55 protein-coding genes and 2 riboswitches (1 of these 57 cut by a window edge) are annotated in these 56746 nt (G+C 59.5%); of the genes, 29 read left to right on the top strand and 26 right to left on the bottom strand.

Annotated elements, in window-relative coordinates; all coding sequences use genetic code 11:
* Window positions 1–410, bottom strand: partial view of a TIGR00730 family Rossman fold protein gene (locus ABJO75_RS11740; RefSeq protein ID WP_348128328.1) — the 5' end (the start) only. The gene continues 433 nt to the left of window position 1, outside the view; only the first 410 of its 843 coding nucleotides appear in the window; the start codon lies at window positions 408–410; its stop codon lies off the left edge, out of view.
* Window positions 411–486: 76 nt separating this feature from the next.
* On the opposite strand from ABJO75_RS11740, the gene ABJO75_RS11735 reads away from it, so the two are divergent.
* The 4 genes from ABJO75_RS11735 to ABJO75_RS11720 all read left to right on the top strand — a co-directional run bounded on the left by ABJO75_RS11735 (window position 487) and on the right by ABJO75_RS11720 (window position 3303).
* The gene (locus tag ABJO75_RS11735) at window positions 487–1410 is read left to right on the top strand and encodes a threonine/serine dehydratase (protein ID WP_348128325.1); all 924 of its coding nucleotides are present in this window, start codon (window positions 487–489) and stop codon (window positions 1408–1410) included.
* A 4-nt stretch (window positions 1411–1414) separates the two neighbouring features.
* Window positions 1415–2050 carry a glutathione S-transferase family protein gene (locus ABJO75_RS11730; protein ID WP_348128322.1) on the top strand — a complete coding sequence of 212 codons (636 nt, stop codon included), beginning with the start codon at window positions 1415–1417 and terminating at the stop codon, window positions 2048–2050.
* A gap of 88 nt (window positions 2051–2138) precedes the next feature.
* Window positions 2139–2966: a 2,3,4,5-tetrahydropyridine-2,6-dicarboxylate N-succinyltransferase gene (gene dapD / locus ABJO75_RS11725; protein ID WP_348128319.1), complete on the top strand. Its 828-nt coding sequence runs from the start codon at window positions 2139–2141 to the stop codon at window positions 2964–2966.
* The gene (locus ABJO75_RS11720) at window positions 2959–3303 is read left to right on the top strand and encodes a hypothetical protein (RefSeq protein WP_348128316.1); all 345 of its coding nucleotides are present in this window, start codon (window positions 2959–2961) and stop codon (window positions 3301–3303) included. Before dapD ends, ABJO75_RS11720 begins: the two co-directional genes overlap by 8 nt.
* Here the strand turns inward: ABJO75_RS11720 and ABJO75_RS11715 are convergent, their stop codons facing one another.
* Window positions 3304–4068, bottom strand: a complete 765-nt coding sequence (locus ABJO75_RS11715; protein WP_348128314.1) for an SDR family oxidoreductase — start codon at window positions 4066–4068, stop codon at window positions 3304–3306. It abuts the gene before it with no gap.
* Between the two features lie 135 nt (window positions 4069–4203).
* On the opposite strand from ABJO75_RS11715, the gene ABJO75_RS11710 reads away from it, so the two are divergent.
* Complete coding sequence (locus ABJO75_RS11710) at window positions 4204–5424, top strand: MFS transporter (RefSeq protein WP_348128311.1); 1221 nt, start codon at window positions 4204–4206, stop codon at window positions 5422–5424.
* A 19-nt stretch (window positions 5425–5443) separates the two neighbouring features.
* Here ABJO75_RS11710 and ABJO75_RS11705 read toward each other — a convergent pair whose 3' ends face one another.
* Window positions 5444–6346, bottom strand: coding sequence for a rhodanese-related sulfurtransferase (locus ABJO75_RS11705; RefSeq protein ID WP_348128308.1), 903 nt, complete (start codon window positions 6344–6346; stop codon window positions 5444–5446).
* 99 nt (window positions 6347–6445) lie between these two features.
* Here ABJO75_RS11705 and pncA point away from each other — a divergent pair, with 99 nt between their 5' ends.
* On the top strand, window positions 6446–7042 hold the full coding sequence (gene pncA / locus ABJO75_RS11700) for a bifunctional nicotinamidase/pyrazinamidase (RefSeq protein WP_348128306.1): 597 nt from the start codon (window positions 6446–6448) through the stop codon (window positions 7040–7042).
* Window positions 7043–7046: 4 nt separating this feature from the next.
* Here the strand turns inward: pncA and ABJO75_RS11695 are convergent, their stop codons facing one another.
* From ABJO75_RS11695 to ABJO75_RS11675, 5 genes are all read right to left on the bottom strand, one after another.
* Window positions 7047–7931 carry a DMT family transporter gene (locus ABJO75_RS11695; protein WP_348128304.1) on the bottom strand — a complete coding sequence of 295 codons (885 nt, stop codon included), beginning with the start codon at window positions 7929–7931 and terminating at the stop codon, window positions 7047–7049.
* Between the two features lie 2 nt (window positions 7932–7933).
* Window positions 7934–8296, bottom strand: a complete 363-nt coding sequence (locus ABJO75_RS11690; RefSeq protein ID WP_348128301.1) for a VOC family protein — start codon at window positions 8294–8296, stop codon at window positions 7934–7936.
* 80 nt (window positions 8297–8376) lie between these two features.
* Entirely contained in the window at window positions 8377–8664 is a 288-nt protein-coding gene (locus ABJO75_RS11685) for an HU family DNA-binding protein (RefSeq protein ID WP_348128299.1), read from the bottom strand.
* Window positions 8665–8807: 143 nt separating this feature from the next.
* Entirely contained in the window at window positions 8808–10271 is a 1464-nt protein-coding gene (locus tag ABJO75_RS11680) for an AMP nucleosidase (RefSeq protein WP_348128297.1), read from the bottom strand.
* Window positions 10268–12070: an adenine deaminase gene (locus ABJO75_RS11675; RefSeq protein WP_348128294.1), complete on the bottom strand. Its 1803-nt coding sequence runs from the start codon at window positions 12068–12070 to the stop codon at window positions 10268–10270. The genes ABJO75_RS11680 and ABJO75_RS11675 overlap by 4 nt, the downstream gene beginning before the upstream one ends.
* Window positions 12071–12172: 102 nt before the next feature.
* On the opposite strand from ABJO75_RS11675, the gene ABJO75_RS11670 reads away from it, so the two are divergent.
* Window positions 12173–12592, top strand: coding sequence for a glyoxalase (locus ABJO75_RS11670; protein WP_348128291.1), 420 nt, complete (start codon window positions 12173–12175; stop codon window positions 12590–12592).
* On the opposite strand, the gene ABJO75_RS11665 is transcribed toward ABJO75_RS11670, so the two are convergent.
* On the bottom strand, window positions 12562–13455 hold the full coding sequence (locus ABJO75_RS11665) for a LysR substrate-binding domain-containing protein (protein WP_348128289.1): 894 nt from the start codon (window positions 13453–13455) through the stop codon (window positions 12562–12564). The two genes, ABJO75_RS11670 and ABJO75_RS11665, sit on opposite strands and share 31 nt — an antisense overlap.
* Window positions 13456–13558: 103 nt before the next feature.
* On the opposite strand from ABJO75_RS11665, the gene ABJO75_RS11660 reads away from it, so the two are divergent.
* The 4 genes from ABJO75_RS11660 (at window position 13559) to ABJO75_RS11645 (ending at window position 18584) form a co-directional block, all read left to right on the top strand.
* Complete coding sequence (locus tag ABJO75_RS11660; protein WP_348128286.1) at window positions 13559–14314, top strand: class II aldolase and adducin N-terminal domain-containing protein; 756 nt, start codon at window positions 13559–13561, stop codon at window positions 14312–14314.
* A 55-nt stretch (window positions 14315–14369) separates the two neighbouring features.
* Window positions 14370–15530 carry an acyl-CoA dehydrogenase family protein gene (locus tag ABJO75_RS11655; protein ID WP_348128283.1) on the top strand — a complete coding sequence of 387 codons (1161 nt, stop codon included), beginning with the start codon at window positions 14370–14372 and terminating at the stop codon, window positions 15528–15530.
* 250 nt (window positions 15531–15780) lie between these two features.
* A complete protein-coding gene (locus ABJO75_RS11650; protein WP_348128280.1) occupies window positions 15781–17802 on the top strand; it encodes an acetate--CoA ligase family protein in 2022 nt (673 codons plus the stop codon).
* Window positions 17799–18584: a carnitinyl-CoA dehydratase gene (locus tag ABJO75_RS11645; RefSeq protein ID WP_348128277.1), complete on the top strand. Its 786-nt coding sequence runs from the start codon at window positions 17799–17801 to the stop codon at window positions 18582–18584. Before ABJO75_RS11650 ends, ABJO75_RS11645 begins: the two co-directional genes overlap by 4 nt.
* A 10-nt stretch (window positions 18585–18594) precedes the next feature.
* Here ABJO75_RS11645 and ABJO75_RS11640 read toward each other — a convergent pair whose 3' ends face one another.
* On the bottom strand, window positions 18595–19227 hold the full coding sequence (locus tag ABJO75_RS11640) for a class I SAM-dependent methyltransferase (protein ID WP_348128274.1): 633 nt from the start codon (window positions 19225–19227) through the stop codon (window positions 18595–18597).
* An 87-nt stretch (window positions 19228–19314) separates the two neighbouring features.
* Between ABJO75_RS11640 and ABJO75_RS11635 the strand changes: the two genes are divergently transcribed.
* A complete protein-coding gene (locus ABJO75_RS11635; protein WP_348128272.1) occupies window positions 19315–20157 on the top strand; it encodes an SDR family oxidoreductase in 843 nt (280 codons plus the stop codon).
* On the opposite strand, the gene dxs is transcribed toward ABJO75_RS11635, so the two are convergent.
* The 6 genes from dxs to ABJO75_RS11605 are packed head-to-tail and all read right to left on the bottom strand — an operon-like array spanning window position 20158 to window position 25406.
* On the bottom strand, window positions 20158–22086 hold the full coding sequence (gene dxs / locus ABJO75_RS11630; RefSeq protein ID WP_348128270.1) for a 1-deoxy-D-xylulose-5-phosphate synthase: 1929 nt from the start codon (window positions 22084–22086) through the stop codon (window positions 20158–20160). It lies immediately after the preceding gene.
* 23 nt (window positions 22087–22109) lie between these two features.
* Window positions 22110–22976 carry a polyprenyl synthetase family protein gene (locus ABJO75_RS11625; protein ID WP_348128268.1) on the bottom strand — a complete coding sequence of 289 codons (867 nt, stop codon included), beginning with the start codon at window positions 22974–22976 and terminating at the stop codon, window positions 22110–22112.
* Window positions 22977–23219, bottom strand: a complete 243-nt coding sequence (locus ABJO75_RS11620; protein ID WP_348128265.1) for an exodeoxyribonuclease VII small subunit — start codon at window positions 23217–23219, stop codon at window positions 22977–22979.
* Window positions 23216–24142, bottom strand: a complete 927-nt coding sequence (locus tag ABJO75_RS11615) for a histone deacetylase family protein (RefSeq protein ID WP_348128262.1) — start codon at window positions 24140–24142, stop codon at window positions 23216–23218. The genes ABJO75_RS11620 and ABJO75_RS11615 overlap by 4 nt, the downstream gene beginning before the upstream one ends.
* Before the next feature lie 53 nt (window positions 24143–24195).
* Window positions 24196–24897, bottom strand: coding sequence for a response regulator (locus tag ABJO75_RS11610; RefSeq protein ID WP_348128259.1), 702 nt, complete (start codon window positions 24895–24897; stop codon window positions 24196–24198).
* On the bottom strand, window positions 24897–25406 hold the full coding sequence (locus ABJO75_RS11605; RefSeq protein WP_348128256.1) for a MarR family transcriptional regulator: 510 nt from the start codon (window positions 25404–25406) through the stop codon (window positions 24897–24899). The genes ABJO75_RS11610 and ABJO75_RS11605 overlap by 1 nt, the downstream gene beginning before the upstream one ends.
* Window positions 25407–25563: 157 nt before the next feature.
* Between ABJO75_RS11605 and ABJO75_RS11600 the strand changes: the two genes are divergently transcribed.
* On the top strand, window positions 25564–26430 hold the full coding sequence (locus ABJO75_RS11600) for a branched-chain amino acid aminotransferase (protein WP_348128253.1): 867 nt from the start codon (window positions 25564–25566) through the stop codon (window positions 26428–26430).
* Between the two features lie 114 nt (window positions 26431–26544).
* Window positions 26545–28104 carry an alkaline phosphatase D family protein gene (locus ABJO75_RS11595; protein ID WP_348128251.1) on the top strand — a complete coding sequence of 520 codons (1560 nt, stop codon included), beginning with the start codon at window positions 26545–26547 and terminating at the stop codon, window positions 28102–28104.
* Between the two features lie 60 nt (window positions 28105–28164).
* Here ABJO75_RS11595 and ABJO75_RS11590 read toward each other — a convergent pair whose 3' ends face one another.
* The 4 genes from ABJO75_RS11590 to aroC all read right to left on the bottom strand — a co-directional run bounded on the left by ABJO75_RS11590 (window position 28165) and on the right by aroC (window position 32835).
* Entirely contained in the window at window positions 28165–29610 is a 1446-nt protein-coding gene (locus tag ABJO75_RS11590) for a fasciclin domain-containing protein (protein ID WP_348128248.1), read from the bottom strand.
* A gap of 192 nt (window positions 29611–29802) precedes the next feature.
* The gene (locus ABJO75_RS11585) at window positions 29803–30741 is read right to left on the bottom strand and encodes a DMT family transporter (RefSeq protein WP_348128245.1); all 939 of its coding nucleotides are present in this window, start codon (window positions 30739–30741) and stop codon (window positions 29803–29805) included.
* 45 nt (window positions 30742–30786) lie between these two features.
* Window positions 30787–31731, bottom strand: coding sequence for an AEC family transporter (locus tag ABJO75_RS11580; RefSeq protein WP_348128242.1), 945 nt, complete (start codon window positions 31729–31731; stop codon window positions 30787–30789).
* 3 nt (window positions 31732–31734) lie between these two features.
* The gene (gene aroC / locus ABJO75_RS11575) at window positions 31735–32835 is read right to left on the bottom strand and encodes a chorismate synthase (protein ID WP_348128239.1); all 1101 of its coding nucleotides are present in this window, start codon (window positions 32833–32835) and stop codon (window positions 31735–31737) included.
* Between the two features lie 171 nt (window positions 32836–33006).
* Window positions 33007–33106: riboswitch (TPP riboswitch) on the top strand.
* 33 nt (window positions 33107–33139) lie between these two features.
* On the opposite strand from aroC, the gene thiB reads away from it, so the two are divergent.
* The 3 genes from thiB to ABJO75_RS11560 are packed head-to-tail and all read left to right on the top strand — an operon-like array spanning window position 33140 to window position 36328.
* Entirely contained in the window at window positions 33140–34117 is a 978-nt protein-coding gene (gene thiB / locus ABJO75_RS11570) for a thiamine ABC transporter substrate binding subunit (protein WP_348128236.1), read from the top strand.
* Window positions 34093–35649 (top strand): thiamine/thiamine pyrophosphate ABC transporter permease ThiP, encoded by a 1557-nt coding sequence (locus ABJO75_RS11565; RefSeq protein WP_348128233.1) that lies wholly within the window; start codon window positions 34093–34095, stop codon window positions 35647–35649. The genes thiB and ABJO75_RS11565 overlap by 25 nt, the downstream gene beginning before the upstream one ends.
* Window positions 35636–36328 carry an ATP-binding cassette domain-containing protein gene (locus ABJO75_RS11560; RefSeq protein ID WP_348128230.1) on the top strand — a complete coding sequence of 231 codons (693 nt, stop codon included), beginning with the start codon at window positions 35636–35638 and terminating at the stop codon, window positions 36326–36328. The genes ABJO75_RS11565 and ABJO75_RS11560 overlap by 14 nt, the downstream gene beginning before the upstream one ends.
* 4 nt (window positions 36329–36332) lie before the next feature.
* On the opposite strand, the gene ABJO75_RS11555 is transcribed toward ABJO75_RS11560, so the two are convergent.
* On the bottom strand, window positions 36333–36767 hold the full coding sequence (locus ABJO75_RS11555) for a 6,7-dimethyl-8-ribityllumazine synthase (protein ID WP_348128227.1): 435 nt from the start codon (window positions 36765–36767) through the stop codon (window positions 36333–36335).
* A gap of 74 nt (window positions 36768–36841) precedes the next feature.
* Window positions 36842–36988: riboswitch (FMN riboswitch) on the bottom strand.
* Window positions 36989–37047: 59 nt separating this feature from the next.
* Between ABJO75_RS11555 and ABJO75_RS11550 the strand changes: the two genes are divergently transcribed.
* The 7 genes from ABJO75_RS11550 (at window position 37048) to tal (ending at window position 43417) form a co-directional block, all read left to right on the top strand.
* On the top strand, window positions 37048–37677 hold the full coding sequence (locus ABJO75_RS11550; RefSeq protein WP_348128225.1) for an FMN-binding negative transcriptional regulator: 630 nt from the start codon (window positions 37048–37050) through the stop codon (window positions 37675–37677).
* Window positions 37678–37719: 42 nt separating this feature from the next.
* Window positions 37720–38331 (top strand): glutathione S-transferase, encoded by a 612-nt coding sequence (locus ABJO75_RS11545; RefSeq protein WP_348128222.1) that lies wholly within the window; start codon window positions 37720–37722, stop codon window positions 38329–38331.
* A 210-nt stretch (window positions 38332–38541) separates the two neighbouring features.
* Window positions 38542–39102 carry a ubiquinol-cytochrome c reductase iron-sulfur subunit gene (petA, locus tag ABJO75_RS11540; protein ID WP_348128219.1) on the top strand — a complete coding sequence of 187 codons (561 nt, stop codon included), beginning with the start codon at window positions 38542–38544 and terminating at the stop codon, window positions 39100–39102.
* 12 nt (window positions 39103–39114) lie between these two features.
* Window positions 39115–40461: a cytochrome b gene (gene petB, locus ABJO75_RS11535; protein ID WP_348128216.1), complete on the top strand. Its 1347-nt coding sequence runs from the start codon at window positions 39115–39117 to the stop codon at window positions 40459–40461.
* Window positions 40462–40478: 17 nt separating this feature from the next.
* Window positions 40479–41273 carry a cytochrome c1 gene (locus ABJO75_RS11530; RefSeq protein WP_348128213.1) on the top strand — a complete coding sequence of 265 codons (795 nt, stop codon included), beginning with the start codon at window positions 40479–40481 and terminating at the stop codon, window positions 41271–41273.
* 229 nt (window positions 41274–41502) lie between these two features.
* Complete coding sequence (gene tpiA / locus ABJO75_RS11525) at window positions 41503–42249, top strand: triose-phosphate isomerase (protein ID WP_348128210.1); 747 nt, start codon at window positions 41503–41505, stop codon at window positions 42247–42249.
* Between the two features lie 223 nt (window positions 42250–42472).
* Complete coding sequence (tal, locus tag ABJO75_RS11520) at window positions 42473–43417, top strand: transaldolase (RefSeq protein WP_348128207.1); 945 nt, start codon at window positions 42473–42475, stop codon at window positions 43415–43417.
* 49 nt (window positions 43418–43466) lie between these two features.
* Here tal and ABJO75_RS11515 read toward each other — a convergent pair whose 3' ends face one another.
* Together ABJO75_RS11515 and ABJO75_RS11510 are read right to left on the bottom strand one after the other, a co-directional pair.
* A complete protein-coding gene (locus tag ABJO75_RS11515) occupies window positions 43467–44456 on the bottom strand; it encodes an NADPH:quinone reductase (RefSeq protein WP_348128204.1) in 990 nt (329 codons plus the stop codon).
* A gap of 87 nt (window positions 44457–44543) precedes the next feature.
* Window positions 44544–45047, bottom strand: a complete 504-nt coding sequence (locus ABJO75_RS11510; protein WP_348128371.1) for an SH3 domain-containing protein — start codon at window positions 45045–45047, stop codon at window positions 44544–44546.
* 144 nt (window positions 45048–45191) lie between these two features.
* Here ABJO75_RS11510 and ABJO75_RS11505 point away from each other — a divergent pair, with 144 nt between their 5' ends.
* The 5 genes from ABJO75_RS11505 to ABJO75_RS11485 all read left to right on the top strand — a co-directional run bounded on the left by ABJO75_RS11505 (window position 45192) and on the right by ABJO75_RS11485 (window position 52303).
* Entirely contained in the window at window positions 45192–46178 is a 987-nt protein-coding gene (locus tag ABJO75_RS11505; protein ID WP_348128201.1) for a D-glycerate dehydrogenase, read from the top strand.
* 3 nt (window positions 46179–46181) lie between these two features.
* Window positions 46182–46718 carry an RNA 2',3'-cyclic phosphodiesterase gene (thpR, locus tag ABJO75_RS11500; protein ID WP_348128198.1) on the top strand — a complete coding sequence of 179 codons (537 nt, stop codon included), beginning with the start codon at window positions 46182–46184 and terminating at the stop codon, window positions 46716–46718.
* Window positions 46719–46772: 54 nt separating this feature from the next.
* A complete protein-coding gene (gene ggt / locus ABJO75_RS11495) occupies window positions 46773–48563 on the top strand; it encodes a gamma-glutamyltransferase (RefSeq protein WP_348128195.1) in 1791 nt (596 codons plus the stop codon).
* 64 nt (window positions 48564–48627) lie between these two features.
* A complete protein-coding gene (locus tag ABJO75_RS11490; protein WP_348128192.1) occupies window positions 48628–50031 on the top strand; it encodes an FAD-linked oxidase C-terminal domain-containing protein in 1404 nt (467 codons plus the stop codon).
* Window positions 50032–50368: 337 nt separating this feature from the next.
* Complete coding sequence (locus tag ABJO75_RS11485; protein ID WP_348128189.1) at window positions 50369–52303, top strand: acyltransferase family protein; 1935 nt, start codon at window positions 50369–50371, stop codon at window positions 52301–52303.
* A gap of 190 nt (window positions 52304–52493) precedes the next feature.
* Here ABJO75_RS11485 and ABJO75_RS11480 read toward each other — a convergent pair whose 3' ends face one another.
* The 3 genes from ABJO75_RS11480 to ABJO75_RS11470 form a co-directional block, all read right to left on the bottom strand.
* On the bottom strand, window positions 52494–53978 hold the full coding sequence (locus ABJO75_RS11480) for a D-alanyl-D-alanine carboxypeptidase family protein (RefSeq protein ID WP_348128186.1): 1485 nt from the start codon (window positions 53976–53978) through the stop codon (window positions 52494–52496).
* A 319-nt stretch (window positions 53979–54297) separates the two neighbouring features.
* Window positions 54298–55590, bottom strand: a complete 1293-nt coding sequence (chrA, locus tag ABJO75_RS11475; RefSeq protein ID WP_348128183.1) for a chromate efflux transporter — start codon at window positions 55588–55590, stop codon at window positions 54298–54300.
* A gap of 3 nt (window positions 55591–55593) precedes the next feature.
* On the bottom strand, window positions 55594–56412 hold the full coding sequence (locus tag ABJO75_RS11470; protein WP_348128180.1) for a sulfurtransferase/chromate resistance protein: 819 nt from the start codon (window positions 56410–56412) through the stop codon (window positions 55594–55596).
* Window positions 56413–56746 lie beyond the last annotated feature (334 nt).

Below are 56746 nucleotides of genomic sequence, written 5' to 3'. Positions count from 1 at the left end.
GCCTCCATCACGCCGGGGCCACCGCCGGTTACAACCACGTTCTCGCGCCCACCGGTCTGGATTGACGCTTCGGTCATCAGCCGGGCAAAAATCTGCGCCTCGTCATAGAACCTTGAAAGCTCAGCGAGCGTTTCGGTCCGGGCGCTGGCCTTGTTGGCAGGGTCAGGGATACGTGCGCCACCAAACATGACAATGGTGCTTTCGATCCCCCGCTCGTTCAGCATCAGCTCGGGCTTCAACAGCTCGAGCTGCAACCGGACAGGGCGCAGCTCGTCCCGGCACAGGAAATCCTCATCCGCAAAGGCCAGTCGATAGGCGGGTGAACGGGTTTGCGGCGTATCAGGTACATGCTCGGCAGTATCGCGGTCCAGATGGGCATCGCGGAACGGGCTCTGTCGGTCTTCAGTCATCGAGGGGATCCATGCTTGCGTGTTCACTCCAGCCCTATAGGGTTCGGATCGGCAAGACCAGCAACAGGGCCCGACGATGGATTGGAAATCAGAGATTGAACAAGCCGCAGGCAGAGTGCGTGGCCATGTGGTCAGAACGCCGCTTGTGGACCTGACCGACATCGACCTGCCCTTTCCGGTTCAGGCAAAGCTTGAGCAGATGCAGCACACTGGCAGTTTCAAGGCGCGGGGAGCGTTCAACACATTGCTCAGCGAACCGGTGCCTGAGGCTGGACTGGTTGCGGCCAGCGGCGGCAATCATGGCGCGGCGGTGGCCTATGCCGCACACCAGCTGGGCCACAAGGCGCATATCTTCGTGCCCGAAATGGCTGGTCCGTCCAAGATTGCGCTGATCCGGGGAATAGGTGCCGAGCTAACGGTTGTGCCCGGCAACTATTCCAACGCGCTGAATATGGCGCAGGCCTACGAGACCGAAACCGGCGCCATGCAAATCCACGCCTATGACGCCCCTGGCACGGTTGCAGGGCAAGGCACCTGCGCCCGCGAATGGGAAGAACAGGGACTGACGGCTGACACCGTGCTGATTGCCGTGGGCGGCGGCGGGCTGATCGCGGGCGCGCTGGCGTGGCTGACCGGTGCGCGCAAGGTGGTCGCGGTCGAACCTGAAACCTCTTGCGCTTTGCACGCGGCCCTCAAGGTCGGGAATCCCGTTGATGTCGAAGTTTCCGGTGTCGCCGCAAATGCGCTTGGTGCGCGGCGGATCGGATCGATCTGTTTTGAACTCGCCCAGCAGCATCTTGGCGACTCGATTCTGGTCAAGGATGACGCGATCACAACGGCGCAGCATGCCCTATGGCGCAGCTGCCGCCAACTTGTGGAACCCGCAGGCGCAACCGCCCTCGCCGCCCTTATGTCAGGTGCCTATCAGCCTGCGCCCGGTGAAAAGGTCGCGGTGTTGATCTGTGGCGGCAATATCGCACCTGATCCGTTCTCCGAATAGCTTGATGAGCCTTGTTGTCTATGCCTATCCACCCAGCGTCTATTGCCAGATCATTCGCATGGCGCTGCACCATCTTGGATTGACAGCACAGATCAATGAGGTTGATCCGTTTTCCGGCACCGGACCCAACCCGCATCCTTTCGGCCTTGTTCCAACCCTGCGCGATAATGATTTCGAACTGTGGGAAACCACCGCGATCCTGCGTTATCTCGATGCGAAATTTGCAAAGGGCACGCTGTCGCCTTCCGCCCCGCACGCCGTTGCCCGGATGGTGCAGGTGCAGAGCATTGTAGATACGCAAGCCTACTGGCCGCTTGTCCGCATGGTCTTTGCCCAACGCGTGGTCGCCCCGGCACTCGGCGATACTGCGGACGAAGGATGTATCGCCGATGGGTTGGCACGTGCCGATCCCGTCCTGAGCGCACTAAACGACATCGCCGGTGAAGGGCTGGTTCTCGCGCCGGGTACAGTCACCCTCGCCGATATCCACCTCGCCCCGATGATCGGATTCTTCAACGCAGCGCCCGAAGGGGCCGAGGTGCTCGGCAGATATCCGGCGCTAGGGCGCTGGTTCAGGGAAATTACCAAGTATCCTTCCTATCGCGATACCTGCCCTCCTCTGACCCGCGTCAATTCCTGACGCGCGGCCACGAACGCACGCTTCACATTGTTTGTCACCGCGCGCCCCGCTATAGGGCTGTCAACGATTGATCACAGGAGACTCGTCCATGTCCAACGCGCAGCTGGAAACCGCCATTGAAGCCGCATGGGAGGCGCGTGATACGATCACGCCCGCGACCACCGGCGAACAGCGCGAGGCCATCGAAGATACGCTGAACGCTCTTGACAGCGGCAGCCTGCGTGTTGCCGAGAAACAGGCCGACAACAGCTGGCACGTGAACCAATGGGCGAAAAAGGCCGTGCTGCTCGGCTTTCGCATCAAGGATATGGAACAACATCCCGGTGGTCCGCAGAACGGCGGCTGGTGGGACAAAGTCGACAGCAAGTTCGCTGGATGGGGCGATAACCAGTGGAAAGACGCCGGCTTTCGTGCCGTGCCCAACTGTATCGTACGCAAATCAGCCTTTATCGCGCCGGGCGTCGTACTGATGCCGTCCTTCGTCAATTTGGGTGCCTATGTCGACGAAGGCACCATGGTCGACACATGGGCCACGGTCGGGTCCTGCGCCCAGATCGGCAAGAACGTGCATTTGTCCGGCGGCGTCGGCATTGGCGGCGTTTTGGAACCAATGCAGGCTGGTCCCACAATCATCGAAGACAATTGTTTCATCGGTGCACGCTCCGAAGTGGTCGAAGGCTGTATCGTGCGCGAAGGGTCTGTGCTGGGCATGGGCGTGTTCATCGGCCAATCCACCAAGATCGTCGACCGCGAAACCGGCGATGTCATGTATGGCGAAGTGCCGCCCTACTCGGTGGTGGTTGCTGGCTCGATGCCTTCCAAGAACAACATCAACCTCTATTGCGCAGTAATCGTGAAACGGGTCGACGCCAAAACCCGCTCCAAGACCGGCATCAACGAGCTGTTGCGTGACTGACAAACCCGCCAAGAAACCGAGCCGCCAGCAGGTCTATACCCTGCTGGTACAGATCGGGCGCAAGACCGGCGACGGATTGCCCAAGGACGCTACTGGCGCTGCGCTGATGTGCTTTGCCAGCGGCATAGACGAGGCCGAAGCCGTGCGTGAAACGGTAGCGATCCTGAAACAGGCCGACACCGCTCCGCTGGACGTGACTGGATATGGCACCCTCGCCGAACGCGAGGCCGAGGGCCACGAGATCGACGACGAAGAGCGCACACTAATGCAGCGGGCGCTGGACGAAAACGCGGTTATCATCGCGCAGATGACACCGTTTTTCGGGGACGAAGCCTGATCAGCCTGCGGTCCATCCGCCATCGACCAGCAAGGACGTGCCCGTGACCAGCGCAGAGGCATCCGATGCCAGATACAACGCCGCGCCCATGATGTCCTGAACCTCTCCGATCCGGCCCAGTTTGATCTTGTCCTTAATCCAGCCTGCCCGATCAGGCCGATCAAGCGTCACCTGGCTGAGCGGGGTGCGAATGAATGTCGGGGCAATTGCGTTGACGCGGATATTGTAAGGTCCCCACTCGACCGCCATCGCCTTGATCATCCCCTCCAACCCCCATTTTGAGGCGCAATAGACCGTACGATCGATCCCGCCGACATGGCCCATCTGGCTTGACAGATGTATGATCGAGCCTGGTTTCCCGGCGTCTTTCAACGCCTTGGCAACCCAGGTCGAAAGGAAATAGGCAGACCGCAGGTTAACGTTCATCACCTGATCGAATTCCGCAGGTTCCGTTTCAAACGCCGGTTTGGGATGCGAGGCACCGGCCGAGTTCACCACGATGTCAAAGAGCCGCCCATCAAGCGCTGTCTCCAGTTGCGCGAGGTCTCCCTGATCCATCTGCAACGCCTCGACCGACCAGCCCCGTGCCGCCATCGCGTCGACCGTCGACGCAAGCCGCTCCATCCCGCGCGCGGTGCACACCACATGCGCGCCCGCCTCGGCCAGTGCAACGGCACACCCCTGCCCGATGCCAGAGGAAGCACCGGTGACGAGGGCGGTCTTTCGGATCAGGCTGAAACTCGGCGGGGTGGGCAACTGGGTCATGCGGGAGTCTCCTGAATGTATATGCCGGCGGATGCCGTTTTGCATTGCTTCCCCGGCGCACCGCAAGGTGCGAATTTGAACCGCGCATGATTATAGGTCTTTGCTTTGTTCACGACCGAGCCTAGCGTGCGCCTCATGAGCACCACTTCAATCCATGACAGCACCTATTCGTGGCTTCGGCTGGGCATCACGTTGTTGATCGGCATGGTGGCCAACGCGGGCATGTGGGCCGTCGTGGTTGTGCTGCCAGCGATTGAAACCGAATTTGGCGCGGGTCGAGCCGAGGCGTCGTTGCCCTATACGCTGACGATGATCGGCTTTGCGGTGGGCAATCTGTTGATCGGGCGCGTGGTTGACCGGTTTGGCGTAACCTTTGCGCTGATCGGGGCGGCCTTTGGCATTGCCGTCGGCTACGGGCTGGCGGTGATTGCGCCGACCATGTTCACCATTTCACTGGCACATCTGGTGCTCGGGCTTGGCACCGCCGTTGGATTTGGCCCACTGATCGCCGACATTTCGCATTGGTTCCTCAAACGGCGCGGCATTGCCGTGGCGCTGGCGGCCAGCGGCAATTACCTGTCTGGCGCAATCTGGCCGACGCTGCTCGCGGATATGCTCGCCGACGGTGGTTGGCGGCAGGCCTACATGACCTTGGCCATCGTAACGCTGGTGGCCTTGATTCCACTGTCGCTGCTCTTGCGTCGCCGGCTCCCTGACGAGGCCCACACTGCCGCCGAAGCGGCATCGGCCTTGCGCGCGCGCAGCGCCGGGTTCAGCCCCCGCACGCTGCAATACATCCTTGGATTTGCGGGCATCGCTTGTTGTGTGGCAATGTCGATGCCACAGGTTCATATCGTCGCCTATTGCGTCGGTCTTGGGTATGGCCCCGCGGTCGGGGCTGAAATGCTGTCTCTGATGCTCTTGGGTGGAGTGGTCAGCCGGGTCATCTCAGGCGTGGTCGCAGACAGGTTGGGCGGAGTGATGACCCTGTTGGTCGGCTCGATCCTGCAATGCCTCGCGCTGTTTCTATATCTGCCTTACGACGGGATGGTGTCACTCTACATCGTCAGCGCCGTGTTTGGCCTCGCCCAGGGCGGCATCGTACCCAGCTATGCCTTGGTCGTACGCGAATACATGCCCGCCAAGGAGGCGGGCGCGCGGGTTGGATTCGTGCTGATGATGACAATTCTCGGGATGGCGTTGGGCGGCTGGATGTCAGGCTGGCTTTACGACATCACTGGCAGTTACCAGATCGCCTTTGCGAACGGCATCGTCTGGAATGGTCTGAATATCGCGATCATGGTGATGTTGTTGCTTCGCACCCGCCCTCGCGCGCCGCGCGCGGTGACAGCCTGATCCGATCAGGCGGATGGCCTCAGCGAGACGATTTCACCTCGCCCCGCTCGCGTGCCAGACGCATCTGTTTCTGACGTTCGCGAAACCGACCCTTGTCGGCCTCTGACGTTTCGTTGACGCAATGATGGCACGACACGCCCGCTTCGTATTCCGGCCGCGTCATGTCTTCGGGGAGGATCGGGCGGCGGCACCCATGGCACAGCTCGTGCGGTCCTTCCTTTAGTCCGTGGCCAACGCTGACGCGATTGTCAAATACAAAGCAATCACCGTTCCAGGCGCTGTCATCCGCCGGCACCTCTTCAAGGTATTTCAGGATACCGCCTTTCAGGTGGTACACATCCTCTACACCCTGCCCCAACAAATAGTTGGTCGACTTCTCGCAACGAATACCGCCGGTACAGAACATTGCGATCCGCTTGTTGTGAAACCTGTGCTTGTTCTGCTGCCACCATTCGGGAAATTCACCAAAGGATTTGGTCTGTGGATCGACCGCGCCGTCAAAGGTTCCGATCGCGACCTCGTAATCGTTCCGCGTGTCGATAACCGCAACATCGGGGCTCTGTATAAGATCGTTCCACCCCTTTGGATCGACATAGTGGCCCACACGCGCCTGCGGATCGACATCCGGCTGGCCCATGGTCACGATCTCTTTCTTCAGGCGGACCTTCATCCGACCAAACGGCGGCTCGGAACTTGTGGATTCCTTCCACTCCAGATCGCTGCAACCCGGCAGAGACCGGATATGCGCCAGCACTGCGTCGATCCCCCCGCGCGGCCCGGCAATCGTGCCGTTGATTCCCTCAGCGGCGAGCAGCAACGTCCCGGTCACATCCTGCGACTGACATAGCTCCAGCAACGCGGGTTTCAGCGCGGCGGGGTCGGCGAACCGGGTAAAGTGGTAAAGGGCGGCGATGGTATACATGCGCCGCCAATTAGCCCTGCGGGGCCTGTGGCGCAAGGGCCTGCATTGACGCGGCCCAACCGCCCGCTTACCCATAAGCACAGGACCAAGGAGACAGATATGACCCGCGCTCTTATCGTGATCGACGTGCAATATGATTTCTGCCCCGGTGGCGCGCTGGCCGTACCCGGCGGCGACCAGATCGTGGGCGGCATCAATCGGTTGATGGTCGATTTCCCCACCGTGATCCTGACGCAAGACTGGCATCCGGCGGGGCATTCGTCGTTCGCCTCATCTCATCCGGGCAAAGCGCCATACGAGACGGTTGAAATGCCCTATGGCACACAGGTGCTGTGGCCCGACCATTGCATCCAGGGCACCTCGGGCGCAGATTTTCATGAGGATTTGAACACAGACCGCGCCGACATGATCATTCGAAAGGGATACAACCCCGCGATCGACAGCTATTCCGCGTTCTTTGAGAACGACAAGACCACGCCAACCGGGCTTGAGGGCTATCTGCGCACGCGCGGCATTACCGATCTGACCATGGTTGGCCTCGCCACCGACTTCTGCGTCAACTTCTCGGCGGTGGATGCGGCAAAGCTGGGTTTTTCGGTGACGCTCGACCGTGACCTCTGCCGTGCCATTGACCTGAACGGTTCGCTCGCCGCTGCAATGAACGGCATGGCGGGCGCCGGCGTAAAGCTCGGCTGATCCGTCAGCTTGCTGGCGGGCGGCGTGGTGGTTGTCTGGATATCTGCACCGCGAAAATCGCCAGCGTCACAATCAAAACACCAACAAGGTCCAGCGGGCCAAGCGTTTCGCCCAACAGGAACGCCGCAATCGCCACACCAAAAACCGGGTTGAGAAAGTGAAAGGTCGCCGCGCGCACCGGGCCAATCCGATCAAGCAGCATGAACCATATCAGCGTGGCGGCAAGCCCCGGAATCAGCGTGGCGTAAAAGAACGCAAAAATCAGCGGTGTCGTCAGGTTGACGTGAATGGTTTCAAACGCCAGCGAAGCCGCGAGCAGGCAGACCGCCCCAACCAGCATCTGCAACCCGACGACCATCATGAAATTGCCACCGGATGTGGCACCACGTACCGAGAGCGTTGCAAAGGTCAGCGCGAGGACGCCAATCGCGCATAACATCAGGCCATATAGATCGATGCCAGCCGTGATGCGGGACCCCATGATCAACGCGACGCCAGCGATCCCGGCGAACAGGCCAAAAATGCCCAGTGGCCGCATCTTCTCACCCAACAACAGCCAACTGGCAATCGCCAGAAGCAGCGGCATGGCCGAGGCGATGATCGCCGCGACGCTGGCCTGAATGGTCTGCATCGCAACAAAGTTGAGGCCGAGATAGAGCGCGTTCTGACACACTCCAAACAGGATCGTAGCGTACCATTGCTTGGGCGTTAGACGAAACGGCTGACCCATCATCCGGGCGATCGCGATCCCGATGAGGCCCGACAACAGAAACCGCATTGCCAGAGAAAACAGAGGCGACGCATCTGCGACGATGATCCGCGCGGACGTAAAGGCTGAAGACCACATGAACGCAAAGGCAAGGCCCATCAGGACAGAACGGAAATCCATCTTTAGCCTACCGCCGGCCCGGCCGGTTCCCACAGCTCAATCGGGTTGCCCTCGGGATCATGAATGCGGGCAAAGCGGCCAATTTCCGAATCCCATTCAGCCCGGGTTTCAACGGCGATGTCGGCGGCAACAAGCTGAGCAATCAGCCCGTCAAGGTCATCGACCCTGAAATTCAGCATGACCTGTCTGTCCTGTTCGAAATAGGTCGAGTCGCGCGGGAACGGAGCAAAGACGGTCGGGCCCGCCGATTGCATCCAGGCACCTTGTGAGAGATCAATGCCCAGATGGGTCCGGTACCACGAGGACAGCGCCTCTGCATCGCCCGCCCGCAGAAACACACCGCCGATTCCAGTCGCCTGTGCCATTGTGCGCCCCTCCCAGCCGCGACCAACGAAAAAGGGCCGCCTCGGGGCGACCCTTTCGCATTATTCAGTGTGGCGCAAGATCAGCCGTTCACGCTGTCCTTGAGCGCCTTGGCGATGGTCATCTTGACGACCTTGTCCGCCTCTTTCTTGAACTGCTCGCCGGTCGCAGGGTTGCGAACCATGCGCTCGGGGCGTTCGCGGCAATAGATTTTGCCAACGCCCGGCAGAGTCACGGCACCACCGCCCGACACTTCGCGGGTGATCAGACCGGTGATTGCGTCCAGTGCAGCGCCAGCGGATTTCTTGTCTGTGTCCATATCCTCGGCCAGTGCGGCGACGAGTTGTGTTTTGGTCATTGGTTTTGACATTGTTCTTGCTCTCCTTCGTCTGCCCGAACTCTTGGGCCTCATGCCGTTTGTTTAACGGTATATGGTGTATGAACACAACGAATAGTGGGTGCTGGCAAGCCCAAATGTGCTGTTTTTAGCTGTTTTAGGCCGATTTTGTGGGGTCAGAGGAAGGCAGTCTCGTCAAAGGACCGCAATTTCCTGCTGTGCAACCGCTCAAGCGGCATGTTTCGCAAGGATTCCATCGCGCGGATTCCGATGCTCAGATGGCGTGAAACCTGTGTATTATAGAAATCTGACGCCATGCCGGGCAGCTTCAGTTCGCCATGCAGGGGCTTGTCGGACACACACAAGAGCGTGCCATAGGGCACCCGGAACCGATATCCGTTCGCCGCAATGGTCGCGCTTTCCATATCCAGCGCGATTGACCTGCTCTGGCTGAGACGCTGGACCGGACCCGATTGATCGCGCAGTTCCCAGTTCCGGTTGTCGATGGTCGCAACCGTACCTGTACGCATGATCCGCTTGAGGTCGAACCCGTCGAGTTCCGTGACGTCGGCAACCGCCTGTTCCAGCGCGATCTGAATTTCCGCAAGCGCGGGGATCGGCGTCCACACAGGCAGGTCGTCATCCAGCACGTGATCTTCGCGCAGATAAGCATGGGCCAGCACGAAATCACCAAGTGCCTGACTGTTGCGCAATCCGGCGCAATGGCCAACCATGAGCCAAGCATGCGGCCGCAACACCGCGATATGGTCGGTAGCGGTTTTCGCATTGGACGGACCAACACCGATATTGACCAGCGTTATGCCTGACCCATCGGACCGTTTCAGGTGATACGTCGGCATCTGCGGCAACTTCAACGGCTGCTCGATCGGGGCATCCGGCGTGGTGATCTCTATGTTGTGGGTCGAGACAAAGCTGCAATACCCGCTTTCCGGATCCGCGAGTTGCGTGCGGGCATAAGCCTCAAACTCGGACACGTAAATCTGATAGTTGGTGAACAGAACATGGTTCTGGAAATGCTCTGGATTTGTCGCGGTATAGTGCGACAGGCGGGCCAGCGAGTAATCGATGCGCTGCGCCGTAAAGAGCGACAGGGGTCCGGTGCCGTTTGGCGCGATATGGGTGCCGTTGACGATGTCGTCATTGGTGGTCGCAAGATCAGGCACATCAAAGACATCGCGCAGGATGAAGTCCGCCGCGCCTTGCTGCGGGACCGTCAGGTTGGGGTCCTGAGCCACTGCAAAGTGAACCGGGATTGGTGTGTCGGACACGCCGATCGTAACTGGCAGGTTGTGATTGCGGATCAACAGACCGATCTGTTGGATGAGATAATGGCTGAACAAATCCGGTCGCGTTATCGTCGTCGCATAAGTGCCGGGCGCAGCGATATGGCCGAAACTGAGCCTTGTATCGACCTGCGCATAGCTGGATGTGGTGATCCGAACCTCAGGATAAAAGGCGCGGATGCGGTGATCCGGTGCGCCATTCTGCATCGCCTCGCGGAACCGCTGGGTCAGAAATTCGGTCGCCTGCGTGTATAAAGCGCACAGCCGCGCCACGGCCTCTTTGGCATCGGTAAAGTCTTGCGGGGCGAGGGGGTCGGGACTTTGGGTTTCGTTCATGTCGGTGTCTCTAAAACGTCTATCTTCTCAAATTTACGAACGTCGACCAGACCCAAATCCGAAATACGCAACTCGGGTATCACCACCAAAGCCAGCAACGAATGCTGCATGTAGGCATTATTCAGATCACAACCACAGTCGCGCATCGCCTGCATCATGCGTTCGGCATCCTGCGCCACCTGTTGCGCGGGGCTGTCGGACATCAGACCGGCGATAGAGAGCTTGACGAGGGCCAGTTCCGCATCATTGCGAAACACCGTGATGCCGCCGCCGACCTCGGCCAGCCGGTTGGCGGCAAGCGCCATCTGGTCCCGATCGGTTCCGACAACGATCATGTGGTGGCTGTCGTGCGCGACTGTCGACGCCATTGCCATACGCCCGCCATAGCCAAAGCCAGAAACAAACCCGTTCACGACGCCACCAGTGGCGCGATGGCGTTCGACCAATGCGATCTGACAGACCTCGCCTTCGCCCTCGACCAGCCCGTCACGCACCGGCAGATCGACCTGCAGCGCCTTGGTCGGGGCCTGGTTTTCGACGACGCCGATCACGTTCGCGCGGGCGAGATTGGCACCTTCGGGGGCTGCGATCTCGAAATCCGTGTCAGTCAGGGCGTGACCCAGATGCACCGTATTGCGCGCCGCACCCGGCCAATCATAATGCGGACAGTCGACCAGGCACTCGCCATCCCGCGCGACAATCTGGCCGCGCGCGATCACAAGGTCGATGGGCAGTGTGGCCAAATCCGTCGTCAGAACAACATCGGCGCGACGGCCCGGAGTGATTGATCCGATCTCACGCTCAAGCCCGAAATGGGTTGCCGTATTCAGCGTCGCCATTTGCAAGGCGATCAGCGGATCACACCCGCAGGCAATGGCGTGACGCACCACCCGGTTCATGTGGCCTTCGTTCACCAGCGTCCCCGAATGGCAGTCGTCGGTGCACAGGATGAAATTGCGCGGGTCGAGACCTTTTTCCGTGATCGCGGTGATCTGGCTCTCTACATCGTACCACGCGCTGCCCAGCCGCATCATCGACCGCATCCCCTGCCGCACACGGGCAATCGCATCGGCTTCGCAGGTGCCTTCGTGATCATCCGCCGGGCCACCCGCGACATAGGCGGCGAAATCAGGCCCCAGATCGGGCGAGGCATAGTGCCCGCCAACGGTCTTGCCCACACGTTGTGTCGCGGCGATCTCGGCCAGCATCTTGGGGTCAGCATTGGCAACGCCGGGAAAGTTCATCATCTCGCCCAGCCCGATGATGCCGGGCCAGTTCATCGCCTCGGCAACATCCTCTGGCGAAATCTCGTGGCCTGTGGTTTCCAGACCCGGCGCCGAGGGCGCGCAGGACGGCATTTGGGTAAAAATGTTGACGGGCTGCATCAGCGCCTCGTCATGCATCATCCGCACACCGGCCAGTCCCAGCACGTTGGCGATCTCATGCGGGTCGGTGAACATGCTGGTGGTGCCGTGGGGAATGACCGCGCGGGAAAATTCTGCCGGGGTCAGCATGCCGCTCTCGATATGCATATGGGCATCGCAGAGCCCCGGGATCATGTAACGCCCTTCGGCCTCGATCACCTGCGTATCGGGGCCCGTACAATAGGACGCATCCGGCCCGACATAGGCGATGCGACCGCGTACAATCGCGATGTCATGGTTTGGCAAGGTCTCGCGGCTGTGCACATTGACCCAAATACCGCCGCGGATAACCGTATCAGCATGCGCGCGGCCAGCGGCAACGGCGATCAGGTCAGGGGCAACATCGGGCCATGTAGGAAATGTGGTCTCTGTCATGGCGCAATTGTCCTGATTGCCATGGTGGGCGCAACCCCTGAGCTTGCGTAACAGGCACTCGCCCGCTTGCCAGACGGCAGAAATTGCGAAAGGCTGGACCGCATGGATTATGAAAACGTATCAGCCGAGGATTTCGGGCAGAGCCTGACGGGGATCGGGCTGAACATTTTGGTGCGTGATGTCGTGGCGCAATGCCAATTCCTGAATACCGTGTTTGACATGCAATCCCATCAGGTCAGCGCAGATTTTGCCATCGTCACCTATGGCTCGCAAGTGTTTCAGCTGCACAGCGATGGCACCTATCACGCGAACCCGCTGCTTGGCCTCTTGCCCGAGAACCCACCGCGAGGTGCCGGGGTCGAGATACGGTTGTATGCAACCGACCCGGACCAGGCCGCCGAACGTGCAGAAAAGACCGGACATGTGGTTCTGCAAGCCCCCACAGATAAACCGCATGGGCTGCGCGAGGCCTATATTCTTTGCGACAACGGCTATGCGTGGGTGCCAAGCAGACCACTCTGATCGGCGGCCATCTCGGTCCTGAGCCACGAGGCAAAGGCAACGGTGCCGGGAGAATGCTCCGCCTGTGGCGACAATATGAGATAGTAGGCCTCTTGCATCGGCGCGCGATGTTCAAACGGCGCAACGAGGTGGCCGGTTTGAATCAACCCTCCGGCAATTGCGTCATGGGCCAGCGCCAGCCCGCCTCCTGCCAGCGCGACAGACAGGGACAGGGTGAATGTGGTGGCGTAGGTCACTGGAGGATCAGGCCACGGCAGGTTCTGATCTTCGGCCCAGGCCGCCCAGTTGCACAACAGGTTTGAACAATCATACAGCGGCTGCATCGCCAGATCGGCGAGCGTGACCGGATAGCCCGGCGCGCAGACCGGATAGTAGTGATCAGAGCGCAGCTGCTCTGCGCGGATCGAATCCGCCGGACGCAGGGAAAAGCGGATTTCGACATCAACCCCTTCGGTCATGGCGCGGGGTTCCCAGAGTTCGGTCGAGAGGTTCAGCCGCACTTCGGGATGCGCCGCGCGAAACCGGGCGAGCCGTGGGGCCAGCCAATGCACGGCAAATGTCAGGTTGGACTGAACCTGCACCACGTCCTGATCGGTTCCGGTGATGGCCCGAGTGCCGCGCACCAGTGTCCGAAACGCATCACGCACCACTGGGAGATAGGTCAACCCGCTTTCTGTCAGCTCCAGCGCACGGGGCCTACGATGAAACAGCGGGCGCCCCAGATAGGCTTCCAGCGACTTGATCTGCTGACTGACCGCGCTTTGCGTCATGTTGAGATCGCGCGCGGCACCGGTAAACGACAGGTTGCGGGCGGCCGCCTCGAAGGTGCGCAGCCAACCGAGTGGTGGCAGAGGAGCTTGCATTGCATAATCTTGCCATAAGTTAAACTAATGCGAAAGGGTCGATTTTTTCGTTCGATTTACCGTATCATCACAGGCAGAACTTGAACCAACCGGAGGACATAAAATGACCGTCACCACATTGCGACCGAACATGGATCATTGGCAGGAGCGGGTTGATCTGGCTGCTGCCTTTCGCTGGACCGCGCGCCTGAACATGCATGAAGGCGTGTCCAACCACTTTTCCATGGCGACCAATGAGGAAGGCACCAAGTTCCTGATGAACCGCAATCAGGTGCATTTCAGCCGCATAACAGCGAGCGATCTGCTGGAACTGGATGCAAACGACCCGGATACGCTGAACGGCCCCGACGCGCCTGATCCGACGGCTTGGGGGCTGCATGGCGGCATTCATCGGCACTGTCCCCATGCACGCTGTGCGATGCATGTGCACTCGATCCACGCCACCGTTCTGGCAAGCCTTGCAGACAGTCGGTTGCTGCCGATTGACCAGAACTGCGCCACGTTTTTCAATCGTTACGTTATTGATGACGGCTATGGCGGTCTGGCGTTTGAGGATGAAGGCGAGCGCTGTGCCGCGTTGCTGACTGATCCGAAATGCAAGGTGATGATCATGGGCAACCACGGTGTCATGGTCATCGGGGATACGGTCGCGGATACCTTCAACCGGATGTATTTCTTTGAACGCGCCGCCGAAACCTATATCCGCGCGCTTCAGACCGGGCAGCCGCTGCGGGTTCTGCCAGATGACATCGCCGAAAAGACCGCGCGCGAGTTGGAAGAATATCCAGAGCAGGCCGACAGGCATCTGGACGAACTCAAGGCCATTCTGGACGACGAGGGTTCGAACTATGCCAACTGACGGCTAATCGAAGCGTCAGAACAACATCCACTCAACAGAGAACAAGCGGATCAAGATGCAATACGGGTTGAACGAAGAACAGGAGATGATCGCCTCGACAGTGCGCTCCTTTGTCGAGAACGAGATCTATCCGCATGAAGATCTGGTGGAACGTACCGGCGAGGTCCCCGACGAGATCGCGCAGGAGATCAAGCGCAAGACGCGAGAATTGGGGTTTTATGCCTGCAACTTTCCTGAAAGCGTTGGGTGTGCCGGGCTGAACCATATGGAATTCGCGCTGGTGGAACGTGAGCTTGGGCGCGGATCAATGGCGCTCAACCACTTTTTTGGCCGCCCGCAGAATATCCTGATGGCCTGTGAAGGCGAGCAGATCGAACGCTATCTGATGCCCGCCGTGCGCGGCGAGCGCATGGATGCGCTGGCGATGACTGAACCGGGCGCAGGATCGGACGTGCGCGGCATGAAATGCGCCGCCGTGCGGGACGGCGGCGACTGGGTGGTGAACGGCACGAAGCACTTCATATCGGGGGCTGATCACGCCGATTTCGTCATCGTCTTCATCGCCACGGGTGAGGATCAGACCCCAAAGGGACCAAAAAAGCGGATCACCGCGTTTCTTGTCGACCGGGGCACGCCCGGGTTTACCATTCGGGACGGATACAAATCCGTGTCCCATCGCGGCTACAAGAACATGATCCTTGAGTTCGACGACTGCCGTTTGCCCAATGCGCAGGTTCTGGGCGAGGTCGACGGCGGGTTCGAAGTGATGAACACTTGGCTTTATGCCACGCGCATCACCGTGGCCACGATGTCTGTGGGTCGGGCACGGCGGGTGTTTGACTATGCTCTAGACTATGCGGCGACGCGGGAACAGTTCGGGCAAAAGATCGGCAAGTTTCAGGGCGTATCGTTTCAGATTGCTGACATGATCACCGAGATTGACGCCGCAGATCTGCTGACGCTGGCTGTGGCAGATCGGCTGGACAGGGACTTGCCCGCCAACCGCGAGATTGCGAGTGCCAAGCTTTATGCGAGCGAAATGCTGGCACGGGTGACCGACACTGCGATCCAGATCCACGGAGGCATGGGGCTGATGGATGATTACCCGCTCGAGCGGTTCTGGCGCGATGCACGTGTGGAGCGGATATGGGACGGAACCAGCGAGATTCAGCGCCATATCATCAGCCGTGATCTGTTGCGGGCCATGGGCGCGTGACCGCGTTTCGAATGGGCTGTGCCCATCCGACCGATGCGAGGGGCCAGCCCCTCGCGCTCCCCGGGGTGTATTCAGCAAGAAAAAGGGGGAGCGACCGCTTGCTCACCCCCCTCAAAGAGAACGTTCTCTCTTTTCCTTGCACGGCCATCGGCGCCCCCGCCTGTACCGCTCATTCAGCTTTGCCGCGAAGGGTTAATAATTCGTTTTCTATAAACGATGCGCCCAACGCGCGTGGAGCCGGGTCAGAATAATGGCGCGCGATCTGGCCCGAATGCTGGCCCCGCGGAACATTGCCGTCGTCGGTGGTGGCACTTGGTGTGCATCCATCATCGATGCGGCGCGGCGGATTGGTTTTGATGGGACGATTGTGCCGGTTCATCCTGACGGCAAGGAGATTGCGGGGCTGCGCGCGGTCCCGAGCCTCGCGGACTGTCCTGTTTCGATCGATGCGGCCTTTGTTGGCGTGAACCGGCACGCCACTATCGACATTGTTTCGGAGTTGTCCCAATTGGGCAGCGGCGGCGCGGTCTGTTTTGCTTCGGGGTTTACCGAAGCGACAACCGAAGATGCAAACGGCGCGAGTTTGCAGGCGCAATTGGTTGCAGCGGCGGGCGACATGCCGGTACTTGGCCCCAATTGCTATGGCTTTGTCAACGCTTTGGACAGAACCGCAGTCTGGCCGGATCAGCACGGGATGCAGCCGGTTGACCGGGGCGTTGCAATCCTGACGCAATCCTCGAACATCGCGATCAACATGACCATGCAGCAACGGGCCTTGCCGATTGCCTATATGGTCACCTGCGGAAACATGGCGCAGACACGTCAGGCCGAAATCGCGGCGGCCCTGCTGGACGATCCACGCGTGACTGCGATCGGGTTGCATATAGAGGGGTTCGGCAACCTGCGCGACTGGGAGGCCTTGGCGCAAAAGGCGCACGAGCGTGGCGTACCTCTGGTGGCGCTTAAGGTCGGTAAATCCGGGCAGGCACAGCGCGCGACGATTTCGCATACGGCGTCGCTTGCGGGGAGTGACGCCGGTGCGCAGGCGTTGCTGGATCGGCTGGGCATCGCGCGTGTGAACGCGGTGCCGGATTTCATGGAAACGCTGAAACTGTTGCACTGCGTGGGGCCACTTGTCTCAAACCGGATCGCGTCGATCAGTTGTTCGGGCGGGGAGGCCAGCCTGATCGCGGATATGGCCACCGAGCGTGACGTGATCTTTCCACCGCTCACGGCCACGCAACAAAAAGACTTGAAATCTGCGTTAGGGCCGATGGTCGCCTTGGCCAATCCTCTGGATTATCACACCTATATCTGGCTGGATCAGATCACGATGGCGCAGGCCTGGTCGGCGATGACGGGGAGCGACGTCGGCCTGACGCTGAGCATCGTGGATTATCCGCACACAAATGCCGATGACTGGACCTGTGCGACAGAAGCGGCGATTGCGGTGCGATCCGACACGGGTGCCCCATTTGCTGTTGTCGCGAGCCTGCCCGAGTTGATGCCCTTGGCCGTCGCAGAACATTTGATGGCGCATGGCATTGTTCCGATGTCAGGATTGGCCGAAGCTCTGGCTGCTGCCGAAGCTGCCTCGCGGATTTCTGCGCCTGATGCGACGCCCGTGTTGATGCCCGGCAGCGCCATGGCTGACAGTGTGCTAACCGAAGCGGGCGCCAAGGCAGCGCTAAAGGTACATGGCCTGGCTGTTCCAGGGTTTCGAACGGTCCACAGCACCGATGGCCTGGTGGGCGCAGCAGAGGACCTTTGTCCGCCCTTTGCCCTGAAAGGCGTCGGGTTGGCGCACAAATCGGAACATGGGGCTGTTCGCCTCGGGCTGACGCCGCACCAGTTGAAACAGGCGGCGCAAGAGATCGGCACGGACTCTTTTCTGATCGAAGAGATGGTCACTGACGGTGTGGCCGAATTGCTGGTCGGCGTGACGCGGGATGAGGCGCATGGTTATGTGCTGACGCTAGGTGCAGGGGGTATTCTGACGGAACTGCTGCGGGATACGGTATCGCTGTTGCTGCCGGTGTCGGAGGCGCAGATCGCAAAGGCCCTGACGCAGCTCAAATGCAAGCCGCTGCTGACGGGTTATCGCGGCAGGCCCGCCGCCGATATGGGCGCGATCCTGCGCGCGGTCCTGGCGGTACAAGACTATGTGGTTGCCAACGCGGATACCGTTGGCGAAGTAGAAATCAACCCGCTGATCTGCACCCCTACCCGGGCAGTTGCAGTGGACGCACTGATCCGAAAGGCCAAGACATGACAACATCCCCCATCACCACCGAACGCGACGGAGCCGTTCTGCTCGTCACTTTGGATCGGCCAAAGGCAAACGCCATCGACCTTGCGACCAGCCGCATCATGGGCGAGGTCTTTCGCGATTTTCGGGATGATCCTGACCTGAGGGTCGCAGTTCTGACCGCTGCGGGGGACAAGTTCTTTTGCCCCGGCTGGGATTTGAAGGCGGCCGCAGACGGGGATGCGGTTGATGGCGATTACGGCGTCGGCGGGTTCGGTGGCCTGCAGGAATTGCGCGGAATGAACAAACCGGTCATCGCGGCGGTCAACGGCATTGCCTGTGGCGGCGGGCTGGAACTGGCCCTGAGTGCCGACATGATCCTGGCGGCAGACCACGCGACCTTTGCGCTGCCGGAAATCCGATCAGGCACCGTTGCCGATGCGGCGAGCGTCAAACTGCCCAAGCGCATCCCCTATCACATCGCGATGGAACTGTTGCTTACCGGGCGGTGGTTTGATGCGGATGAGGCCCATCGGTGGGGGCTGGTAAACGAGGTCTTGCCTGCTGACAGCCTGATGGATCGTGCGCTGGAGCTGGCACAACTGATCGCAAGCGGCCCACCTTTGGTCTATGCGGCAATCAAGGAAGTCGTACGGGATGCCGAAGATTCCAAGTTTCAGGATGCGATGAACCGGATCACCAACCGGCAACTGCAATCGGTGGATGTCCTTTATTCATCCGAGGATCAGTTGGAAGGCGCGCGCGCCTTTGCCGAAAAGCGCGATCCGGTCTGGAAGGGGCGCTAACGCCCGCTGCTCAGGTCTTTTCAAACAGCGCAATCAGCGCGAGATCGTCGCGGTGCTCACCTACGGCCATATCGCCGTAGATTCGCGTTTCGTTGAGCGTCAGATCCTGAATGCGTTTCCTGGCAAGGTGGTCCAGCTTTGCCTCAAAACCTGCGGACGCATAGTGTTTGGCATTGATGGACAGCGCAAACTGCGCGCCGTGCCGTGCAACGCGCAACAGGGCATCAATGGCATTCGGGCCCACATGCCCAGTCGTGAACGTGCCCGAGGACACGATGCCGGAATAGCTCTCGCGCGGAACGGGTATTCCCAGATTGAGATCCGCGATGATGGCATCCCGGTAAACGTCCTTGCGCATCGCCTGATCGAGCATTTCGCCGCTGATATCCGTTGCATCAATCGGACCGACGCCCAGATCGGCCAGAACCGCGCCACACAACCCGGTGCCCGCGCCGACATCCAGAACCGGACCCTGCCCGCCCGCCGCCACAAAGGCGCGCGCTGTGTGAATATGCAGCTGATAGTCTTCGCGTGCGGCAAAGGACTGATCATAGTCGCCCGCCCATTCGGCATAGAGCCGCTTTGAGTCCTGTGGCGTATTTAGCGCGTAGGCGGTTTTGAGATCGGGTGCATCATCGCTCATCATTGCATGAAAGGCGCAAGCGAGATTCGAATCAAGTGCGTCCTTGAGACACTTGCATCCGAGAGGGCCGCGTATCATCAAAGGCTGATGACAGGTACACTTCTATCCATGGGCCACGGCTATACCGCGCGGGCGTTGTCGCAACGGCTGGTCCCGCTGGGCTGGCGGGTCATTGGCACGACGCGCGATCCTGAACAATTGGAAACCATACGCGAAGCCGGGGCCGAAGCAGTGCGTTGGCCGGGTGAAACGCAGCCACTGGACGGCGTGACCCATATGTTGATCTCAACTGCGCCGAACGACGATGGTGATCCGGTTCTACGCGAGTTGAGCGACGAAATCGCGCGGCGCGCGGAACAGTTCAAATGGGTCGGATATCTTTCCACAACCGCAGTTTACGGCGATCATCAGGGCGATTGGGTGGATGAAACAACGCCTGCCACGCCCGCCTCAAAACGCGGAAACCTGCGGGTTCAGGCCGAGCAGCAGTGGGCCGCCATTCCCGGCCTTCCCCTGCATATTTTTCGTCTTGCCGGGATATATGGGCCCGGACGCGGCCCGTTTTCCAAGCTGAAACGCGGAAGCCTGCGTCGGGTCATCAAACCCGGACAGGTGTTTTCGCGCATCCATGTGGACGATATCGCAGAAGTACTGGCAGCCTCTATGGCGCGGCCCGATCCTGGCGCGATCTATAACGTCTGCGATGATGAACCGGTGCCGCCGCAGGACGTCATCGCCTATGCCGCAGAGCTGCAAGGACTGCCCTTGCCCCCGGCGGTACCTTTTGACGAGGCCGAGATGACCGCGATGGCCCGCAGCTTTTACAGCGAGAACAAGCGGGTGCGAAACGACCGGATCAAGCGCGAACTTGGCGTGCAGTTGCGCTATCCGAACTATCGCGTCGGGCTGGAGGCCCTGCACAAGGGTTGATCAGGCCCGTTGCTCGCCTAGCGTTGCCACGCCAAGCACATCCAGCACCTTGGCCTCGATCTGCGCGGCACTCATGCCAGCGACCTTGTACATATCCGAGGGGCTGGCCTGATCAATGAACGTATCCGGCAAGACCATCGACCGGAATTTCAGGCCGGTATCAAACACGCCTTCGTCGGCGAGCAATTGCGCAACGTGACTGCCAAAACCGCCGACTGCGCCTTCCTCGATGGTGATCAGCGCCTCGTGTTCGTTCGCCAATGACAGGATCAGATCGCGATCCAGAGGTTTGGCAAATCGCGCATCGGCGATGGTGGGTTTGATCCCCCTTGCGGCCAGCGCCTCTGCGGCGGCCTGAACCTCTGCCAAATGCGCGCCAAAGGACAGGATTGCCACCCGCTTGCCCTCTTGAATCATCCGGCCTTTGCCGATTTCAAGCGGCACGCCTTGTTCGGGCAATTCCACTCCGACCCCTTCGCCACGGGGAAACCGAAAGGCAATCGGCCCGTCGTCATGCGCCGCAGCGGTTGCCACCATATGCATCAACTCGGCCTCATCTGCCGCTGCCATCACGGTAAAGCCCGGCAGGTTCGCAAGAAACGCGATGTCATAACTGCCCGCGTGGGTCGCGCCGTCGGCCCCAACCAGCCCCGCCCTGTCGACCGCAAACCGAACCGGCAGCCGTTGGATCGCAACATCATGCACGACCTGATCGTACCCGCGCTGCAAGAACGTCGAATAGATTGCGCAAAACGGTTTCATCCCACCCGCAGCAAGCCCCGCCGCGAACGTCACGCCATGCTGTTCGGCGATGCCGACATCAAAACACCGGCTGGGAAAGCGTTCGGCAAACAGGTTCAGCCCGGTGCCATCGGGCATCGCGGCAGTTACGGCTGTGATCTTGTCATCTGCCTTGGCCAACGCAGTCAATGTCTTGCCAAACACGCTGGTATAGCTTGGCGCATTTGAAGGGGCCTTTTTCTGCTCACCCGTGACCACATCGAACTTGGCAGTCGCGTGGCCCTTGTCCTGTGCGGTCTCGGCCGGTCCATAACCTTTGCCCTTCCGCGTCAGCACATGGATCAGGATCGGGCCGCGCGCCCGTGCCTTGACGGTGCGCAGAACCGGCAAGAGTTGGTCCATATCGTGCCCGTCAATCGGCCCGACATACGAGAACCCGAGTTGCTCAAACAGTGTGCCGCCAACCGCCATACCCTTGAGAACATCCTTGGCCCGCTTTGCCCCCTCGCGAAACGGTTCCGGCAACAGAGACACCGCGCCCTTGGCCGCAGCCTTTAGTTCCTGAAACGGTTCTTCGGCATACAGGCGCGACAGGTACGACGACAAAGCGCCCACCGGGGGCGCGATACTCATCTCGTTGTCATTCAGGATCACGATCAAACGCTTGTTCAGGTGGCCCGCGTTGTTCATGGCCTCAAACGCCATGCCCGCGCTCATCGCGCCGTCACCGATCACGGCAATGGCGTCGCCCAGGCCCTCGGGTGTAACGCCGCCCAGATCGCGCGCCACAGCAAAACCAAGTGCCGCGCTGATCGACGTACTGGAATGCGCCGCACCGAACGGGTCGTAAGGAGACTCGCTGCGTTTAGTGAAACCGCTCAGGCCATCTTTCATCCGAAGGGTGCGAATGCGCTCGCGCCGCTCTGTCAGGATCTTGTGCGGATAGCATTGATGACCCACATCCCAGATGATCTTGTCACGCGGCGTATCAAAGACCGCGTGCAGGGCGACCGTGAGTTCCACAACCCCAAGCCCAGCGCCCAGATGGCCACCGGTAACAGAGACGGCCGAAATGGTTTCGGCGCGCAGTTCATCGGCAAGCCGGGTCAGCTCCGCATCGCTGAACTGTTTCATGTCTGCAGGCCGGGTCACACCGTCCAGCAAGGGCGTATTTGGTCGATCGGCCATCTGCGCCTCCATACGGGGCTGTTTCAACTGTCCCGCGCAATAACGAAACGGGCCGCCGCGCGCAATGTGTCAGCCTCGCGTCCATAAGGGTCCAGAGCAGCGCAGGCCTGCGCGACCAGTTCAGTCGCACGCATCTTGGCGCCATCAAGCCCCAGCAAAGACACGAAGGTCGCCTTGTTTGCACCCGCGTCCTTCTGCAAGCGCTTGCCCGCCTTCTCTGCGTCGCCCTCTACATCCAAGATGTCGTCGGCAATCTGAAAAGCAAGTCCAAGCGCGCTGGCATATCGACGCAACGGTTTAGGGTCGGCCTCCGCCAATCGCGCACCGGCACAGGCCGACCATTCGATCAACGCACCGGTCTTGCCCGCCTGCAAAGCGGTAATCTGATCAAGGCTCAACGGCACGGTTGCGGCTTCTGCGGCGATGTCGAGCGCCTGGCCCAGAACCATCCCCTGTGCGCCGCTGGCCCGCGCCAGAGAAAGGGTCAACTCGGCGCGTATCTCTGCCTGTCCGTTCTCTGGGCGGCTAACCAATTCAAAGGCAAGGGTTTGCAACGCATCGCCTGCCAGAACGGCAACGCCCTCGTCCCATTTGACATGCACAGTCGGTCGGCCACGTCGCAGGTCGTCATCGTCCATGCAGGGCAAATCATCATGTACCAGCGAGTAGGCGTGCAATGCCTCTATTGCGGTCGCAGACCAGATCGCGCGGTCCGCCGCTATGCCATGCAGACGCGCGGACTCAAGCACCAGAAAACCGCGCAGCCGTTTGCCGCCTTGCGTGGCATAGCCCATCGCCTGAACCACCGGAACCGGTTCAAACGCACTAAGCACGTCATCGAAATGAGTCTGGATCCGCTCAGCGGCCTCCGCCAGTCGTTGCGGAAACATCTATTGGGGGTCGACCGGGGCTGTGCCTGTCGGGTTGCCGTCACTATCCAACTTGATCGCGGCAACTTTTTCTTCGGCCCGTTTCAATTCTTCTTCGCAGCGTTTTTTCAGCGCCGCGCCCCGTTCATAGAGCGTGATCGAATCGTCCAGTGGCACGTCTCCGTGCTCCAACCGGTCAACCACCGACTCAAGCTCTTTCATCGCCTGCTCAAAACTCATCTCTGCAACGGGGGTATCGGTCATTTCGCGGCCTTCATCAGTTCCTGCACATGCGCCAGCACCGACGCGGACAGCGCGTGCAAATCATATCCGCCCTCCAGTGTCGAGACCACCCGGCCATCACAAAGTTCATCCGCCAATACGCAAAGCTCGGCAGTGATCCAGGCGAAGTCCTGGGTCTGCCATTCGAGATTGGCCAGCGGATCATCTGCGTGGGCGTCAAACCCTGCCGAGATGATGATCAGTTCCGGCTTGAACGCTCGTAGGCGTGGGAACGCCTTGTCCTGATACTCCTGTCGCATCAACGCGCCATCCGAACCGGGTGGCAGCGGGATATTCAGGATGGTGTCATAAGCCCCGGTTTCATCGGCGCGACCAGTGCCCGGAAACAGCGGAATCTGTTGGCTGGTGATCAGCAAAGCCCGCTTTTCATCCCACAAGAGGTCTTGGGTGCCGTTGCCGTGATGCACGTCGAAATCAACTACCGCCACGCGGCTTAACCCGTGGTGATCCAGCGCATGTTTCGCCGCCAGGGCCGCGTTTCCAAACAGGCAGAACCCCATCGGCGTATCCGTTTCCGCGTGGTGCCCGGGGGGGCGTACCGCGGCAAAGGCATTCGGTGCCTCTCCACCGAGAACCATATCGACCGCGCGTACCGCCGCACCGGCCCCGCGAAAGGCCGCGTTCAGTGATCCGGGCGACATCCATGTATCGCCGTCAAGCGCCACCTGGCCTTCGGCAGGAAGCGCGCGACGCAATTCCCCAAGATAGCTGGGCGGGTGAATGCGCAGAATGTCGTCATCTGCGGCCATCGGGGCCGTGACCCTGTTCACATCCAGCGGCTCTAGCGTGTGAAGAACGTGCTCCAGTCTTGCGACCCGTTCAGGATGCCCCTCGGGCGTCACATGTGTCAGACAGTCAGCATGTGTCAGCATCGCAGTTTTCATCGCTGATCCCTTCTTTGCGTTTTGTTCAGATCCGATTGGCGCTCGGGCGTAACCTAGTCGGGCGCGAGCATATATCCCGCGCCCCGTACGGTTTGCAGATAGCGGGGCTGCTTGGGGTCGGTTTCGATCTTGCGGCGCAACCGCGTGATCTGAACATCAACTGCCCGCTCTTGTGCCTGCCCTCTGTCACGGCCCAAATCTTCGACCAGCTTGTTGCGACTTACCGGTTCGCCGGGGCAGGATGAAAAGATTTTCATCAACTGGCTTTCGGTTGCAGTCAGACGCACCAGATCGTCACCCTGCCACATTTCGCCCCGTTCGATATCGTAGCGGATCGGTCCAAGATGCAGGATCTTTGGCACCGTATCGCCCGCAGGCGTTTCCGGCATCCGCCGCAGGATCGCATTGATGCGCAACAACAATTCCTTGGGCTCGAACGGTTTTGCCAGATAGTCGTCTGCACCTGCCTCAAGGCCCGCAATCCGGCTTTCTGTTTCCCCTCGCGCCGTCAGCAACAGGATCGGTGTTGCCAGTGTTTCGCGCAAGCTGCGGGTCAGCGTCACCCCGTCTTCGCCCGGCATCATCACATCCATGACGATCAGGTCAAAATCCAGCCCGCCAAGGATACGGCGGGCATGTGCTGCATCGCGCGCAGCCGTAACCAGAAACCCATGCCGCATCAGGAATTTGCGCAACAGGTCCCGGATACGTTCATCGTCATCAACAATCAGCAGATGTGCGTCCAGTTCAGCCATTACGCACCATCCCTCAGTTTGACATAAGCACGGCGCATGTCCGTATCCATCATTGCCTCAAGCACCTGTTTGAACCCAGCGACCGCCTCGGGACCCGCATCGCGAAAGGCTGATCGCATTCTGGCCCGCTGGGCATCGCTCAGCTGTTGTTCCAGTTGCAGCCCGGTTTCGGTCAGGAAAAGATGGCGTTCGCGCTTGTCGCTAGTGCCAACCCGGCTTTCCACCAGCCCATCCGAAATCAGCGTCCGAAGCACCCGGTTCAGAGATTGCTTGGTAACACCCAGAATGGCCAACAGGTTGTTGACCGTTGTCCCCGGCGCGCGGTTGATAAAGTGAACCGCGCGATGATGGGCGCGACCATAGGCCATTTCGCCAAGAATGCGGTCAGGGTCGGCAGTAAAACCGCGATAGGCGAAGAACATCGCCTCGATCCCCTGTCTCAGCTGCTCATCCGTCAGGAACAGCAAGCTTTCGCCGCTGTAAACCTGCGCTGCACGTCCGTCAGACATGATGTGCCTCTTCCCTAATTTATTTGAGCATACGTCAGCCTTGTTGACATTCCAAGTGCGAAGAGGTATCGAATCGCGATTTTAGCGTAATATAATGTCCGATGCGGACATAATTGCGCAACAAATGGAAAGCGCCCAATGTACAGGAGGATGCGCAATGTCAGGTTATGATGATCGTGATGGCCAGATCTGGATGGATGGTAAGCTGGTAGACTGGCGGGGTGCGAACGTACATATTCTGACCCATGCGCTGCACTATGCGTCGTCGGTTTTTGAAGGGGAACGCTGCTACAACGGCACCATTTTCAAATCCCGCGAACATTCCGAACGCCTGAAGAAATCGGCTGAAATGGTGGGGTTCGAGATCCCCTACACCGTTGATGAGATAGAAGCCGCCAAGCAAGAAGTACTGACCGCCAGCGGGCTCAAGGATGCCTATGTGCGTGCGATCGCCTGGCGCGGGGCCGGCGAAGACATGGGTGTCGCATCGGCGCGCAACCCGGTGCGGATGGCCATCGCCGCTTGGGAATGGGGTGCCTATTATGGCGACGCCAAGATGAAAGGAGCCAAGCTCGACATCTCCAGATGGAAACGTCCGAGCCCGGAAACCATCCCGGTTCACGCCAAGGCCGCCGGTCTCTACATGATCTGCACGATTTCCAAGCATGAAGCCGAGGCCAAAGGCTGCTCGGACGCGCTGTTCATGGACTATCGCGGCTATGTGGCCGAAGCGACCGGGGCCAATATCTTCTTCGTCAAGGATGGCGAGGTGCACACGCCCGACCCTGACTGCTTTTTGAACGGTCTGACCCGGCAAACGGTAATCGAGATGCTCAAGGAGCGGCAGATCCCTGTGCACGAACGTCATATCATGCCCGAAGAGCTGGAAGGGTTCGAGCAATGCTGGCTGACCGGCACCGCCGCCGAGGTCACACCGGTGGGTCAAATCGGCGACTACACCTTTGAAGTCGGCGCGCTGACCCGCCAAATCGCGGAAGACTACGAAAAACTGGTCCGCAGCTGACCGACCGGCAGTCGTCCTAGCGACAATTGTCGCGAATAATTTACGATACTGCCGAACGCCTCTTACATGGCTGCAATCCTATTCGCGCTATCTAGCCAATTTAGGATTGCAGCCATGACACGTCTTTACAAACCATCACGCCGCGCCGTTCTGGCAGGCGGAACCGCCTTTGCCGCTTCGCTGGCAATGCCCGCGATCAGCCGCGCATCCTCGCGCCCCATCTTTACCCACGGTGTTCAATCCGGCGATGTCGATCTCTCCGGCGGCATGATCTGGACACGCACAGATCGCCCCGCCCGCGTCATGATGGAGGTTTCGACAACCGAGAGCTTTGCAGATACACGCCACCTGGCACCACTCGACGCGGTTCCGTCGAGCGATCTGGCGGTCAAAAGGCTGGTCGAAGGCCTGCCCTCTGACCAAGATATCTTTTACCGCTTTGTCGCCGCCGACCTGCAGGACATGAATTCCGTCAGCGAGCCGATCATTGGCCGCTTTCGCACAGCCCCTGCGGCACGGCGCGATGTGCGGTTTGTCTGGTCGGGCGATACCGCGGGTCAGGGTTGGGGCATTGATGCGGACGGTATGGCGACCTACGCCACCATGGCACGACATCAACCCGATTTCTTCATCCATTCAGGCGATACGATCTATGCGGACGGCGCCATGGAGGATGAAGTTGCCCTCGCCGATGGCAGCATCTGGAAAAACACAGTGCTGATCGACGAAAAACGCAAAGTTGCGGAAACGCTCGACGAATTCCGTGGTCAGTGGAAATACAACATGATGGACGACCATGTGTGTGAAATGAACGCCATCGTCCCGACCTACTACCAATGGGATGATCACGAGGTGGTCAACAACTGGTCCGCTTCCAAGGACCTGACCGCAGATGATCGCTATACCGAAAAGTCCGTCGCCTTGCTGCAATCGCGGGCCGCGCAGGCGTTCCACGAAATGTCGCCCATCCGCTTTACCCCACAAGAACCGGGTCGCGTATATCGCAAGATCGGTTATGGCCCGATGCTCGACGTTTTCTTCCTTGACCTGCGCAGCTATCGCGGCGCCAACAGCGAGAACGTTCAGGAAAGCGAGTCCGACGCGACCCGCATCCTCGGTCAGGAACAAATGGCCTGGCTCAAGCGTGAGCTGGCCCAGTCGCAGGCGACCTGGAAGGTCATCGCCTCGGATATGCCCATCGGTCTGGTCGTGCGCGACGGCGACGCCAAGTTCGAGGCCGTCGCAAATGCCGATGACGGCGCCGCCAAGGGTCGCGAGATGGAGATTGCGGAACTGCTGCGCTTTATCAAGACGGCGAATATCACCAACACCGTCTGGTTCACCGCCGATGTGCACTATACCGCCGCGCATTACTATGACCCGAACAAGGCGCAGTTTCAGGACTTCGAACCATTCTGGGAATTTGTGTCGGGCCCGCTTCATGCTGGTACATTCGGGCCAAACGCGCTGGACGGAACTTTTGGGCCGGAACTCAAGTTCGTCAAGGCACCGACCGAAGAGCAAGGCGTCAACCTACCGCCGAGCGCCGGTCTGCAATTCTTTGGCCTCGTCGATATCGATGGTGCCACCCAGCAGATGACCGTTCGCCTGATGGACCGGGCGGATACCGAACTGTGGTCAGTGACGCTGGACCCCATGCAAGCGGCGATCTGATCACACTGTAGAACAGAAAACGGGCCCCGGTATCTGTCCGGGGCCCGCATCACGTCCCGATCAGACGAGTACGAAATCATCCGCGTCGATCTTGTGCACCCATTGCAACAGGATCGAATCCTCGCCCGCTTCGATTTTCAGGCCGCGATTGGTCACCGTCGCCGCATCAAGCACATCCTGCTCGGTCGCAAAGTCATCGCGCGAGAGAAGAAGTTCATCGCGCCAGAAGAAATCGCGTACGATGTTGTCACCGGACAGGTTGGTAAAGTCGAACGTGTCGGCCCCAAGGCCACCGACAAAACGGTCGTCGCCCGCATCATCCACCAGCCGATCCTTGCCGCGATTGCCGACGAGGTAATCGTCACCATCACCGCCCAGGATAATGTCAGCTCCCTTGCGCCCAAAGATTATGTCGTCTCCGCCGCTGCCGATCAGCACATCCTTTTTCTGCGTTCCCTTGATGACCCCGCCTTCTGGCTCGCCCAGGTCAAGTGGCACGAGTACCCGATCAATCGCCTGAATCTCGCCATTTGCCGTGGTGATATCGGTCAACCCGTCAATGAACATGGCGTTCGCAATCTCTGGGTCAGCGTCGATCAGTTCGTTGCCGTCAATGCCAAGACGCGCACCGTCCAGCGCAGTGTCGATCAGCCCAGCGCCTTGAAGCTCTGCAACAGAGGCGCCGCCAATCTTGACGTGATACAGCAAGACATCCGTGACCAATTCGGCACCCAACGCGGTGACCAGCGCCCCTGCAATATCCGCATCCGCGAGCGAGGACACATCCAGCCCAAGGTCGTCCGCAAGCTTGCGAAACGCCTCATCAGTGGGCGCGAACGCGGTGAAGGACGCATCGCGATCATCCACAACTGCATCAAGCCCCGTCGCCGAAAGCGCCGCGTTCAGAACCTCGAAACTGTCATTGGAACCTGCCACATCCGCAATGGTCGGACGTTGCATGGCCTCGGCGACATCGATGGGCAGAAGAACCCGGTCAATGGCCTGAATGATGCCGTTGGTTGCCTGAATGTCGGTCAGCCCCGTAACGAAATCCGGATTTTCGACATCCGGGTCCACATCGACAAGGGTTGTGCCGTTGACGTCGAACGTCGCGCCCAGCAGCGTCGTGACCGTCCCCTCAGCCTGCAACGCGCTGACTTCGGCACTCCCGGCCCGCACATGATAGGTCAAAACGTCGGTCAATGTCCCCACCCCAAGAGTTTCGACAAGCATCATCGCAATCTCGGTTTCACTCTTGCCTGCTACATCCAGTCCCAGCGTATTCGAAGCCAATTCGACAAAGGCCGCATCCGTCGGAGCAAAGACGGTAAAGTCACCGGGACCGGCAAAAGTATCGGCAAGCCCGGCGGCATTCAACGCGGCCTCCAATATGTCAAAGTTGTCGTTCGCGGCCGCAATCTCGCCAATGGACAAGGTTGGTTCGGGTTCCGGCGCGGGTGGAAAAAACCGGTCCAGGATATCCGAAAGAAAACTAAGAAATGACATGCTGATCTCCCCATAGACAGTTGGCGCGACATCCGGTTAGTGCCAGCCAGAAGCCCGTGGAGGGACAGTCAGGCATGGCTTTCCTGATGCGCGATAACCGGGGATACGCGGCGAGATCGCTTGCGGATCAGTTTGAAGGGACGAAACCCGCAGAGCACACGCCGACGTGAAAGATCGTGAGGCGCTTTTTCATCAGCTTTTTGGATCGGAGACCGCCCGTGCTCGTGACCGCTCCAGACCAAGCTGGTGTTCGCGCCAGATCACCAGAATGTTGCCTGCAACAACCAACGCGGCCCCGATCAGCATGACGGCTGTGGGCAGCTCTCCGAACCAGAAATACCCAAGCAGAATGGCAAAGATCATCGACGCATAGTCATAAGGGGCAAGCATCGAGGCCGCACCGAACCGGTAGGACGAGGTAACCAGTATCTGAGCAATACCGCCGACCACCCCAGCCAAGATCAACAGGCCGAGTGTTTCTGCACGCGGCACGACCCACCCGAACGGCAATGTCATCAGCGAAATGAATGAGGCCGTCGCCGAGAAATAGAACACGATCGCCGCTGTATGCTCAGTCTGTACCAACTTGCGGATATGGATCTGCACAAAGCCACGCGCGATCGTTGCGGCAAGAATGAACATCGCTCCCAGCGTTGCTCCGTCTTCCAGATTTCCGCCGCCGCCAAGCCTTGGCCAAACCATGATCAAAACCCCGACAAGACCGATCAGGACCGCCGAGATCCGCACCATGCGGATCGTTTCGCCCAGCATCAAGGCGGCAAGGATCACGGTAAAGATCGGTGTCGCATATCCAATCGCCGTCACCTCGGGTAAGGGCAAAAGACCCAGCCCTGCAAATGTCAGCCCCATTGCCAGCGTACCCAGCAACCCACGCCAAAAGTGACCCATCGGTTGCTTGGTGATCAACCCGTGTCGCAATTCACCCCGCGCCGCGAGCCATACGACGATCACCGGGATCGCAAAGAACGATCGGAAAAACACCGCTTCACCCGGCGGTACCTCTGCTGACGTGGCCTTGATCAGCGCCGCCATGACCGTGAACAGGCCGATCGCGCACAGCTTGAGCGAAACGGCGAGCCCCGGTCGATGCGATGTTAACATTTTTGCCATGCGGCCTTCCTGCGCCGCACACGCAAAAAGATCAATGGGGTATCCTTAGATCAGCCAGAGCATCAGCGCGTTCAAGGTGAAGAACGCACCGGATGTCGCGGCCAGCATGGCAATGGACGCAGCCCCCTCCAAGCCCTGTTCCTGCGCAAGCACCACATAGATTCCGAACATGGGCATCGCTGCCGACAGGATCACCGCGATGTGCAAATCATCCGGCATACCCGCCAGTCCCATCATCGACACAATCGCAGCCGCTAATGCCACCAGCGCCGGATGCACCACCAGCTTGCCAATTGCGATCTGCGCCGCAAGCGACTTGTTGCCGCGCAGGGGAAGCCCGACCAATGCGCCACCAATGGCGATCAGAGAAAGTGCCGCTGCCGAGTCAGCCAGCATCGAAGTGAGGCCCAGAACGGGGCCGGGAACCCGAACACCGAACAGCGAGACCGCCAATCCGGCGAGAAGGCCGATGATCATCGGACGCTTCAGCATACCGAGCAGGATCGCGCCCAGCCGCGCCCCAAGGCCCACGCCTGTGTTTCCTTTGGCAAAATCGATCAACACCAGGCAGATCGGGATCAGGATGATGTTTTCCACAAGGATGTTCAGCGCCAATACGATCCCCGCGATATCCGGGAACGCCAAGAGCATGATGGGGAACCCAACAAAGCCCGAGTTTGGACAGCTGCTGCCCATCACCGCCAACGCCCGGCGCGCGGGATCAATTCGTTTCAGCGTGAACCACAGATAGACGACGATGATGGTGGCAACCCCACCTCCAAGATAGGCCAGCACGTAACCCTGCTGAAACACCTGTGCAAAATCCCGTGTCGCCAGTGCCTTGAACAGCAATGCGGGCAGCGCGATGTTCAGGACAAAGTTGCCCAGAAGACGCATGTCGGAGGACGACAACCACCCGGCCCGCACCAGCCAATAGCCGATCACAATGGCAGCATAGATCGGAAAGGTGATGCCGAGGATGGTTGCCAAGGATCAGCCGATCCTGCCGCGATTCTCACCGACCTGACCACGGTGCAGCAACATATGGTCAAGGATCACACAGGCCATCATCGCCTCGCCCACCGGCACCGCGCGGATACCGACGCAGGGATCGTGGCGGCCTTTGGTGATGATCTCGGTCTCTTCGCCTGATTTGGTTATGGTCTTGCGCGTGCTGAGGATTGAACTGGTGGGTTTAACGGCAAAGCGTACCACGACATCCTGTCCGGTGCTGATGCCGCCAAGAATGCCGCCAGCATGGTTTGAACTGTACTTCGGACCACCCTGCCCCATGAAGATCTCGTCGGCATTGGCCTCACCCGTCAGCATCGCCGCCGACATGCCCTCGCCGATCTCGACCCCTTTTACCGCATTGATACTCATCATTGCGGCGGCCAGATCCGTGTCAAGCTTGCCATAGACCGGTGCGCCCAGCCCTGCGGGTACACCGCGGGCAACGACTTCGATGATCGCCCCGACCGAGCTGCCAGATTTGCGCAGCCCATCGAGGTAGGTGGCCCAGGTTTCCGCCGCTTGCGCATCGGGTGCCCAAAATGGGTTCGCTTCGATCTGCGCCCAGTCGAATTCCGCCCGGTCGATGGCGTGTTCCCCCATCTGCACCATATAGCCTGTGATCTGAACATCCGGTGCCAGCGTCCGGATCGCTTCGCGCGCCAAACCACCGGCCGCCACGCGAGACGCGGTTTCCCGTGCCGATGAGCGGCCGCCGCCGCGATAGTCACGGATACCGTATTTCTGCCAATAGGTAATGTCCGCGTGTCCCGGACGAAACTTGTCCTTGATGTCGCCATAGTCCTTGCTGCGCTGATCGGTATTTTCGATCATCAGCTGAACTGGCGTGCCGGTAGTCAGCCCCTCGAACACACCCGACAGGATGCGCACCTGATCCGGTTCGCGCCGCTGTGTCGTGTATTTGTTCTGACCCGGCTTGCGCCGATCCAGCCAGTGCTGGATCATCGCTTCGTCAACCACAACACCCGGCGGGCAGCCATCAACCGTCGCCCCGATCGCAGGGCCGTGGCTTTCGCCCCAGGTGGTCACACGGAACAGGTGGCCAAAGCTGTTGGTCGACATGGGCGGTGCTCCTTTTGGCATGTGCTTTAGCGGGGGGATCAAAGTCTCGCAAGCGGTTGTCGTGCTGCAGGGGGGCGCTGCCCCCGCCGCCCTGCGGGCTACTCCCCCGGAGTATTTTGACAAAGATGAAGGGTAAGGCGCTTGTCATTGCGGGGCCCGCGAACTAGGGTTTCCGCCACCTCGGGGTGCCTTGAATGGCTGAGACGCGCAATGCGGACCCGTTGAACCTGAACCGGCTAATACCGGCGTAGGAAAGGTCTGGAACCCCTTCCATCCCTGCCCATCGCCGCAAATGGAGGATGCCATGAAGTATCTTGCGATTGCAGCGGGAGTTTGTTGTGCCACGGCAGCTTATGCCGAGACATCGGAACTGACCGTCTATACCTATGACAGTTTTGTCGCGGAATGGGGGCCGGGACCGGTCATCGAAAAAGCATTCGAAGAAAGTTGTGGTTGCGATCTGAAACTGGTCGGGGCCGGTGATGGCGCAGCGCTTTTGGCGCGGATCAAGCTTGAAGGTGCGCGCAGCGATGCGGATATCGTTCTGGGGCTGGATACCAACCTGACCGAGGCGGCGGTGGAAACCGGCCTTTTCGCACCACATGCGGTCAGCGCCGACTACACCTTGCCGGTGCCGTGGAATGATCCGGTATTCGTGCCGTATGACTGGGGCTATTTTGCCTTTGTGCACGAGGCGGATGCCACGGCACCCAGCGATTTTCGTGCGCTTGCATACAGCGATACCAAGATTGTCATTCAGGACCCGCGTTCGTCGACCCCGGGACTTGGATTGCTGATGTGGGTCAAGGCGGCCTATGGCGACGAGGCACCGGCCATCTGGGAAGCGCTTGCAGACAACATCGTCACCGTGACCAAGGGTTGGAGCGAAGCCTATGGGCTGTTTCTGGATGGCGAGGCTGACATGGTGCTGTCCTACACCACCTCGCCTGCCTATCATCTGATCGCCGAAGAAGATGCCAGCAAAGCAGCGGCGGCGTTTGACGAAGGACACTATTTACAGATCGAAGTGGCGGCAAAGCTTGTCAATTCCGATCAACCAGAGCTGGCAGACGCCTTTCTGGATTTCATGGTCACGGATGCGTTTCAATCCGTGATCCCGACAACGAACTGGATGTATCCGGCAGTAACACCAGCAGGTGGCTTGCCGCAGGGATTCGAAACTCTGGTCAAACCGGATAAGGCATTGATCATTCCCGCAAACGAAGCCGCAACATTGCGGGATGAAGCGTTGGCAGAGTGGCTGGGCGCGCTCAGCCAATAGGCCATCGCAGCGGAGTTGGCGCGGCGGCAATTGTCGCAGCGCTGATTCTTGGTGCGCTGGTTGCGGTTGCATTGCGCGCCGAACCCGGACGCGGTCTTGGGCCGTCTGATTGGGCGGCCGTGCGGTTCACCGTGGTGCAGGCCGCGCTTTCTGCCGCGTTCAGTGTCGCCGTTGCCGTACCGGTTGCGCGGGCGTTGGCGCGGCGACGCTTTGCGGGTCGACGCATTCTGATCGCACTTTTGGGCGCACCGTTCATCTTACCTGTGATCGTCGCCGTGCTGGGGCTGCTGGCGGTATTCGGGCGCAGCGGCTGGATCAGCGAGGCGCTCGGTTGGGTCGGCTTGCCGCCCTTGCAAATTTACGGACTGCATGGCGTGGTGCTGGCGCATGTGTTTTTCAATTTGCCTCTGGCAACCCGGCTGATCCTGCAAGGCTGGCAGGAAATTCCGGCAGAACGGTTCCGTCTCGCCGCACAGCTTGGCGCCGGGTCGCGCGCGATGTGGCAATTGCTGGAATGGCCGATGCTGCGACAGATCGCACCCAGCGTTTTGGCCGTGGTCTTTGCGATCTGTCTGACCAGCTTTGCGGTTGCGCTTACGCTCGGCGGCGGTCCTAAGGCCACGACCATCGAATTGGCCATCTATCAGGCCTTTCGATTTGATTTTGACCTTGGGCGTGCCGCATTGATGTCGTGCATTCAAATCGCCCTGACCGGGACCGCCGCACTGGTCGCGCTACGAACCAGCCGCGGGGATGGGTTTGGCAGTGGGCTGGACCGCCCGGTGGAGCGGTGGGACGCACAGGGAACAACCGCGCGGATATTGGATGGCGGCATTATTGCGCTGGCGGCTGGGTTCTTGCTGATGCCTTTGACGGCCATCGTTCTGTCCGGTCTCCCGGGTTTGGTTGATCTGCCAGCAACCGTGCTTTCGGCGACGCTGAATTCGGTCTTTGTCGCTGGTATCAGCACGTTTGTCACACTGGCGTTGGCCGTGCCTATGGCGGTGGCCGTGGCGCTTGGGCGCGGCGGATTTGTTGAATTCTCTGGGCTTTTGGGGTTGGCGGCGTCGCCTCTGGTCATTGGAACAGGGCTTTTTATTGTGATTTATCCACTGATGGACCCGGCCCTGCTGACCCTGCCGGTGACAGCGCTGGTCAATGCGCTGATGGCACTGCCCTTTGCCCTGCGCATCCTCGTGCCGCGCGCACGGCAGGTGATTGACCGCTATGGCCGACTGTCGCTGACTCTTGGCATGGCGGGTCGACCGTTTCTGCGCCGGGTTCTGCTGCCCCGAATGCGCGCGCAAATCGGCTTTGCCGCAGGGTTGTCGGCGGCACTGTCGATGGGCGATCTCGGGGTCGTCACGCTCTTTGCTGATTCCGAACACGCGACCTTGCCCTTGCAAGTTTATCGCCTGATGGGGGCCTATCAGATGCAGGCGGCGGCGGCGGCAGCGCTGTTGCTGCTGGTGATGTCGATGGCACTGTTTTGGTTGCTAGATCGCGGAGGACGCTGGCATGTTGAAGCTTGAGAAATTGGTTATCGACAACGGTGGGTTCGAACTCTCCGCTGATTTCACGCTGACCGCCGGCAGCAAGGTCGCGATCATCGGGCCATCGGGCGCGGGTAAATCGACGTTGATCGGCGGCATCGCGGGCTTTCACCCGATCGTCAGCGGTCGATTGTGCTGGAATGGCGAAACAATCACCGACGCAGCCCCCGGTGCCCGCCCCCTTGCAATGCTGTTTCAGGACGGCAACCTCTTTCCGCATCTGACTATCGCGCAAAATGTCGGTCTGGGCCTGAACCCGGACTTGCGGTTATCCGCCTCACAGTGGGAACAGGTCAATCAGGCCCTCGCACGTGTTGGGCTGGAAGGCATGGGCACGCGCAAACCAGCGGCGCTTTCGGGTGGCCAGCAAAGTCGCGCCGCCTTGGCACGTGTCTTGATCCAGGGCCGTCCGTTGTTGTTGCTGGACGAACCCTTTGCCGCATTGGGCCCCGCGCTCAAGGCCGAGATGCTTGATCTCGTGGACACGCTGGTCGCCGAGACTGGCGCCACCTTGCTGATGGTCAGCCACGACCCGCAGGATGCCCGGCGAATCGCGGATCAGGTCATTCTGGTCGCCGATGGCGTGGCCCATCCGCCGGAAGATACGACAAGCCTGCTTGACAATCCGCCCCCGGCACTGCGCACCTATCTGGGATAGAACCTCAGGCGGCGACACTGCTCCGCAAGCCGGTCAGCGCCAGTGCGGCCTTTGCGGCCTCGCGACCCTTTTCTACGAAATGCGCCCGGAATATCGCATTGTGATGCTCCGTTTCCTGATAGTGGTGTGGGGTCAGGGACACGGACAGGACGGGAACGCCGCTGTCCAAACCTGCGCGCATCAATCCATCGACAACGGCCTGCGCGACAAAGTCATGACGATAGATGCCACCATCAACTACAAATGCCGCGCCAATCACCGCGCCATAGCGCCCGGTCAGCGCGAGGTCGCGTGTTACCAGCGGCAATTCAAACGCACCGGGGACGTCGAACACGTCGACTTGGGCGGCAGGGATAAGTTCGCAAAATCCATCCAGCGCGCGATCAACGATATCGGCGTGCCAGCTGGCTTTGACAAAAGCAAATCGGGTGAGTGTCATAGGTAATCTCCTTTGGTTCAGACACGTCCACCCAAGGCGATCACGAACAGGCACACTGCGGATGCAGCGCACATGCACGTCCTCTTTCATCCGGACTTTGACCGTCGGCTCTGGCCTCTCACCAGATCTGCTGACCAAGGGCTCTCCCTTGCGCTCGCGGGCTCGCAGGATTGGACCTGCATACCGCCGGTGGGGAATTTCGCCCCGCCCTGAGAACGCGAGCACACTTGCCAAACACCGCCCCGCTCTGCAAGAGGAATGGTGCACAGGAGACTGCGATATGCATCCCAACCCCGTTTTTCACACCGCCGACTCGCAGGCAAATATCGACTTTGCGCGCGAGCGCGGGTTTGGCGTGTTGGCGGTCTCGGACGACAACGGCACTCCACTGCTGTCGCACGTCCCCTTTTTGCTGGCCAAGGACGGAACCAGTGCGGACCTGCATCTGGTACGCTCAAATCCGATCACGCGGATTACCAAGGTGCCGCGTTCTGCGCGGATCGCGATCTCGGGACCGGATGGATATGTTTCGCCGGATTGGTATGGTTTGGAAGATCAGGTGCCGACGTGGAATTATGTTGCGGTGCATTTGACGGGGACGCTGGAAATGCGCCCACAGGACGAACTTCGCGATCTGCTTGATCGGGAGTCAGCATTTTTCGAGCGGCGGTTGCTGCCCAAAACGCCATGGCGTGCTGACAAGATGGACGGCGAAACGCTGGATCGGATGATGCGGATGATCGTCCCGTTTCGCATGCAGGTGGACGCCGTCGATGGAACCTGGAAGCTGAACCAGAACAAGCCCGACTCCGCTCGCCTTGGCGCGGCCCAGCAGATGGAGGCGTTTGGCATCGGCGCGGAAACAACGCTGCTTGCCGCGTTGATGCGCGGTGCGGATGGACAGGGCTGATTGGTGCGTTAGTCTGCAACAAACAACTCAGGACACATTTAAATGAAGCTTTATCACTCGCCCGCCTCGCCCTTTGTCCGCAAGGTCTGCGTTCTGTTGCATGAGTTGAACCAGGCCGACGCGGTTGAACCGGCGACGGTCACAACCACGGCGCTTGCCTCGGACGAGACCCTGAAGGCCGCGAACCCCTTGGCACGATTGCCCGCGCTGGAACGCCCGGAAGGAACCACATTGTACGACAGTCGCGTTATCACGGCGTATCTGAACGATCTCTACGGCGGAGATTTCTACCCGCAGGCAGGAACACGCTGGGATACACTGACGCTCGAGGCGACCGGAGATGGTATCATGGATTCGGCTGTTTCCATGGCCTACGAGGTACGGCTGCGCCCTGAAGAGGCCCAGTCAAAGGAATGGATCGAGGCGCAGTGGAACAAGATTTCCCGCGCGCTGGCGGTTCTGAACGCGCGTTGGATCAGTCATCTGTCGGGGTCTGTCACCATGGGACATGTTTCGATTGCCTGTGCGCTTGGGTATCTCGATCTGCGCCACGACGCGCGCAACTGGAGGCGGGGAAACGACGCGCTGGCCGCGTGGTTTGCGGAATTCGAATCGCGCCCGTCGATGCAGGCAACCCTCCCGCCCGCCAGCTGATGACCCGCGCAGGAAAACCGAATTTGGAACCCACAAGGCGCGCTGAACCGACGCAGTTGCGACACAGGAGCCGAATTGCGGCATCCTGCGCGCCTATGACCGCTGGACGAACCATGACCACAACGATAATACGCCCCTGAGAAGCTGCATGAAAATGCTGCTGCAAAGCATGTTTGCCCGGACCCGGGCGCAGGAATTGGAGTAAACCTCGTGTCCCACGCAGAAGACCACGAAGGCACCCGGAGAGATTTCCTCTACTATGCCACCGCTGGCGCCGGAGCTGTAACCGCAGGGGCCGCCATATGGCCACTGGTCAACCAGATGAACCCATCTGCCGACGTCAAAGCGTTGTCGTCGATCCTCGTCGATGTCAGCGACGTCGAAATTGGCACCCAGATCACGGTGAAATGGTTGGGCAAGCCGGTGTTCATCCGCCGCCGGACCGAAGAAGAGATTCTCGAGGCGCGTGAAGTCACGATGGCCGAGCTGATCGACACGAGCTCTGAAAATGCCAACAAGCCCGGCACTGACGCCGCGGACGAGAACCGCTCGCTGGACGAAGCTGGCGAATGGTTGGTCATGATGGGCGTCTGCACCCACCTCGGTTGCGTACCGCTGGGCGAAGGCGCGGGCGAGTTCCACGGCTGGTTCTGCCCATGCCACGGGTCGCACTATGATACGTCCGGCCGCATCCGCAAGGGTCCTGCCCCCCGCAACCTCGACGTGCCGGTATCGGCCTTCGAGGACGAAACCACAATCAAACTGGGATAAGGAGGCGCGCTCATGTCTGGAATTCCGCACGATCACTACGAGCCGAAGACGGGCGCAGAAAAGTGGCTGCACAGCCGCCTGCCCATCGTCGGTTTGCTTTATGACACGATCATGATCCCCACACCCAAGAACCTGAACTGGATGTGGATCTGGGGGATCGTCCTGACGTTCTGCCTTGTTTTGCAGATCGTGACCGGCATCATTCTGGTGATGCACTATACCCCGCATGTTGATCTGGCCTTTTCCAGTGTCGAACACATTATGCGCGACGTGAACGGCGGCTTTATGCTGCGTTACCTGCACGCAAACGGCGCCTCGCTGTTCTTTATCGCGGTTTATGCGCACATCTTCCGTGGCCTTTACTACGGCAGCTACAAGACGCCTCGCGAAATCACATGGATCATCGGCATGTTGATCTATTTGGCGATGATGGCGACCGGTTTCCTTGGCTATGTTCTGCCTTGGGGGCAAATGTCGTTCTGGGGCGCTACCGTGATCACCGGCCTGTTTGGTGCGATCCCGTTCATTGGCGAGCCGCTGCAGACATGGCTCTTGGGCGGACCTGCTGTGGACAACGCCACGCTGAACCGCTTCTTCAGCCTGCACTATCTGCTGCCCTTCGTGATCGTCGGCCTTGTCGCCGTGCATATCTGGGCCTTCCACACCACTGGTAACAACAACCCGACCGGGGTTGAAGTTCGCCGTGGCTCCAAGGCCGAAGCTGAGAAAGACACGGTTCCGTTCTGGCCCTATTTTGTGATCAAGGACCTGTTTGCGCTGGCCGTCATCATGACCATCTTCTGGGCAGTTGTCGGCTTTATGCCAAACTACCTTGGCCACCCGGACAACTACATCGAAGCCAACCCGCTGGTCACGCCTGCACACATCGTGCCGGAATGGTATTACCTGCCGTTCTACGCGATCCTGCGGGCCTTCACCTCCGAAGTCTGGGTCGTGCAGATCGCCTCGTTCGTCACGGGCGGCATTGTCGATGCCAAGTTCTTTGGTGTGTTGGCGATGTTCGGTGCGATTGCCGTGATGGCGCTGGTTCCGTGGCTGGATACATCCAGCGTCCGGTCGGGTAAATATCGTCCGATGTTCAAGTGGTGGTTCTGGCTGCTGGTCATCGATTTCTTTGCGCTGATGTGGCTGGGTGCCATGCCTGCGGAAGAACCCTATGCCAGCTTCTCGCTGATCGCCTCGGCCTACTGGTTCGCCTACTTCCTGGTGATCCTGCCGATCCTTGGCGTGATCGAGAAACCCGATCCGCAACCGGCGACCATCGAGGAAGATTTCGAGGCGCATTATGGCAAGAAAGCTGATGCAGGCAGTGATGCCCCAACAGCCCCAGCCGAATAAGAAGAGGACCGGGACAGATGATGAAGAAACTCGCAATCGGTGCCGCCCTCGCCTTGGCCCTGAGCCCCGTCGCCACCCTGGCGGCTGGCGGTGGAGAGCAGCACATCGAGGACTTTGCGTTCTCGTTCGAGGGACCATTTGGCACCTATGACCAAAACCAGTTGCAACGCGGCCTGCAGATCTACACAGAGGTCTGCGCCGCCTGCCACGGGCTGAAAATGGTACCGATCCGCACCCTGTCTGACGAAGGCGGGCCGCACATGCCCGAAGATCAGATTCGGGCCTATGCGGCAGAGTACTTTGAAGTGTTCGACCCCGAGCTTGACGATTTTCGTCCGGCGACGCCCGTCGATCATTTCCCGGCAAATGATGCTGTTGGTGCACCCGATCTGAGCATGATGGCCAAAGCCCGCGCTGGTTTCCACGGCCCCTATGGTCTGGGTCTCAACCAGATGTTCAAGGGCATGGGCGGCGCGGAATACATTGCCTCGCTCCTGACTGGCTATACCGGTGAAGAAAAAGAAGAAGCCGGCGCGATCCTCTATGAAAACACCGCCTTCCCCGGCGGCTGGATCGGCATGGCACCGCCGCTTTCCGACGAGTTGGTCGAGTTTGCAGACGGACATTCGAACACGGTTCATCACATGGCCGAAGACGTATCCGCATTCCTGATGTGGACAGCCGAGCCCAAGATGATGGCCCGCAAGCAGGCCGGATTTGTCGGCGTATTGTTCCTGACGATGCTGTCGGTTCTGCTCTACCTGACGAACAAGCGGATCTGGGCACCGATCAAGGGCAAAAAGTCCGCCTGATCCGACACCGTTTTCCAAGATCAGCTCCCGCATTCCGGTGCGGGAGCTTTTTTGTGTCCAATCAACAACTGACTCTGTGTGGCGGAACCATTGGTGACCTTGCAGACGCCAGTGTTGCCGTTATCATCGGTTGTTCCGGCGATGGAGACTTGCGATCACGATGATCTAACGCCCGTAAATTCGACCCGACGCTCTGGCTGACGGCATCCACCGCTGATGAGGAGTAACCATGCCCAAGAAACTTGCCGCAGGAAACTGGAAGATGAACGGCTCCAGCGCCTCGGCCTCCGAGATCGCAGCATTGCTCCCTATCCTTCCGAATCTCAGCTGCCAGGTGTTGCTGTGCCCACCGGCCACGCTTGTCACGTCCATGAAGAACTGGGCCGAGGGATCGAATCTTCTGATCGGCGGGCAGGATTGCCATGCCAGCGAGTCCGGCGCGCATACCGGCGATGTTTCGGCACCTATGCTGGTTGATGCCGGCGCGACGCATGTCATTCTCGGTCATTCCGAACGGCGCTCTGACCACGGCGAGACCGATGCGATGGTCAGGGCCAAAACCACGGCGGCACACGCCGCAGGGCTGGTCGCGGTTGTCTGCGTCGGTGAAACCGAGGCAGAGAGAGACGCTGGCCGCGCATTGGATGTTGTCGGGTCACAGATCGCTGGATCGCTTCCCGATGGCGTGACCGGGGACAATACCGTGATCGCATATGAACCCGTTTGGGCCATCGGTACAGGCCGGACCCCGACGCTCGAGCAGATCGGAGAAGTGCATGACTTTCTACGCGAAGCACTTGATCAGCAGCTCGGTGCCGAAGGCGCGAATCTGAGCCTGCTTTATGGTGGATCGGTCAAACCAGGCAACGCCTCAGACATTTTCGCGGTGGCCAATGTCGACGGCGCATTGGTCGGTGGCGCGTCCCTCAAGGCGTCTGATTTCTCCGGTATCATAAAGGCGCTGGACGCCGCCTGATTCAGAGATGCCATGGTCGCATCAACGCGGTGGCCAATTTCTTTGGAACCCGGTATGTCGGCAACAACGTCGGCATTTATGCCTCCGGCCCTGCCAAGCAGTGATCTTTGTTCATTCAGAACGGTGCGGACAGGCGAACACACTTTGAAAATTCGCGCGGACCGTTCCGGGCGGGCTATCGACATCCTTTATCGCGCCCATGTCCGGGCAGAGGAGAACAGAAATGACAACCATTCTTGAACAACTCCGCGACATGACAGTCGTAGTCGCCGACACCGGCGAAGTCGAAGCCGTCAAGGCCCACGCGCCGGTGGATTGCACCACCAATCCTTCGCTGGTTCTGGGCGCGCTGAAAGACCCGGCCTCCGAAGCGCTGGTCGCACGCGAGATCGAAGCCGGGCGTAAGGCCGGTCTAAGCCCCGCAGCGGTCTGTGACGCGCTGACGGTGGCGGTTGGAGCGGAACTGGCGGCGCTGGTTCCCGGCCGGGTTTCGACCGAGGTTGACGCCTGTCTTTCCTTTGACACCAAAGCGTCCGTGACCCGCGCCCGCAACATCATTGCCGATTACGACGCGCGTGGGGTTGGCAAGGACCGCATCCTGATCAAGCTCGCCTCGACCTGGGAAGGTATTCGCGCGGCAGAGGTGCTTCAGGACGAAGGCATTGATTGCAACCTGACGCTGCTGTTTTCCATGGCGCAGGCCGTCGCCTGTGCGGATGCCGGGGCATTTCTGATTTCGCCCTTCGTGGGCCGGATCACTGATTGGTACAAAAAGGCCGAAGGTGTCGAAAGCTATGCGCCTGACGAAGACCCCGGCGTAAAATCGGTGCGCGGGATTTATGACTATTACAAATCCAACGGCATCGACACGGTTGTGATGGGCGCATCCTTTCGCAGCACCGACCAGATCAAAGCACTGGCGGGTTGTGACCGCCTGACCATCGCACCGAAGTTGCTCGACCAGTTGGGCAACGAATCCGGCACCTTGCCGCGCGCCCTGTCGCCTGACAATGCCAGCGGCGTGGCCAGGATCGAGATGGATGAAAAAGCCTTTCGGTGGGACATGAACAGCGACGCCATGGCTACTGAAAAGCTCGCCGAAGGCATTCGAAATTTTGACGCCGACCACAAGAAACTGATCGCCCTGATCGCGGATCGCATGGCGTAAGATACCACACGGGCCGCTGATCAAGACAAATATTGCTTGGCGGCCCCGTTCAGTCGGTGCTCAGCAGGATGGCCCCTGCCCGGTTTCCGGCTTCGACAGCCTCATGTGCTGCCGCGCAGTCGGCAAGTGGAAACACCCGCTCGACAGGACAATTCAACGCCCCTTCGCTCAAGGCGCGGGTGAGCCGTTTGATGGTGGCAGTGCGCTCGCTCTCGCTCAGCAGGTAGATCAGCGCAATTTCAATGGTCACCGCTTTGAACAGCAGCGGATAGAATGGAAACACCGGCTCCATCTCCAAAGCCGACCCATAGGCGCAGATTGTACCGTTTTCCGCGATTACTTCGGTGTCAGTCGCAATGTTCTTGCCGAATTCGACCTCTACAATGCGATCAACGGGTTGGCCCGAATTGGCCGCAAGGATGCGCGCGGCAAGATCCGCATCGGCATAATCGATCACGGCATCGGCGCCTGCCTCGCGGGCACGCTCGGCCCCTGCCCCACGTGCGGTCGCGATGACCTTGGCCCCGCCCCATTTGGCCAGCTGTACCGCCAACAGGCCAACAGTTCCTGCACCGCCCTGAATCAGAACCGTCTTGCCTGCGACATCACCGCCACTGAACACCGTGAATGCGGCAGTCAGGCCGGGGATGCCGAGGATGGCCCCGGTTTCGAAACTCACATTGTCCGGCAACACCACCGCCTGATCTTGTGGCAAGGTGATCTGGTTGGCAGCGGTGCCGTATGCGCGCCGCCATTGCCCGTTCCAGATCCACACACGTTCACCGATCCGCTCGGCGTTGACGCCGTCGCCTACAGCACTGATGACTCCGGCACCATCACTGTGTGGAATAACCTGCGGAAACGGCGGCTTGGTGACGCCCGGTCGCGTGCCGGCACGCGCTTTGACATCCGATGGGTTGATCCCGGAAAACACAAGATCGACGGTGACTTCACCGGATCCGGGGCGCGGTGCTTCGATCTCTTGCAGGCTCAGCACATCGCGTGCCGCACCAAACCGATCATAGACGATGGCTTTCATTCCCCGGTTCCTTCAGATGATATGGGTTGTCGTCGGGGCAACATACTGTGCATTGCCGGTTGGTCGAGTGCGGATCAGCTGAATACGTCAGTCGCGCAATTCTTCGGCCGCCACGCCCCACAGGTCTTCCTTTGCCGCCCAACCGCGATAGCCGCCCGCGCTGATCTGGCACCAGTCCGGACCACAGGACCCCAGACGGGCCACAACGCCCAGTTCAAATGCCGCATTGATCGGAGAGGTCGGATCAGGTCGCGCGTGCACGGCCATCATGTCCTTTTCCACCAGCACCGTGCGCACGCCCGACAGCAGCGCATAATGCACCCAACCACCTGCACCGTCCCGGTCTTGCACCCGTCGCCAATGGCCATGCTCTGCTGTGATCTGTACTGGCATATCCCGGCGCTTGAACACCCAGTCGATGCGATGGGTCAGCGATGGACCACGCCGCACGTTGCCTTCGTTGGCTTTCATCGAGACATAGCGCGGCATCGGCAGGTTGGTAATCGGTCCGCGCCCCGCGTTGCTCTGGGCAACAGCGGCGCTTGCGGCCAGCGCAACCACCAGAAATCCCGCACCCAAAAGGCGCCACATCAAAACCTGAACTGTCACTGTCCGTTTGCCTGCTCTAACAAAAAACTGCCACGTGTTTTTCCGCCCGAGGTTCTTGTGCACCGGTGCGTACTGCGCCACCATGACATGGCGCGAAGCGATTTGAAAAGCGGCGGGAGAGACAGAGTGCCAAGAGAACGTCTGAGTGTTGTTGTTACGCGACGGTTGCCCGATGAGGTCGAGACCCGGCTGAGCGAGTTGTTTGACGTCAAGCTGCGCGACGATGACACGCCAATGACCCGATCGCAGCTGGCCGAGGCCATGCGCGATGCCGATATTCTCGTGCCGACCGTCACCGATGACATCGACGCGCGCCTGATCGGACAGGCGGGAGAACGGCTCAAGCTGATCGCCAACTATGGTGCGGGCGTTGACCACATCGATGTGGCCACGGCACGGCAACGGGGCATTCTGGTCAGCAACACACCGGGTGTGCTGACCGACGATACCGCTGATATGGCAATGTCCCTGCTGCTCGCCGTGACGCGTCGCATTCCCGAAGGTCTGGCCATCATGCAAAAAGGCGAATGGCAAGGCTGGGCGCCCACCGCGCTTTTGGGTGGCCGCGTCGGTGGCCGTCGGCTTGGCATTCTCGGCATGGGCCGGATCGGTCAGGCGGTGGCACGCCGCGCCGCTGCCTTTGGCATGCAGGTGCATTATCACAACCGCAAACGGCTGCGCCCCGAAATCGAAGAAAAATACGAGGCGACTTATTGGGAAAGCCTTGACCAGATGGTCGCGCGCATGGACGTGATTTCGGTCAACTGCCCTTCGACACCCAGTACGTTCCATCTGATGAACGCGCGGCGGCTCAAGCTGATGAAGCCCACGGCGGTGATCGTGAACACCAGCCGTGGCGAGGTGATTGATGAAAACGCCCTTATCCGGATGCTGAGCGCCAATGAACTGGCCGGAGCCGGGCTTGATGTTTATGAACACGGTACGGACGTGAACCCGACCCTGCGTGAATTGCCCAATGTCGTGTTGCTGCCGCATATGGGGTCGGCGACGCTCGAAGGGCGGATCGAGATGGGCGAAAAGGTCATCATCAACATCAAGACATTCGAAGACGGTCACCGCCCGCCGGATCAGGTGGTCCCGTCCATGCTCTGAGCAGTGCGGTCCTTTGTTGCCATTCCGTTGCCGGAAGACACCCGCGACGCCTTGGAGGCGGCCCAGTTCCGATTGCCTTTGGGCCGGATGGTGGCACGCGAAAACCTGCATCTGACGCTGGCGTTTCTTGACGATCAGCCAGAGGACGCACTGGAACACCTGCATGCCGAGCTGGAGCCTTTACGGGTGCCGGAATTCATCATTACCCTGTCCGGGCTTGGCTGCTTTGGCGGTGACAAGCCTCGGCTGGTCTTTGCGAATGTCGTACAGAATCCAGCATTGGAGAGCTTGCACCGCAAGGTTCTGGGCGCAGCACGCCGGGCGGGTATCACTGTTGCCCGCCGCCGCTTTCATCCGCATGTGACTCTTGCCCGGATACGCCCCGGCACAGGTGGCGCGGGCCGCATTGCCGATGCCATCGCGACACTGAACGACCTGCGCTTTCCCGATACGCCCGTCAAATCCATGTCGCTCTTCAGCTCTGATCTGCATCCTGACGGCCCGATCTATCACGAACTCGCCCGATATGATCTGGCGTAACAGGTGTTGCAGGCTTGGGTTGTAGGCGTAAGGTACCTTCAAGGAGGAACCTCAATGATACGCACTCTGACCAGCATGGCTGTGGTCGCCGCATTTTGCCTGCCCGCCAACGCACAGGAAACCGCCGACAGTGTCGCGCCCGAGGCCGCAACCAGCGCCGGATATCAATCCACCTCGCCTGCAGTGCAAGCTGCCCTGAAAGCCAAGAGTGGCAATCAACCGGTCGCGGCGAGCAAATGGATGGTTTCTGCGGCCAACCCGCTCGCGGTTGAGGCTGGTGCCGACATTCTACGCGCAGGTGGCAGTGCCGCAGATGCGATGGTGGCGGTGCAGACGGTCTTGGGATTGGTCGAGCCGCAATCCTCCGGTCTTGGCGGCGGAGCGTTTCTGGTCTGGTATGACGCGGCAAGCGAGACGTTGACCACGCTCGATGGTCGCGAAACGGCACCACTTGCGGCGACGCCCACACTGTTCCAGGACGAAAACGGCGAGCCGCTCAAGTTCTTTGACGCGGTCGTGGGTGGTCGCTCGGTCGGTACGCCCGGCACACCCGCATTGTTGTCCGAAGCGCACCGCCGCTGGGGGCGAACCCCTTGGCCGGCATTGTTTGGCGCCGCCATCGGCCATGCCGAGGACGGGTTTTCTGTGTCTCCGCGCCTTGCTGAACTGATTGCAAGCGATGCCGAGCGCTTGGCCCGCGCGCCGCAAACCGCCGCCTATTTCCTCCCGGACGGCGACCCCCTGCAAGCGGGGCACACATTGCAGAATCCTGACTATGCCGACACACTCCGGGCGCTCGCCGCAGATGGGGCTGACGCATTCTACACCGGCCCGATCGCTGCCGATATCGCAGCCACCGTCGCCGGTGTGCCTGACAATCCCGGCGTGCTGTCGCAGCTGGATCTGGCAATCTACGAGGTTCGGGAGAGAGAGCCCGTCTGTGTCGAATACCGGGCACATGACGTCTGTGGAATGGGCCCGCCGTCGTCCGGAGCATTGACCGTTGGACAAATCCTCGGACTGCTCTCGCCCCACGATCTGTCAGAACTCGGCCCGGACAATGCCGAAAGCTGGCGATTGATCGGGGACGCCAGTCGCCTCGCTTTTGCGGATCGTGGTCGGTACATGGCCGACAGCGATTTTGTTCCTATGCCCACTGATGGTCTGGTCGCTCCCGGCTATCTTGCTGACCGTGCCAAGCTGTTGAGTGGCGATGATGCGCTACCGGAAACAGCACCCGGCACACCGGAATTTGATCACGCATTGCTGCTGGCTGATGACGAGTCGATCGAATTACCATCGACCTCGCATATCTCGATCGTCGATCAATATGGCAATGTGCTGTCGATGACGACAACGATTGAAAACGGCTTTGGCTCGCGCCTCATGGTGCGGGGCTTTCTGCTCAACAACGAACTTACTGATTTCTCGTTTCGCAGCCACAGCGATGGTGTCCCTATCGCCAACCGCATCGAGCCCGGCAAACGCCCGCGTTCGTCCATGGCTCCGACCATCGTAATGAAGGATGGCAAGCCAGTACTCGCCATCGGCTCGCCCGGTGGCAGCCGGATCATCGGATATGTCGCGACTGGCATCATTGGCTGGCTCGACTGGGGCCTGAACATACAAGAGGCGTTGTCTTTGCCGCATGCGGTCAACCGCTTTGGCACCTATGATCTGGAAGACGGAACAAACGCGACGTCCTTGCAAGGACCGCTGGAATCGTTGGGGTACGAGGTCAACCTGCGCGACCTGAATTCGGGGCTGCACGCGATCCAGATCACTGCCGACGGGTTGCTGGGCGCTGCGGACCCCCGGCGCGAGGGAATTGCCCTCGGGGAATGATCCTGCTCTTGTAGGCGGCGGCAAACTGCGACAAATATCCCGGTGATCAGGTAGAGGAAAACTCATGGTTCAGGCAACCGACATGCCGCGCAATGAAGACGGGATCGCCGCCGCGCTCGGTGTTCTAAAGCAGCAATTTGGCGACCGGTTCCAGACCGGAGCCTCTATTCGCGAGCAACACGGCCACACCACGACCTGGATCAGGAACCAGCCCCCCGATGGCGTGGTCTTTCCGCAATCGACCGAAGAAGTCGCGGATGTCGTCAAGGTCTGCGCCACCCACAAGGTGCCGCTGATCCCCTTTGGCGTCGGCACATCGCTGGAAGGGCATGTGAACGCCCCAGCGGGTGGTATTTCGATGGATATGGGCCAGATGAACGAGATCCTTGCGGTCTATCCCGAGGATTTGAATTGTGTCGTGCAGCCGGGTGTCACGCGCGAACAACTCAACACCTATCTGCGCGATCAGGGACTGTTCTTTCCCATCGATCCCGGTGCGAATGCGACCATCGGCGGGATGACGGCAACACGGGCCTCGGGCACCAATGCGGTGCGCTATGGAACGATGAAGGACAACGTGATCGCGCTTGAGGCCGTGATGGCCAATGGCGACATCATCAAGACCGCACAGCGGGCCAAGAAATCCTCGGCCGGTTACGATCTCACCCGGCTTTTGGTCGGATCCGAAGGCACGTTGGGTGTCATTACCAAGATCACGCTGCGGCTTCAGGGTATCCCCGAGGCAATGTCATCCGCGCGTTGTTCATTTGAAACGGTCGACGCCGCCTGTCAGGCGGTGATGGCGACCATTCAGTACGGGATTCCGGTGGCCCGGATGGAATTACTCGACACGGCATCGGTCGAGGCTGTCAACGCATACTCTAAACTCGACCTGCCAGTGTCCCCGCTACTGCTGCTCGAATTCCACGGGTCCGAGGCGAGCGTTGCCGAACAATCGGCAACATTTGGTGACATTGCCGAAGACGTCGGCGGCACAGGGTTCGAATGGACCACCAACGCCGAAGAACGCAACCGGCTCTGGCAGGCGCGTCATGACTATTACTGGGCAACGCTACAGATCAGCCCCGGCAAGACCGCCATCGCCACCGATGTCTGTGTCCCGATCTCTCGCCTCGCCGAGTGCGTGGCGCGCAACAACGAGATGGTCGAAGAACTCGGGCTGACCGGGTTGATTGTCGGCCATGTTGGTGACGGGAACTTTCACACCACGCTACTGATCGACATGGCAGATCACGAGGAAATCGCCCGCGCCGAAACATTTGTCGGCAGGCTCAACGATCTTGCAATCTCGATGGATGGCACCTGCACCGGAGAACATGGGATCGGACAAGGCAAACGCCCCTATCTGACACGGGAACTGGGTGCCAGCACCCGCTATATGGCGGCAATCAAGGCGGCCTTTGATCCCCATGGCATCCTGAACCCGGGCAAAGTTCTCCCAGACTGATCACCGGCCGAGCTCAGAGAGCGGAAGGAACCGTTGTCGTCACCCGGAGAAGGGTCCGGACACGTTACGAATGACGATCATGGCAGAGTTCACGAACCTGTGGGTTTTCCAACACTCGATTAGCATTTATGCTCCGGCAGTTGTCTTGGAACTTCGGGACGCCGGCGGTAAGAGCGATGGGTGTGAGAATTCCACGTAGGCAAATGTGAAGAATTCTGTGCGCATTCTGGGCGTCACTTAAACGTACCGGCGATTCGCGCAGACCTCTCGGTAGTTTGTTACAAGTTTGGATTCTATTCTGGTGAACACCCAATCTAGCACTCCACACACATTCAGGATGGATATCCAAGCACTGCGAGGCATCGCGGTGTTGCTTGTGCTGTTGTACCATACCCAACTGTCCTTCCAGACCGCTGGCTATCTGGGTGTCGACGTGTTCTTTGTCATTTCTGGCTTTCTCATTACCAGTATTATCCGCAACGATCTGGCCTCTGGTCAGTTCTCGTTCGGAAAATTTTATTCCCGCCGGCTCCGTCGGATCATGCCCGCCTCTCTGGTGGTTATTGCACTGAGCTTTGCCGTTTCCGGCTTCTTTCTGACATCCGGCATACAGAAAAATTTCAACGAGACCGCGATCGCGTCGATATTTTTTGTATCCAACATATCGCTTTGGCTGCAATCCGGATACTTCAGTTCCGACTCTGCCCTGCAGCCGCTCCTGCACATGTGGTCATTATCGATCGAAGAGCAGTTTTATCTGTTTCTCCCCTTGTTGCTGTTTCTGATCCCACAGCGCCGGCATTTCGTCCTTGTCTGCTTGGCCCTGGTCTTAAGTTTGGTTTTGTGTCTTGCGTTCGTCTCAACCAAAACCTCTGCAACCTTTTACTTGTTGCCCACGCGGGCTTGGTCTCTGCTGCTTGGGGCCGCCTGTTCGATTGCTTTAGGCGGGCAACACGCGCCCAAAATCGACAGGCCCTTACTCGGATATATGGGTTTGGCAATTCTGATCGCCGTACCTATTTTCGCTCCGGGTAAGCAATTTGGATGGCCGCACCCGAGTGTCGATTCAGTGCTTGTGTGTTGTGCCGTCGTCCTGATCTTGGTGTTTCGGTGCCCCCTTCTGGATACCGGCGGCATGGTCAAGGTTTTGGGATGGTTCGGAAACATTTCCTATTCCCTGTATCTCGTACACTGGCCGCTCGTCGCCTTCGTGAACAACGCCTACATGTCAGAACTGCCACCGGTCTGGATACGTGTCGCCATTGCCATAGTGTCGATAGGCGCTGCCCTGTTGCTGTTTGCTACAGTTGAAAAGCCATTGCGCTATGCCTCTGGAAAGAGGCTTCGCACACAGGGGATCATGGTACTCTGCACCGTTCTGGCCTGTGTAGGGCTCGGAAAACTGGTAACGCTTGATGGGCGCACCGACGAAAATCTTGCACATCGCCTAAGACCCAATACAGGGCTGAGCGACGGCTGCGAACATGTAGACCGTTTTGTTCAAAATCAGGAATGCACGACGGGCGAGCGGCCTGATACGCTGGTTTGGGGGGACTCATATGCCATGCATCTGGTTCCCGCGTTTCTCTCAAATACCGAGGTAGTGCTTGCACAGGCAACCAAGAGCGTTTGCGGACCGATCCATGGCATCGCGCCGAAGCATTCAGATTACTTGCGTGGCACTCAGTTCATCCGGGACTGCTTCGATTTCAACCAATCCGTAATTGATTATGTCCGAGATCACCCATCGTTGGAGGTGGTCGTTCTGTCCAGCTTGCTAAACCAATATTTCTTTCTTGATGTCCAAGACGCGGACGGGAATGAGGTCGTACTGAAACCAGAGGACCTGGCCCTGGAAATCGAAAGCACAGTTGAACTGATACGCGCGGCAGGGCCAAAGGCCGTTCTGTTCGCTCCCACGCCGAGCGAGGGGGCGGGCTTTAACCCGCATTCGGGATTTGATATCGGTCTTTGCCTTGAGAGGGGTATGAGCGGATTGATCGTGGCGGGCAAGGATTCGAACTGTACGATAGATGAGTCAGTGTATCGCGCACAAGAAGCTCTCTCCCTTAGCGTTCTCGATTTGCTTGAACAGCGAGGCAACGTGCCAGTGTTTCGTTTTGATAACTTTCTCTGCGCACAGGGCGAATGTGCGGCGCGGGAAGATGACGTATTGATCTACAGAGACAAGGGGCACCTCTCCTACGAAGGATCGCAGCGACTGGGTGCGAAGTATGATCTGCTTGGGGAGGCACGCGAACTGGCACGATAGACCAGTCTTGATTCTTTGCCGATCAGTTGGAGAAGGTGACGCTGGCGTCCCAGTATCGCTAGTAAAAAGCCAACCGGCGCCAGACGCTCACCGCGTTTCAACTTTAGCTTGATATTTCACCCATCATCCAACGCGCTGAAATCGATGATTTCAGGCCGCGTTAGATGATTCAGGTTTAAGTCGAAAGGCCTCAGGGGCCGATCATGAAACAGGTCACGTTGCGCGCCTTGAGCCTGCGACAGGCGAGATCGGCAGTATCGCGCGTCATGCCAACAAAGTTCGCGTCAAAACCGGCAGATGTCTGGTTGACCTTGCGCAAGGAGCCGTCAAGCGTGGCCATTTCCGCAAGCGCCGTACGCAGCAGAACCTTTTCGGCCTGATACCGGCTGCCATAACGTCCGACGTTGATGCCCCAATGCTGCCCACCGGATGTCGAGAGCCGCGTGACGATTTCCGGTTCTTGTGGTTCAGGGGGTTTGGTTGGCTTCACGAGGGCGACCGTCAGTTCGGCGGGGCGAGCTGTAGGCCTTGGCACCGATACGCTGGTAGAGGTCAGCGTGGCCTCTGCGACGTCGACCTTTGGTGTCTCGGCGGCGGCTGTAGCAACGCTTTGCGAGGCTGCGGCGATTGCCGCCTCGACGCTGGCCTGCACCTTGTCTCCATCCGCGGCGGCTGCCGTGACGACGGTTTCAGCAACCTCTATCGACGGGCTTGGGCGCAGGCGTGGTCGCAGGCTTTTTTGGACTGACGCGACGACCCTAACGGTCTTGGCCGCTGTCGTGCCGCCCGCCGCCGCTACGTTTCCCGCATAGGCCGGGCGTGCTGGCTTGCGAAGAGCCGCGCGGGACGGTGCCCGGCGAAAGCCCATGTCCAGAAGTTCGGCCACTCTCGCATTGCGCGACGCCGTGGATTTGCCACCAAACACGGTGGCGATGACGCGTTCATTGCCACGCTGTGCCGAGGCCACGAGATTGAAACCCGCTGCTCGTGTATAACCTGTCTTGATGCCGTCGGCGCCTTTGTAGGATTGCAGAAGGCGACGGTTGGTATGGCTGACCCTCTTGACCCCTGCATCCGCAGTCTGCCGGGAGAACAGGTTGTAATATTGCGGGTAATCATAAATCACATGCCGCCCCAGAGCAGTCATGTCGCGCGCGGTCGAGAGATGCCCGCTTTCGGTCAGCCCATGGGCGTTCTTGAACGTCGTCCGCGACATTCCCATCGCCTTGGCTGTGCGGTTCATCCGCCGGGCAAAGGCCGCCTCGCTGCCGCTGATTGCCTCTCCGATGGCAGTAGCCGCGTCATTGGCGGATTTCACTGCAGCGGCACGAATGAGATACCGCAGCGCAATGGTTTGACCCGACCTCAAGCCCAGTTTTGACGGAGGTTCAGATGCGGCATGCTTGGAGATCCGCACCTTGGTATCAAGTGTGATTTCACCATTACGCACCGCTTCGAATGCAATGTAGAGTGTCATCATCTTTGTCAGGGACGCCGGATGCAGCCGGGTGTCAGCATTTCGCGAATGCAACACCTTACCACTTCGAGCGTCAATTACATGAGCCGCATACGGAGCTGCCAAAGCGCTGATAGGCATCAGCACCGACAACCAGAATGCGATAAAAATAGAATGGCCCCTCTGGGCCGGACGTATACGCCGAACCTGCACGATCATTGCCTCTGTCTGCCTCGGGCCGCCGGTTTTCCGGCTGACACTTTGATTATTACGATGACCGTAACACAGGAGTCGGTTAAAATAAACCCATTGGTTGCAGGCTGTTACCCGATCTGGACATGGGAAATTCAGCTAGATGTAGTGGTCGGAAGCGCATCAGCAACTAGACCCGCGATTTCCGCAGCGCGTGCCGTTTGGCTCGGGCTCATGCGCCTTGGCGATCCTTCGTGTCGGAGTACTTGGGTATGTCGTCATCGAAATGGCCGCTAGCACAGCGGGCGCTGGCGTCGAACAATCCAAGTGAATTTACCAAGATGATTTACAGGAACAATCGCAAAGCTGCCCCCAGTGTCGATGCGACCAGCAAAATTCTGATGATGCCCCAGTGGAGCCGAAAGGCCAGAAAGCCGCTGAGGATGAACAGCGCCCCGGCGAGCCATTCGAACGTTGCGAAATTTGGTTGCCATAGTGTTACGGGCCCCAATTTCTGAAGGCTGACCTCAGCAAAGAGAACATGCAGCGCAAACCAGACCGACAGGTTGAGGATGACGCCGACGACGGCGGCCGTGATCCCCTTGAGCGCATTTCTCAGTCTTGATTGGCTCGCAATCCATTCGATGTAGGGTGCGCCAGCAAATATCCAGAGAAAGCAAGGTGCGAAGGTCACCCACAGCGTTACTGCGGCCGCGCTCATCCCAAGGGAAATCCCGCCTTCCTTGTATCCGGCGAGAAAACCAACGAACTGTGTGACCAGTATGAGTGGGCCGGGTGTGGTCTCTGCCAACCCCAGAGCGTCGACCATTTCGCCTGCGGTCAACCAGCCAAACTGAACAACGACATCCTGCGCCATATAGGCGAGAACCGCATAGGCCCCGCCAAAGGTCACGATAGCCAGCGTGGAAAAGAACTGGCCCACGTCAACCAGCACATCGGCCGCACCCAACACATCAAGCGCGACAAGCGGCACCAGCCAGATTGCCAGCCATGTAACAACCGTGCGGAGTGTCGCTCCAACCGACACATGTGCCATATCGACAATCTGCGGTTTCTCTGGCGCAGACGGCATCAAGGCACCGACAAGCGCGGCGATCAACACGATCACCGGATAGGGTATGGAAAAGAAGAATATCCCGACGAAGGCCAGCCCCGCGATGATCCAGTGTGCCCTTTGCGACAAGGCTTTCTTTGCCACACGCAACAATGCCTCGACCACAATCACCAGGACCGCCGCCTTGATTCCGTAAAACAGCGCCTCGACCAGTGGCACGTCGCCAAAGATGGCATAGATCGCAGCCAGCGCCATGATCACCGCCGCACCCGGCAGGACGAACAGCAGTCCCGCAATCACCCCACCGACAGTGCCGTGCAATCGCCAGCCCGCATAGGTGGCCAACTGCATCGCTTCTGGCCCTGGCAGCAACATGCAAAAGCTCAGCGCGTTCAGAAATTGCCGCTCTGAGAGCCAGTCGCGCTCTTCGACTATCTCCTTATGCATAAGCGCGATCTGTGCCGCCGGACCTCCAAACGATAAGATACCGATCTTCCACCAAACCCGAGTCGTTTCGGTAAGAGACGGAGGCACGCTCGTTATTGTTTCGCTGGAACTGTTCATGATTTAGGCTTTCATCGACGCGGCGGGCCAGTCATGCCCTTCCTCGGTAGCGTCCCGCGCCCAGCGGTAAAAGGCGTCATACAGCGCCATGCCGGCTTCAACTTGCTCCAAGTCATCGCGATACATCCGCGACAGACCAAGGGATGCAGCAAGAAGCCCAGCGGCCTCGGGCGCCAGATCATGCCTGTTGGTATCGGCCCCGCACACGATCAGTGCCAATCGCGCAAGCGCTTCGTTTCCAATACCAAACTCTTCAATCATCGTATCGAATGTGCAGTTCTCACCACGATGGCTCCAGAACACATCCGCGATATCGAAAGGAGTTGCATTGAACCGCTCAGCGACACTGTTTACCTGCGATGGCGCCACGAACAAAAACCGGGCCTCTGGATCAACAAACCTGCGTATGAGCCAAGGGCAGGCAATGCGGTCGATTTTTGGCCTGTGGCGCGTCACCCAAACGGTACGGCCTGCATCATCCATCGGCGGCAACTTGTCCGCCAGAAGCATGGGATATCCGGCGTCCCTCCAAGCGAACTGTCCACCTTCTAGGACTTCGGCCTTTACGCCTGCCGAGCGCAGCAAGGCCGCCGCACCTTGGCTGATCTTCAAGCCCTTTTGACAGTAAACAACCACTGAACGGCCCGTCAATTTTCTGGCCAAGTCGAGTACGTTCCGAAACGGGTGTCGAATTGCGCCGGGGATCAATCTTGGATCGTCATCGAAGTCTTGATCAATGCGTACATCAAGCACTGCGGGACAGTCAGGTGTCCCCACCAGACGAGCCATAGTCGATACGGGAATTTCATTATACGACGCCATAAAGCATCCTCCATGCAAAGGTCCGGACGGATGCAAGATTGGGCTGGCGCCTCACGGGGTTCTCGCAGACCCCAGTCCATATATTTTAGCCGCGCCCCACACCCCTGTCAAACGCGAGAGCCGCCGGTGCTGGCCTCGCAGCGTCGGCTCGCAGTCCGAATGTTAATTCCTGCCATCTGGTGTACCGGGTCAATGCTAGGGTCTGGACCCATTGATTTCAGGCGAGCATCATGATTCACCGCCGGAAAACTGAGCGGTGATATGTCTGATCTTTTCTGGTTGAGCGACGCGCAGATGGCGCGTTTGAAGCCCTATTTTCCGAAGTCGCACGGCA

This window comes from Sedimentitalea sp., assembly GCF_039973035.1.
In the GTDB taxonomy this organism is placed as follows: domain Bacteria; phylum Pseudomonadota; class Alphaproteobacteria; order Rhodobacterales; family Rhodobacteraceae; genus Sedimentitalea.
The sequence above is the reverse complement of the archived record's forward strand: the minus strand, read 5'-3'. Positions and strand labels throughout refer to the sequence as shown.

Coding starts and splice junctions, on each gene's coding strand:
- ABJO75_RS11670 (WP_348128291.1), top strand. CDS start 12,173: ATGGATTATGAAAACGTATCAGCCGAGGATTTCGGGCAGAGCCTGACG.
- ABJO75_RS11735 (WP_348128325.1), top strand. CDS start 487: ATGGATTGGAAATCAGAGATTGAACAAGCCGCAGGCAGAGTGCGTGGC.
- ABJO75_RS11625 (WP_348128268.1), bottom strand. CDS start 22,976: ATGTTTCCGCAACGACTGGCGGAGGCCGCTGAGCGGATCCAGACTCAT.
- ABJO75_RS11515 (WP_348128204.1), bottom strand. CDS start 44,456: ATGAAAGCCATCGTCTATGATCGGTTTGGTGCGGCACGCGATGTGCTG.
- ABJO75_RS11530 (WP_348128213.1), top strand. CDS start 40,479: ATGATGAAGAAACTCGCAATCGGTGCCGCCCTCGCCTTGGCCCTGAGC.
- ABJO75_RS11485 (WP_348128189.1), top strand. CDS start 50,369: ATGGATATCCAAGCACTGCGAGGCATCGCGGTGTTGCTTGTGCTGTTG.
- ABJO75_RS11680 (WP_348128297.1), bottom strand. CDS start 10,271: ATGAACGAAACCCAAAGTCCCGACCCCCTCGCCCCGCAAGACTTTACC.
- ABJO75_RS11710 (WP_348128311.1), top strand. CDS start 4,204: ATGAGCACCACTTCAATCCATGACAGCACCTATTCGTGGCTTCGGCTG.
- ABJO75_RS11650 (WP_348128280.1), top strand. CDS start 15,781: ATGGCGCGCGATCTGGCCCGAATGCTGGCCCCGCGGAACATTGCCGTC.
- ABJO75_RS11470 (WP_348128180.1), bottom strand. CDS start 56,412: ATGGCGTCGTATAATGAAATTCCCGTATCGACTATGGCTCGTCTGGTG.
- ABJO75_RS11480 (WP_348128186.1), bottom strand. CDS start 53,978: ATGATCGTGCAGGTTCGGCGTATACGTCCGGCCCAGAGGGGCCATTCT.
- ABJO75_RS11605 (WP_348128256.1), bottom strand. CDS start 25,406: ATGTCTGACGGACGTGCAGCGCAGGTTTACAGCGGCGAAAGCTTGCTG.
- ABJO75_RS11635 (WP_348128272.1), top strand. CDS start 19,315: ATGACAGGTACACTTCTATCCATGGGCCACGGCTATACCGCGCGGGCG.
- ABJO75_RS11685 (WP_348128299.1), bottom strand. CDS start 8,664: ATGTCAAAACCAATGACCAAAACACAACTCGTCGCCGCACTGGCCGAG.
- ABJO75_RS11595 (WP_348128251.1), top strand. CDS start 26,545: ATGACACGTCTTTACAAACCATCACGCCGCGCCGTTCTGGCAGGCGGA.
- aroC (WP_348128239.1), bottom strand. CDS start 32,835: ATGTCGACCAACAGCTTTGGCCACCTGTTCCGTGTGACCACCTGGGGC.
- thiB (WP_348128236.1), top strand. CDS start 33,140: ATGAAGTATCTTGCGATTGCAGCGGGAGTTTGTTGTGCCACGGCAGCT.
- ABJO75_RS11715 (WP_348128314.1), bottom strand. CDS start 4,068: ATGACCCAGTTGCCCACCCCGCCGAGTTTCAGCCTGATCCGAAAGACC.
- ABJO75_RS11600 (WP_348128253.1), top strand. CDS start 25,564: ATGTCAGGTTATGATGATCGTGATGGCCAGATCTGGATGGATGGTAAG.
- chrA (WP_348128183.1), bottom strand. CDS start 55,590: ATGAACAGTTCCAGCGAAACAATAACGAGCGTGCCTCCGTCTCTTACC.
- dxs (WP_348128270.1), bottom strand. CDS start 22,086: ATGGCCGATCGACCAAATACGCCCTTGCTGGACGGTGTGACCCGGCCT.
- pncA (WP_348128306.1), top strand. CDS start 6,446: ATGACCCGCGCTCTTATCGTGATCGACGTGCAATATGATTTCTGCCCC.
- ggt (WP_348128195.1), top strand. CDS start 46,773: ATGATACGCACTCTGACCAGCATGGCTGTGGTCGCCGCATTTTGCCTG.
- ABJO75_RS11560 (WP_348128230.1), top strand. CDS start 35,636: ATGTTGAAGCTTGAGAAATTGGTTATCGACAACGGTGGGTTCGAACTC.
- ABJO75_RS11490 (WP_348128192.1), top strand. CDS start 48,628: ATGGTTCAGGCAACCGACATGCCGCGCAATGAAGACGGGATCGCCGCC.
- ABJO75_RS11660 (WP_348128286.1), top strand. CDS start 13,559: ATGACCGTCACCACATTGCGACCGAACATGGATCATTGGCAGGAGCGG.
- ABJO75_RS11640 (WP_348128274.1), bottom strand. CDS start 19,227: ATGAGCGATGATGCACCCGATCTCAAAACCGCCTACGCGCTAAATACG.
- ABJO75_RS11705 (WP_348128308.1), bottom strand. CDS start 6,346: ATGTATACCATCGCCGCCCTTTACCACTTTACCCGGTTCGCCGACCCC.
- dapD (WP_348128319.1), top strand. CDS start 2,139: ATGTCCAACGCGCAGCTGGAAACCGCCATTGAAGCCGCATGGGAGGCG.
- ABJO75_RS11610 (WP_348128259.1), bottom strand. CDS start 24,897: ATGGCTGAACTGGACGCACATCTGCTGATTGTTGATGACGATGAACGT.
- ABJO75_RS11675 (WP_348128294.1), bottom strand. CDS start 12,070: ATGACAGAGACCACATTTCCTACATGGCCCGATGTTGCCCCTGACCTG.
- ABJO75_RS11555 (WP_348128227.1), bottom strand. CDS start 36,767: ATGACACTCACCCGATTTGCTTTTGTCAAAGCCAGCTGGCACGCCGAT.
- ABJO75_RS11730 (WP_348128322.1), top strand. CDS start 1,415: ATGAGCCTTGTTGTCTATGCCTATCCACCCAGCGTCTATTGCCAGATC.
- ABJO75_RS11510 (WP_348128371.1), bottom strand. CDS start 45,047: ATGTGGCGCCTTTTGGGTGCGGGATTTCTGGTGGTTGCGCTGGCCGCA.
- ABJO75_RS11665 (WP_348128289.1), bottom strand. CDS start 13,455: ATGCAAGCTCCTCTGCCACCACTCGGTTGGCTGCGCACCTTCGAGGCG.
- ABJO75_RS11690 (WP_348128301.1), bottom strand. CDS start 8,296: ATGGCACAGGCGACTGGAATCGGCGGTGTGTTTCTGCGGGCGGGCGAT.
- ABJO75_RS11645 (WP_348128277.1), top strand. CDS start 17,799: ATGACAACATCCCCCATCACCACCGAACGCGACGGAGCCGTTCTGCTC.
- ABJO75_RS11615 (WP_348128262.1), bottom strand. CDS start 24,142: ATGAAAACTGCGATGCTGACACATGCTGACTGTCTGACACATGTGACG.
- ABJO75_RS11550 (WP_348128225.1), top strand. CDS start 37,048: ATGCATCCCAACCCCGTTTTTCACACCGCCGACTCGCAGGCAAATATC.
- ABJO75_RS11695 (WP_348128304.1), bottom strand. CDS start 7,931: ATGGATTTCCGTTCTGTCCTGATGGGCCTTGCCTTTGCGTTCATGTGG.
- ABJO75_RS11545 (WP_348128222.1), top strand. CDS start 37,720: ATGAAGCTTTATCACTCGCCCGCCTCGCCCTTTGTCCGCAAGGTCTGC.
- tpiA (WP_348128210.1), top strand. CDS start 41,503: ATGCCCAAGAAACTTGCCGCAGGAAACTGGAAGATGAACGGCTCCAGC.
- ABJO75_RS11620 (WP_348128265.1), bottom strand. CDS start 23,219: ATGACCGATACCCCCGTTGCAGAGATGAGTTTTGAGCAGGCGATGAAA.
- ABJO75_RS11655 (WP_348128283.1), top strand. CDS start 14,370: ATGCAATACGGGTTGAACGAAGAACAGGAGATGATCGCCTCGACAGTG.
- petB (WP_348128216.1), top strand. CDS start 39,115: ATGTCTGGAATTCCGCACGATCACTACGAGCCGAAGACGGGCGCAGAA.
- tal (WP_348128207.1), top strand. CDS start 42,473: ATGACAACCATTCTTGAACAACTCCGCGACATGACAGTCGTAGTCGCC.
- ABJO75_RS11585 (WP_348128245.1), bottom strand. CDS start 30,741: ATGGCAAAAATGTTAACATCGCATCGACCGGGGCTCGCCGTTTCGCTC.
- ABJO75_RS11590 (WP_348128248.1), bottom strand. CDS start 29,610: ATGTCATTTCTTAGTTTTCTTTCGGATATCCTGGACCGGTTTTTTCCA.